Here is a 56,299-nt window from a genome sequence, read left to right as displayed (position 1 = left end):
GAAGGCGCGGTTCAGCTCGTCGACGCATTGCCAGCCCTCGAGCTCCAGCGGGGCGGCGACGGTCGCGGTCTGGAACTGTTTCGAGCGGATGCGCTGGAAGGCGGATTGCGAGCCGTCGCCGGCCGAGACGTTGTAGGGCGGGCCGTCGCCGCGATGGCCGGCGGCGGACAGGCCGGGGGCCATGTAGTCGTAATAGAGGTCGTTGATGGCGAGCGAATAGGTCCAGCTCTTGCCGTATTTGGCGAGCAGGGCGGCGGTGACCTGGGGCATGCGCGTCGCGGTGGAGGAGAGCGGCACGTTCTCGATGCCGAGCAGGTGGCAGCCCTTGCACGCGCGGATGATCGCCGCCATCCGGTTCGACTTGGCGAGCGCGATCGAGAATTCGCTGGTGGTGAAGATGACGACGCCGGCATGCCCGTCCGAGCGGGCGATGGCGTAGAGGGCGGCGGCGCGGGCGACCTCCAGCGGGTCCTGCGCCACGTTGTAGACGATGGCGGGCTTGGCGATCGGCCCCGGGTGCGGGCTGACATTCCAGCCGACCACCTTGATCCCGGCCTTGTCGGCCTGTTCGATGAAGGGGGCGGACTGCGTCGCATCCAGCCCGCCAAGGACGATGCCGGCGGGCTTCAGCGCGATCGCCTCGGACAGGGCGGCGTTCTGCCCGGCCGCCGTGCCCTTGCCGTCGAGCAGGCGGAAGCGCCAGCCGATCGCCTTCGCCGCCGCGCGCACCGCCTCGCCCACGCCGCGCGCCCCGCCATTCGACTGGTTCGACGAGACATAGACGATGAACTTGCCTTCCACCGCCTTCGGCCCGGTGGCCGGCCCGGTATAGGGCAGGGCGGGATTGGTCGCGGCGGCGACATATTGCCGCGCGGTCGCGAGCATCGAGGGCGCGGCCAGCGCCGGTGTCGCGAAGCCGGCGACGGAAAGCGCCGCCAGCAAGGTGGTTTTCCTTTTCATGAGTCCTCCCCGGTTGCGGCGGGCGCCGGCGGCGCCGCCTTGATGAGACCGCCGCGCCGCCGCTGGGCGAGACCGGCCAGGCCGATCGAGACCACGAGGGTGACGCCGTTGAACAGGCTGGAGACGAAGAACGCGCCGCCGAGCTGCTCGATCCCGGAAATGCCGACCGCGAGCAGCAGCTCGGCCACCACCGTGCCCCACACGTTCACCCGGCCGGGGCGGATCGTGGTCGAGCCGAGAAAGGCGCCGACCAGGGCGGGCAGCAGGTAGCTCAGCCCGAGGCTGGTCGCGCCGATCCGCAGCTGTGCCGCCAGCACCACCGAGGCGAAGGCGGTCAGCACGCCGGAGGCGACGAAGACGAGAATGACGTGGCGGCGCACCGCGATGCCGTTCAGCTCGGCGGCGCGGCGGTTGGCGCCGATCGCGTAGAGCACGCGGCCGAGCGGCATTCGCTCGGTCACCAGCCAGAGCAGCAGCGCCACCACCAGCACGTAGAGCGCGGGGAAGGGCACAAGGCCGAACAGGCGGCCGTCGTTGATGGCGGTGAAGGCGGCGGGCAGCGTGCCGACCACCTGCTCGCCGCCGGTATACCATTCGGCGAGGGCGTAGATGATGGTGCCGGTGCCGAGTGTGGCGATGAAACTGTCGATCTGCGCGATCTCGACCAGCATGCCGTTCATCAGCCCGAACAGCCCGCCGAGGACGAGCACCGCCAGGACCGCCAGCGGCCAGGGCCAGTGATACTGCACCTGCAGGCTGATCGCGATGATCGACCACAGCACGATGCCGTAGCCCACGGTCAGGTCGATCCGCCCGGCGATCATCGGCGGCAGGGCGGCGAGTGCGAGCAGGGCGACGACCGATTTCACCACGAAGATCGCCCGCATGTTGCCGGCCGTGGGGAAAGTGTCCGGCAGCAGCAGCGAGAACAGCACGATCAGTGCCACCGTGAGGATCGGCAGGCCATAGACGGTGAGCAGGCGGCGGCGGAGTTCGGCGCGCGGCAGGGCGGCGCGCTCGGCGCCGCTCGGCTCCAGCGCGTCGGACTTAAGCGATTCCATCGCGGATCTCCCCGGCTTCAGGTGGTGCCGCCGCGATGCCGGCGGAGGCGGCGGCGAGCAGGCGTTCCATGGTCAGCGCCGCCCCGGCGATCTCGGCGACCACCGCACCGCGGTCGAAGACCAGCGCGCGGTCGCACAATTCGGCGATCTCCTCGAAATCCGACGAGACGACGACGATCGCCGCCCCGGACGCGGCGGCGGCGGCGAAGAGGCGGTAGATGTCGGCCCTGGCACCGACATCGACGCCGGCGGTCGGGTCCTCGAACACCAGCAGGCGGGCGGACTGGTCGAGCCAGCGGCCGACCACGACCTTCTGCTGGTTGCCGCCGGAGAGCTGCTCGATCGGCAGGGCGGGATCGTTCGGCCGCAGGCCGACGGCGCGGCCGAGGGCCATGGCGCGGCGGGCAAGGCGGCCGGGCGGGACGATGGAAAGCGGCTTCATGCCGTGGGCATAGGCGTTGAGGAAGGCGTTCTCGGCGACCGAAAGGCGCGGCGCGGTGGATTCGCCCACCCGGTCGCCGGCGACGAAGCCGATGCCGAGCGCAATCGCCGCCTGCGGGGAGTCCGGCGCGGCATCGGCGCCGTCGAGCAGGAGGCGGCCGGCGGTGCGCGGGGCGAGGCCGAACAGGGCGCGGCCGAGCCGCTCCTGCCCGGCGCCGACGAGGCCGGCGAGGCCGAGGATTTCCCCGGCGCGGACCGAAAGGTTCACCGGCGGGCCGCCGGCGACCGAGAGGTCGCGACATTCCAGCCGGACCGCGCCGGGTGCGGCATCGGCGCGGCGATGGCGGGCGACGGCGCGGCCGACGATCATGCCGATCAGCGCCCCGGCATCGAGTGTCGCGACCGCGCCGGCCCCCGCCAGCCGCCCGTCGCGCAGCACCACCGCCTGGTCGGCCAGGGCAAACACCTCGTCCAGCCGGTGGGAGACGTAGAGCATCCCCACGCCCTTGGCGCGCAGCCGGCGCAGGGCCGTGAACAGCCGCTCGACCTCGGCGGCGGGCAGGCTCGCGGTGGGTTCGTCGAGCACCAGCATCTCGCCCTCGCCGGCCAGCGCCCTGGCGATGGCGACCAAGGCGCGCTCGGCGCGGGCGAGGTCGCGGATGCGGGTTTCGGGGTGGAGATCGACGCCGAGCTCCGCCAGCGCGGCGGCGGCGCGGCGGGCGGCGGCACGCCGGTCGATCAGGCCGAGGCGGCGGGGAAAGCCGAGGGCGAGGCCGAAATTCTCGGCGATCGTCATCCAGTCCACCAGGCCGAGATCCTGGTGGATGAAGCGGACCGGCAGGGCGCCGGGGGTGGCCGGCGCGCCGCGAAAGCCGATCTCGCCGCGATCCATCGGGTAGACGCCGGCGAGGATCTTGATCAGCGTGGATTTGCCCGCCCCGTTCTCGCCGAGCAGGGCGACGATCTCACCCTCGTTGACGGTGAGATCGACCGCATCCAGCGCCCGCGTGCCGCCGAAACTCTTGCAGATGCCGCGCATGGCGAGCAGCGGCGCGGTCATGGCGGGCTGCCCTCGTTGCGGGGAAAGGCGCGCATCAGCGCGGCGGTATCGGCCGCGCCGAGCCCCTCGGCGACGCGGGCGCGATGGGTGGCGAGAGCGGCCTCGAGCAGCGGCAGCGCGAGACCCGCCTCGGCGGCGAGGCCGGCGGCGCCGGCGAGATCCTTCACCATGTTGTCGAGCCGGCCGGTCGGGGTTTCGTCGCGGGCGGCGAATTTCGCGCCGAACTCGCGCAGGATGGCGGAGTCGGCGCGGCCGCCGGCAAGCGCCTCGGGCAGGCGGGCGGCATCGACCCCGGCGGCCTCGGCCAGCGCGATCGCCTCGGCCAATGCGGCGAAGCCGGCGCCGCAGAGCAGCTGGTTGACCAGCTTGGCCGCCTGGCCGGCGCCGGTGCCGCCCATCAGGGTGAAGCGGGCGGCGAGATGGTCCATCACCGCGCGGGCGGATTCGAAATCGGCGCTGGTGCCGCCGGCCATCACGGTGAGCCGCCCGGCCAGCGCGCCGGGGGCGCCGCCGGAGAGCGGGGCATCGAGCCAGCGCCCGCCGCAGGCGGCTCCGAAGCCGGCGGCGAGGGCGCGGGTCGCCACCGGGTCGATCGAGGACATGTCGATCACCAGCGTCTCCGGCCCGGCGGCGGCGGCGATGCCGCCGACGCCGAAGGTGACGGCGCGGATGCCGGCGGCGTCGTTCAGGCTGAGAATGACGAAGGGGCAGCCGCGCGCGGCCTCGGCCGGGGTGGCGGCGGGCAGGGCGCCCAGCGCGGCGAGGGCGGCGAGCTTGGGCGGGTTGCGGTCGTGCACGCGCAGGCTGAAGCCGGCGGCGAGCAGGCGGCGGGCGATCGCGCCGCCCATCACCCCCGCGCCGATCAGCCCGATCGCGGTCATACGACGCTCGTCAGCCCGCCATCGACGAAGATCATCTGGCCGTTGACGAAATCCGCCGCGGCGCTGGCGAGGAAGATCGCGGCGCCCTTCAGCTCGTCCGGCTCGCCCCAGCGGCCGGCGGGGGTGCGCGCGGCGAGCCAGGCGGAGAACTCGGCATCCTCGGTGAGGGCCGCGGTCAGCTCGGTGCGGAAATAGCCGGGGGCGATGGCGTTGACCTGGATGTTCCGCCCGCCCCATTCGGCGCAGAGGCCGCGGGTGAGCTGGCGGACCGCGCCCTTGCTCATCGTGTAGGGGGTGATCGAGGCGCGGCCGAGCTCGCTCTGCACCGAGGCGATGTTGATGATCTTGCCGCGGTTGCGGGCGAGCATCCGCCGGCCGACCGCCTGCGCAATGACGAAGGCGGCGCGCACGTTGAGCGCCATGATGCGGTCGAAGGCGTCGAGCGGGAAATCCGCCGCCAGGGCGCGGTGCTGCAGGCCGGCATTGTTGACCAGGATGTCGATCGGCCCGTCGGCCTCGATGCGCTCGATGGCGGCGGCGGTGGCGGCGGCGTCGGTGACGTCGAAACAGGCGGCGTGGGCGTCGAGCCCGAGGGCGCGCAATTCGGCGACGGCGGCCTCCAGCCGGCCGGCATCGCGCGCGTTCAGGATGACCGTCGCCCCGGCCTCGGCGAGCCCGGTGGCGATGGCGCGGCCGATGCCGCTGCGCCCGCCGGTGATCAGGGCCCTGCGGCCCGAAAGGTCGAACAGAGTCAGTCCCACGTATCCATCCCTCGACCGGTCCGCGCCGGTCATTTTTTTGATCCGCCGGCGGATGCCGGCATTTTTTGCTCCGCCGGCTGGCGCCGGATGGTTGCCGAAGTGCGGGAACCGGCGCATGTTAGCGGTAACACAGGATGGCGTAACACGAAGTCGGGCCACCGCTCAAGGAGGAAATCACCATGACAGCGATCGTGATCCACGCCGCGGGCGATCTCAGGATCGAGGACCGGCCGGCGCCGCCGCCCGGGCCGGACGAGGTGCGCGTACGGGTGCGGCGGGGCGGGATCTGCGGCTCCGACCTGCATTACATGCGCCATGGCGGGTTCGGCCCGGTGCGGCTGGCCGAGCCGATGGTGCTCGGCCACGAGGTGGCGGGCGAGGTGGAGGATGCTGGGGCGGAGACGGGCTTCGCGCCCGGCGAGGCGGTGGCGATCGACCCGTCGCTGCCCTGCGGCGCCTGCCGGTTCTGCGCCGCCGGGGCGACGCAGCATTGCACCGACATGCGGTTCTTCGGCAGCGCGATGCGCCGGCCGCATGTCCACGGCGCGTTCCGCTCCGCGATCACGGTGCCGGCGCGCCAGCTGGTGCGGCTGCCGGCGGGGCTGGCGGTCGAGCGCGCCGCCTTCGCCGAGCCGCTGGCGGTGGGGCTACACGCCGCGACACGGGCCGGGATCGGGCCGGGGATGCGGGTGATCATCGCCGGGATGGGGCCGATCGGCCTGCTCGCCCTGCTCGCCGCATGGCATCGCGGGGCCGCCGAGATCGTCGCCTGCGACGTGCTCGGCGCGCCGCTCGCCCTCGCGGCAAGGCTGGGGGCGACGGAGACGGTCGATCTCGGCCGGGAGCCGGACGGGTTGGCCCGCTTCGCCGGGGGCAAGGGCTGGTTCGATGCGGGGATCGAGGCGTCGGGGGCCGCTTCCTCGCTCGCCGGGCTGATCGGGGTGGTGCGGCCGCAGGGGCGGATCGCCCAGCTCGGCCTCGGCGGCGACATGAGCCTGCCGCTGATGGCGCTGGTGAGCAAGGAGATCGAGCTGGCCGGCGCCTTCCGCTTCGGCCCCGAATTCGCCGAGGCGGTGGCGCTGCTCGCCTCTGGCGCGATCGACCCCGACCCGTTGCTCAGCGCGGTGCTGCCGGCGGAGCGGGCGGCGGAGGCCTTCGCGCTCGCGGCGGACAAGGCGCGGGCGGTGAAGGTCCAGCTCGCCTTCTAGGCGGTTCCGCGATGGCCTCCCCGCCCGACCGCGCGCCGACGATGGACGATGTGGCCGCCGCCGCCGGCGTGTCGAAGATGACGGTCTCGCGGGCGCTGCGCGGCGCGCGCGTGGCGGCGGCGACGCGGGCGCGGATCATGGAGGCGGTGGCGCGGCTCGGCTATGTGCCGCACGCGGCGGCGGGCGCGCTGGCGAGCCGGCGGTCCGGCTTCGTCGCCGCCATCGTGCCCTCGATGGACAATTCGAATTTCGCCGAGACGATCGCCGGGCTGGAGGCGGCGCTGCGCCAGGCGGGGCTCGACCTGCTGCTGGGGACCACGCTCTACAGCAATGCGCGCGAGGAGGAGCTGCTGCATACGCTGATGCGGCACCGGCCGGAGGGGATCGTGCTCACCGGCGGGGTGCACAGCCGGCGGGTGGCCGCGTTGCTCGGCCGCTCGGCGCTGCCGGTGGTGGAGACCTGGGACCTGCCTTCATCCCCCATCGGCGGGGTGGTCGGGTTTTCCAACCGCGCGGCGGGGGCTCTGATGACGGCGCATCTCGCCGCGATCGGGCGGCGGCGGATCGCCTTTCTCGGCGGCGCCTCAAGGCGGGACCCGCGCGGCGAGGATCGCGGCCGGGGGTATGAGGAGGCGCTGGCGGCCGCCGGGCTCGGGCCGCCGCTGCTGTTCCGCCACGGCCAGCCGCCGCTGTCGATGCGGCACGGGGCGGAGGGCATGGCGCTGCTGCTGGAACGCTGGCCGGAGACCGACGCGGTGGTGTGCGCCAGCGACCTGATCGCCTTCGGCGCGATCGCCGAATGCCAGCGGCGGGGGATCGGCGTGCCGGAGCGGATCGCCATCGGCGGGTTCGGGGATTTCGAGGTGTCGCGCTGCGCGGTGCCGGCGATCAGCACGGTGGCGGTGGATGCGCGGGGCATCGGCGAGCGGGCCGGGGCGATGCTGGTGCGCGCGGTGGCGGCCCGCCGCCGCGGCGAGGCGGCAGCGCCGGAGCGGATCGAGGTCGGACTCCGGCTGGCGGCGCGGGGCAGCACCGTCGCGCCGCGCCGGGATTCATGACGCCGCGAGTTCGAGACGGCGGGCGGCGGCTTGCGGCGATTGCTGCGAGAAGCGGAAATGGGAGACGATGTTGGCCAGCGCCGTCGCCTCGCCGGCGAGGGTGGCGGTGGCGGCGTTCGCCTCCTCGGCCATGGCGGCGTTCTGCTGGATCGCCTTGTCGAGATGGCTGATCGCGGTGTTGATCGCGCCGATATCGTCGGACTGGGCGGTGACGGCGGCGGCGATGTCGGCGATGCGGAGGTTCATTTCGTCGACATTGCCGAAGATTCCCTGCAGCGTCTCGCCGGTGCGGCCGACGAGATCGACGCCGGCGGAGACCTGGCTGCGCGAGGCGAGGATGAGCGCGGTGATCTCCTTCGCCGCCTCGGACGAGCGCTGGGCGAGGGCGCGCACCTCGGAGGCGACCACGGCGAAGCCGCGCCCGGCCTCGCCGGCGCGGGCGGCCTCGACCCCGGCGTTGAGCGCGAGCAGGTTGGTCTGGAAAGCGACCTCCTCGATCATGTCGATGATCTGGGCGATCTGGCCGGAGGAGGTCTCGATCGCGTGCATCGCGGCGACGGCCTCGCTGACCAGGCGGCTCGATTCGCCGGCGACGCCGGCCGCCGCCGCGGCGCTGGCGCGGGCGCGTTTCGCATCGTCGGACGTGGTGCGCAGGTGCCGGTCGAGCTGGGCGAGGGCGGCGGCGGATTCCTCGAGGCTTGCCGCCTCGCTCTCGGTGCGGCGGGCGAGATCGTCGGCGGCGGCGCGGATCTCGCTCATCGAGGTGTCGATCACCGCGGAGGACTGGCGGAGCTGGAGCATCGTCGTCCGCAGGGCGCCGACGGCGCCGTTCAGGTCGCCGGCGATCGCATCGAAGGGCGCGGGCAGGCCGGCGGGCACCGCCACGTCGAGCTCGCCGGCGGCGAGGCCGGCCAGGGCCTGCTTGATCAGGTCGACGGCGCGGACGCGGTCGGTCACGTCGGTGGCGAAGATCATGATGCTGGCGAGCCGGCCTTCGGCATCGCGCATGCCGTTGTAGGATTCGGCGAGCCAGACGGCGCTGCCATCGTGGTGGCGGCGGCGGACCTCGGTGACGAAATGCTCGCCGGTGCGCAGACGGTCCCAGAACCGGCGATAGGCGTCGCCGCTGACGTCTTCCGGGGTGGCGAGGATGCGGTGATGCTGGCCGACCAGCTGCTCGCGCTGGTAGCCGACGGCGCGCAGGAAATTGTTGTTGACGTCGATGATCGTGCCGTCCGGCGCGCATTCGATCATGCCGCGGCCGCTGGCGATGGTGTGCAGGCCGCGCGCCTCGCGCATGGTGCGCAGCTCGTCCTCGGTGAGCGGGAGGATCAGCTCGACCGTGCCGCGCGCGGCACCGGCGGCGAGGGCGTGGGCGGCGACATGGACATAGACCGGCTCGCCGCCGGCAGTGACGAGTTTCTGGATGCCGCGCCAGCCGCCGCCGGCGGCGAGATGGCGCAGATAGCCGGCATCGGCGGCGCCGGCGATCAGCCCGGCGCGGGGCTGGCCGGCGAGCTGCGCCGGCGTGCGGCCGAGCAGGGCGCAGAACGCCTCGTTCGCCTCGGTCACGGTACCGTCGGCCCCGACCTGGACGATGCCGGCCATGGCGTTCAGCGACGCATTCACGCGTCGGCTGGCACCGTTGAACGGAAACTTCATCAAATGGCCTCCAAAGGAGATGGAACGTCACGTTATCGTTACAATCTCGCCTAGTATTGGGGCGGGTGGTTAAATCACGATTAACGGAATCCATAGTCTCACTGACGGATACGAAATCCATGAAATTTGGACGTTGATGTTTCGATTATTGGTCAAACGCGGTGTTTGCCGGGCTGGCGGCGGCGCCGTCTATTGATTTTTGCGCCGCCGGCTTCGAAGCTGGGGCGGAACGAATGCGGGGAGGGACGCGATGGACGGCGCGGCGGCGGGCGAGGGGGGACGGTTGCGAATCGGGATCGCGGCGTCGGCGGCGATGCGGAGCAGCGAGGTCTCGCCGCTGTTCGGCCTGTTGCGGGATTTCGCGCCGTTCCTGTCGTCGCCGGCGGTGGCGCTGCACGCGGTGGGGGCGACCTGCGACGCCATCCTCGCCTCCGGCCTGCTGGCGGGAAACCCGCCGGCGCGGCTGCGGCCGGCGCGCGAGGGCGGGGTGATCACCCTGACCTCGATGGTGGTGCCCGACGCCGAGGGGCGGGCGGCGCTGGATTTCGTGATCTACCTGATCGATCCGGTCGACCCGATCGGCGTGTTTCCCGAGATGCAGGCGCTGAAGCGGCAATGCGTGGTGCATGGGCGGCCGTTCCTGACCAACAGGGGCGCGGCCTCGGAATGGTGCGCGCTGGTCTGGAACGGCATGGCGGGGATCGACCGCACCGGGCTTGCGGCGCAGCTCGCCCGCTGGGTGCGGCCGGAGGCGACGGCGACGGAGACGATCGGGCTGATCGCCCACGATACGCAGAAGCCGGTCATGCTGGATTTCGCCCGGCGGCATCACGCGCTGCTCTCGCGCTTCGGCCGGCGGCTGGCGACGGGGACGACCGGCGGGCTCCTGAACGGCACGGTGCCGGCGCGGCTGCGGGCCGAGACGGCGACGCTGCTGCCGCTGCTGCCGCCGGCGGTGCCGGGATGGACCACCGCCTTCCAGTCCGGCCCGCGGGGCGGGGATGCGCAGATCGCCGAGGAGGTGCTGGAAGGGCGCTGCCGGCGGCTGATCTTTTTCGAGGACCCGCATGTGGCGCGGGAGCATGAGGCGGATATCCAGCTGCTGGAGCGGGCGACGCGCTTCGCGCCGGACGGGTGCCTCTGCATCAACGATACGGCGAGCGCCGAATTCTGGACGAGCGGCTTCGGCGCGCTCGTCCAGGGGTGAGGGAGGCGGTCAGCGCGACAGCGCGGCCTTCGGGTTCATCGTCGGGTCCGCCCGGCGCGGGCCGAGGCGGAGCACGCCGGTGAGGGCGAGGCTGGCGACGGCGAGGACGACATAGACGAGGAAGCCGCGCGCGTAGCCGGCGGCACCCATCGTGCCGACGAAATGGCCGAGCAGCGGCGGGACGGCGAAGCCGCCCAGCGCGCCGAGGCCGCCGACCCAGCCGGCGGCGCCGCCGACCGCGTGCGGCACGTAGTTCGGCACCAGGCGGAAGACGGCGGCGTTGGTCACGCCCATGCCGGCGCCGACCAGGAGTTCGCCGCTCACCGACAGGGCGAAGCTGCCGGACAGCGTCATGATCAGCGCGCCGGCGAGCAGGACGAGCAGGGCGAGGGCGGCCACCGCCTCGCCGCCGAAGCGGTCGGCCCAGGCGCCGCCGGGCACGCGGATCAGCGAGGAGAGCAGCGAGAAGCCCGCGGTCAGGATCACCGCCGTCCAGTGCGTGGTGCGGAAGAAGCTCTGCCAGTAGATCGGGAACCAGGCGGTGAGGGCGAGGAAGCCGCCGAAGGTGGTGAAGTAGAGGAGCACCAGCGCCCAGGTGCGCCATTCGGCGGCGGCCTCGCGCAGGGCGCGCAGGGCGCTGGCCTGCGGGAAGAGCTCCTGCCCGCAGGCGGCGGCCTCGGCGGCGGCCCCCTCGCGCGAGAGGCCTTCGTGGCGGAGCTGGAAGAAGGGGGCGTTGTGGCCGAGCACGAGATAGGCCGCGATGCCGGCGACGACGATGCCGAGGGAGACGAGATAGGCGCCCCAGAGGCCGATGAAGACGATCAGCAGCGGCAGGATCAGCGCGACCAGGCCGGGCGAGGTGTTGCCGAACCCGGCATAGGCGGCGAGCGCCCAGCCCTGGTTGCGCTTCGGGAACCAGTAGGAGACCTGGCCGATGCCGACCGAGAAGGTGGCGATGCCGCAGCCGCCGAGGGCGCCGAAGAGCAGGAGCAGCGGATAATGCTGCTGGCCGAGATGGGTGGGGTAGAGGGTCAGCAGCATGTAGTAGAGCCCGCCGATGCCGATGACCGAGAGCACCAGCAGGATCAGGAAGGGCAGCTTGCCGCCGGTGGTGTCGACCCAGGCGCCGAAGGGGATGCGCAGCAGCGAGCCGGTGAGCATCGGGATCGCGACCAGGAAGCCGACCTGCTCGGGCGAGAGATGCATCACCCGCACGAAGCTGTGCGCCGTCGGGCCGAACAGGGAGACGGCGCCGAAGCCGATGAAGAAGCCGATCGTGGCGCCGAACAGGGCGTGGTTCGGGCTGCCGCGCAGGGCGGGGCGGGGGGTGGCGCGCGGTTGAAGCGGGTCGCTCATGGCGCGGGTTCCTCTTCTGCTGAAACGTCGGTCAGGGTGGCGGCGTAGGCGCGTGCCGCATCGAGCCAGGCGCGCTGGCGCAGGTGGTCGCGGATGCGGTCGCGCACCGCCTCGAAGGGGAGGTCGCGGCCGTCCTCGCGGCGGTCGAGGCGGAGGAGGTGGTAGCCGTGGCGCGTCGGCACCGGGACGGGGCAGATCGTGCCGGGCGTCATCGCCGCCAGCATGCTGGCGATTTCCGGCGTGACGTCGCGCGCGGTGATCTGGCCGAGGCCGCCGCCATCCGCGCCGCTCGGGCAGGCGGAGTGCTCGCGGGCGAGGCGGGCGAAACTGTCCGGGCGCGCGGCGAGGAGGGATGCGAGGCGGGCGGCCTCGGCGCGGGCGGGGGCGCGGGCGTCCTCGGAGGACATGTCGGCGGCGATCAGGATATGCGCGGCCTCGAACAGGGGCGGGGTGCGGAAGCGGGCGCGGTGGCGCGCGAACTCGGCGCGGCAGTCGGCCTCCGACACGTCGGCGACGCGGATCCTGCGCTCGAGCAGGCGGCGGATCCGGCTTTCGTCCGCGGTTTCGCGCACCGGCGCGTCGTCCTCCGGTTCGGGGGCGAGGCCGGCGCGGTCGGCCTCGGCGAGGAGGGCGGCGCGCAGGCGCAGCGCGCGCTCGGCGCGGCGCCAGGCCTCCTCGCGCGTGGCGGCGGGGTGGTGCTGAAGCTCGGCGGCGATCGCCGCTTCGGAGAGGGCGGCGCTCATGGCCGGCGCTCCCGCACGAGGGCCGGCGCGGGGCGGCGGGTGCGCACGATCTGGTAGCCGCGGCGGCCGAGATACCAGACCGGCGCGCTCCAGACATGGACCATCCGGGTGAAGGGCGAGACCAGGAAGATGGTGAAGCCGAGCAGGATGTGCAGGCGGTAGACCAGCGGCGTGCCGACCAGCAGTTGCGCGACGTCGGGCTGGAAGGTGACGACGCCCTTGACGTAGCCGACCAGCTGCTCGAACAGCCCGCCGCTCATGTGCAGGGCGGAGACCGGCACGGTGAGCAGGCCGAGGGCGAGCTGGCACCAGAGCATCAGCACGATCGCGATGTCGCGCTTGCGGCTGGTGGCGCGGATGCGCGTGTCGGTCAGGCGGCGGTGGATGAGGATGGACAGGCCGATGATGGCGATGATTCCGGCCAGCCCGCCGACCGCCATCGCCAGCAATTCGTGCTGCGCCGGGCTGATCAGCCAGGAGACCGCCCAGTCCGGCATCAGGAAGCCGACGAAATGGCCGCCGACCACGGTGAGCACGCCGTAATGGAAGAGGTTGGAGCCGAGGCGCAGGCGCTTGCGGCGCAGCAGCTGCGAGGAGTCGCTCTTCCAGGTGTAGGCGCCGTGATCGAAGCGGATCAGGCTGCCGACCAGCAGCACGGCGAGGCAGACATAGGGGTAGACGCCGAACAGGGCGGTGTTGATCCAGCTGCTCATGGGAGGTCTCCGGCGCAGGCGGCGGGCGAGGGGGCGGCGGTGAAGCGGATCGGGGCGTCGGCCCAGGCGGCGTCGCGCGCGGCGGCGGGCTCGTCGTCCGGCGAGGCGGGGACGAGATCGGCCGTCGCCTCCGGCGCGCGATCGGCGGCCGCCTCGGGGGCGAGGGCGAGCAGGGCCGCGAGGGGGGCGGCGTAGTCGCTGCAGCGCTTTTCGAGGCGCTGCGCCAGCGAGGCGGCGATCGGGCGGATCTCGCCGAGCAGGGCCAGCGCCTCGTCGGTCGGGATGGCGTCGAGATATTCGAGGAAGAGGGGCAGGAAGTCGGGCAGTTCGCCCGGCGCCATCTCCAGCCCGCGCGCCTCGTATTGCGCGCGCAGGTCGACCATCGCCTGGCCGCGGTCGCGCGATTCGCCGTGGACGTGCTCGAAGAGGTAGAGCGAGAGCGAGCGCGTCTGGTCGAACAGGGCGACGTAGCGTTCCTGGGTGTCCAGCAGGTCGTCGGCGGCGATGCGCAGGGCGAGGCGGGCGAGACGCTCGGCGAGGTCGGGCGGCAGGGCATCCGCCGCGCGGCAGAGGTGGGCGATGTCGGGTGCGGCGTCGCGCAGCGCGTCGTCCGGATAGGTCAGCAGCAGGCTGAGCAGCTTGAAAATTCGCATGGCGGCCTCAGGCGTTTTCCGGCGCGATCGGCACCGGGCGATGGCTCGGCGAGCCGAACAGGCTGGGTTTCGCGGCGCCGCCGGAGCAGCCGTTGCCGAAGCTGAAGCCGCAGCCGCCGCGCAGGTCGAACGCGTTCTCGCCGGCTTCGCGATGCGTCGAGGGGATGACGAAGCGGTCTTCGTAGTTCGCGATCGCCATCAGCTGGTACATCGCCTCGATCTCGGCGGCGGTGAGGCCGACGCGGGCGGCGATGCTTTCGTCGATCACGCCGTCGACCGTCTTCGCGCGCATGTAGGCGCGCATGGCGAGCATGCGCTCCAGCGCCTGGGCGACCGGCGCCTCGTCGCCGGCGGTCAGCAGATTGGCAAGGTAGCGCAGCGGAATTCGCAGGCTGCGGATGTCGGGCATGCCGTCGCGCTCGGCGATCGCGCCGGCATTCGCCGCGGCGGTGATGGGCGAGAGCGGCGGGACGTACCAGACCATCGGCAGGGTGCGGTATTCGGGATGCAGGGGGAAGGCGATCTTCCATTCCATCGCCAGTTTCCACACCGGCGAGCGGCGGGCGGCGACGAGCCAGTTTTCCGGCACGCCGTCGGCGCGGGCCTGGCGGATCACCTCCGGGTCGTTCGGGTCGAGGAAGATCGAGAGCTGGCTTTCATAAAGGTCCTTCTCGTCGGGCGCGCTGGCGGCGGCCTCGATCCGGTCGGCGTCGTAGAGCACGACGCCGAGATTGCGGATGCGGCCGACGCAGGTTTCCGAGCAGACCGTGGGCTCGCCGGCCTCGATGCGCGGGTAGCAGAAGATGCACTTCTCGGATTTGCCGGACTTCCAGTTGTAGTAGATTTTCTTGTAGGGGCAGCCGGAGACGCACATGCGCCAGCCGCGGCACTTGTCCTGGTCGATCAGCACGATGCCGTCCTCGTCGCGCTTGTAGATCGCCCCCGAGGGACAGGCGGCGACGCAGGCCGGATTGAGGCAGTGCTCGCACAGGCGCGGCAGGTACATCATGAAGGTGTTCTCGAACTTGCCGTAGATTTCCTTCTGGATGCCTTCGAAGTTGTAGTCGGCGCTGCGCTTCTCGAACTCGCCGCCGAGGATCTCCTCCCAGTTCGGGCCGCGCACGATCTTCTCGATCGGCGCGCCGCTGATCAGCGAGCGGGGCTTCGCCGTGGGCGTCGCCTCCATTTCGGGGGCGGAATAGAGATGCTCGTAATCGAAGGTGAAGGGCTCGTAGTAGTCGTCGATCTCGGGCAGGTCGGGGTTGGCGAAGATGTTGGCCAGCACGCGCCATTTCGCGCCGATGCGCGGCTGGATCGTGCCGTCCGCCAGGCGGCGCCAGCCGCCGTTCCAGCGTTTCTGGTTTTCCCATTCGCGCGGGAAGCCGACGCCGGGCTTGGTTTCGACATTGTTGAACCAGGCGTATTCGACGCCCTCGCGCGAGGTCCAGACATTCTTGCAGGTGACGGAGCAGGTGTGGCAGCCGATGCACTTGTCGAGGTTGAGCACCATCGCCACCTGGGCGCGGATCTTCATTACACGGTCTCCTTCGCGGCGGCATCGAGCGGGCGGTCGAGCCAGTCGACATGGTCGAGGCGGCGGACGATGACGAACTCGTCGCGGTTGGAGCCGACGGTGCCGTAATAGTTGAACCCGTAGGCGAGCTGGCCGTAGCCGCCGATCATGTGCGTCGGCTTCGGCACCGTGCGGGTGACGGAATTGTGGATGCCGCCGCGCTGGCCGGTGAGCGGCGAGCCGGGGGTGTTCACCGTCTTGTCCTGCGCGTGGTACATCAGCGTCATGCCCTGCGGCACGCGCTGGGAGACCACGGCGCGGGCGACGAGCGCGCCGTTCGCGTTATAGGCCTCGATCCAGTCGTTGTCGGCGATGCCTGCGGCTTTCGCGTCGACCTCGCTGATCCAGACCACCGGGCCGCCGCGGTTGAGCGTCAGCATCAGCAGGTTGTCGGTATAGGTGCTGTGGATGCCCCATTTCTGGTGCGGGGTGATGAAGTTCAGCACGAGATCCTTGCCGTCGGCCGCGCGGGCCTTGATCATCGGCGCGATGCTGCGGGTGTCGATCGGCGGGCGCCAGACGCAGAGCGCCTCGCCGAAGGCGCGCATCCAGAGATGGTCCTGGTAGAGTTGCTGACGTCCCGTCAGGGTGCGCCAGGGGATCAGCTCGTGGACGTTGGTATAGCCGGCGTTGTAGCTGACGTGCTCGCTTTCGAGGCCGGACCAGATCGGCGAGGAGATGATCTTGCGCGGCTGGGCCTGGATGTCGCGGTAGCGGATCTTTTCGTCCTCGCGGGCGATGGCGAGATGGGCGTGTTCGCGCCCGGTGGTCGCGGCCAGCGCGTCCCACGCCTTGACGGCGACGGCGCCGTTGGTTTCCGGGGCGAGGGCCATGATGGTTTCGGCGGCGTCGATATCGGTTTCGATGCGCGGGCGGCCGGCGGCGGGGCCGTGCGCGACGGTGCCGTTCAGCTTGCCGAGGAATTCGATTTCCTCCTGCGTGTTCCAGCCGATTCCCTTGCCGCCGTTGCCGAGCCGGTCGAGCAGCGGGCCGAGCGCGCTGAAGGCGGCGCTGACATTCGGGTAGTCGCGCTCGACGACGCTGACCTGCGGGAGGTTGACGCCGGGGACCGGCTTCGTTCCCTCCTGCGTCCAGTCATCGACGCCGAGGGGCTGGGCGAGCTCGCCGGGCGAGTCGTGCATCAGCGGGGTCAGCACGACGTCGCGCTCGCGGCCGAGCACCTCGGGGGCGATGCGCGAGAAGGTCTCGGCGATGCCCTTGTAGATGTCCCAGTCGCTGCGGGCTTCCCAGGCCGGCTCGACCGCCGCGGAGAGCGGGTGGATGAAGGGGTGCATGTCCGAGGTGTTGAGGTCGTTCTTCTCGTACCAGGTGGCGGTGGGCAGCACGATGTCGGAATGCAGCGCGGTGGTGGACATGCGGAAATCCAGCGTCACCAGCAGGTCGAGTTTGCCCTCCGGCGCTTCGTCGTGCCAGGCGACGTCGCGCGGTTTCGCCCCGCCGCGGGCGCCGAGATCGGCGCCCTGCACGCCGTGCGACGTGCCGAGCAGGTGCCTGAGGAAATATTCGTGCCCCTTGCCCGAGGCGCCGAGCAGGTTGGAGCGCCAGACGAAGAGGTTGCGCGGCCAGTTGTCCGGATGGTCGGGGTCCTCGGCGGCGAAGTGCAGCTCGCCCTTCGCCAGACGGTCGGCGACATAGTCGGCGGGCGCGAGCCCGGCCTCGTCGGCGGCGGCGGCGAGGCGGAGCGGATTGGCCGAGAGCTGCGGCGCGCTGGGCAGCCAGCCGAGGCGTTCGGCGCGGAGATTGTAGTCGATCAGCGCGCCGGACCAGTCGCCCTTCGGCGCGGTGGGCGAGAGCAGGTCGGCGATGTCGAGCGTTTCGTAGCGCCACTGGTCGGTATGGGCGTAGAAGAACGAGGTGCCGTTCATCTGCCGCGGCGGGCGCGACCAGTCGAGCGCGAAGGCGAGCGGCAGCCAGCCGGTCTGCGGGCGGAGCTTTTCCTGGCCGACATAATGCGACCAGCCGCCGCCGGACTGGCCGATGCAGCCGCAGAGCACCAGGAGATTGATGATCGCCCGGTAGCTCATGTCCATGTGGTACCAGTGGTTCAGCCCGGCGCCGAGAATGACCATCGACTTGCCGTGGGTCTTCGCGGCGTTCTGCGCGAAGCCGCGCGCGACCTCGATGACATGGCCGCGCGGCACGCCGGTGATGCGCTCCTGCCAGGCGGGGGTGAAGGGGACGTCGTCGTCATAGCCGGCGGCGACGTTGGCGCCGCCGAAGCCGCGGTCGATGCCGTAATTGGCGGCGAGCAGGTCGAAGACGGTGGCGACGAGGATTTCGCCCTCCGCCCCCTCGATCCGGCGGACGGGCAGGCGGCGGAGCAGGATGTCGGGGTGGTCGGTGCCGGCGACATGGGCGTGGCCCTTGCCGCCGAAATAGGGGAAGGCGACATCCTCGAACCCGTCGGCGGCGGCGGCGACGGACAAGGCGAGGCGGACCTCGCTGCCGTCGGCGGCCTTTTCCTCGAGATTCCAGCGCCCCTGCTCGCCCCAGCGGAAGCCGAGCGAGCCGTGCGGGGCGACGAGGCGGCCGGTGGTCTCGTCGAAGGCCAGCGTCTTCCATTCGGGGTTGTTCGATTCGCCCAGCGCGCCGGCGAGATCGGAGGCGCGGAGCAGGCGCTCGGGGACCAGCGCGCCATCCTGCCGGACGAGGCGGACGAGGAAGGGCATGTCGGAATAGCGGCGGCAGTAGTCGGTGAAATAGGGGTCGGGATCGTCGATGTGGAATTCGCGCAGCACGACATGGCCGAGGGCGAGGCCGAGGGCGGCGTCGGTGCCCTGCTTGGGATGCAGCCAGAGATCGGCGAATTTCGAGGCCTCGCTGTAGTCGGGCGAGACGACGACGCTCTTGGTGCCGCGATAGCGGGACTCGGTGTAGAAATGCGCGTCCGGCGTGCGGGTCTGCGGCACGTTGGAGCCCCAGAGGATCAGGTAGCCGGCGTTGAACCAGTCCGCACTCTCCGGCACGTCGGTCTGCTCGCCCCAGGTCTGCGGCGAGGCGGGCGGCAGATCGCAATACCAGTCGTAGAAGCTGAGATTGACGCCGCCGATCAGCGAGAGATAGCGCGAGCCTGCGGCGTAGGAGACCATCGACATCGCCGGGATCGGCGAGAAGCCGAAGATGCGGTCCGGCCCGTGGCGGCGGATGGTGTAGGCGTTGGCGGCGGCGATGATCTCGTTCGCCTCGTCCCAGGGGACGCGGACGAAGCCGCCCTTGCCGCGCACCTTCTGGATGGCGCGCCGCTTTTCGGGGTCGTTCATGATCGCGGCCCAGGCGGCGACGGGCGTCATCATCCGCCGTGCGGCGCGCCAGTAGCGGATGAGGCGGCCGCGCACCATCGGGTGCTTCAGCCGGTTGCCGCTGTAGAGATACCACGAATAGCTGGCGCCGCGCTGGCAGCCGCGCGGCTCGTGGTTCGGCATGTCCGGCCGGGTGCGGGGATAGTCGGTCTGCTGGGTTTCCCAGGTGACGATGCCGCCCTTGACGTAGATTTTCCAGGAGCACGAGCCGGTGCAGTTCACGCCATGGGTGGAGCGGACGATGCGGTCGTGCTGCCAGCGGCCGCGATACGCCTCTTCCCAGCTCCGGTCTTCCCGCGTGGTGATGCCGTGACCGCCGGCGAAGGGCTCGGGCTTGCGGCGGAAGAAGGTCAGCCGGTCGAGGAAATGACTCATGTGCGGGATCCGTCCGTGATGCGATCTGACGGAAACGTTACCCGAAAGGGTCAATGGCGGATTTGATTTCGATCAAATAGATTGTTGATGGCATCCGAAACTCGGCGTAATCCGGCGAAACGATCTACCGGAGGTTGCCTGAAGATGTCCGCCACCATGCACATGACCGATGACGCGGGCACGCCGGAGCTCGTGGCGCTGCTGCGCGATTCGCGGCTGTTCCCGGGCCTCGACGAGGCGGCTTGCCGGCGACTCGCGGCCCCGGCGATGACGATGCTGGTCGCGCGGCGGACGCGGATTTTCGAGCAGGGCGAGATGCCGGGGGCGCAGGTGATCGTGAGCGGGGGCCGCGTGCACCTGACCGCCTCGGCCGGCGGGCGGGCGGAGATGCTGGTGGAGACGGTGCGGGCGCCGGACCTGCTGCTGCCGGCGGCGGTGCTGGAGGATTCGCCCTATCTGCTGCGCGCGGTGGCGGCGACGGAGTGCCGGCTGGTGCTGGTGCCGGCGGTGACGTTCCGCGCCGTGGCGGCGGCGGAGCCGGCGGTGGCGCAGGCGGTGATCGCCTGCCTCGCGCGGCAGTTCCGGCGGATGACGCGGCAGGTGAAGATGCTCAAGCTGCGGACGACGACGCAGCGACTCGCCGCCTGGCTGCTGGCGCTGCGGCCGGCGGACGGGGGCGGGACGATCGAGCTGCCCTACGACAAGGGGATGATCGCCGCCGAACTCGGGATGACGCGGGAGAGCCTGTCGCGGGCCTTCGCGGCGCTGAGCGGCGAGGTGTTGACGGTGGAGGGCGCGCGGGTGCGGGTGCGCGACTGGGCGGGGCTGGAGGCGGTCTGCCCGCGCGATCCGCTGATCGACGATTGAACGCGGCGCGGCGCCGAACGGGATAGGGGGATGGTGCCGCTCTCTCACGGCAGTCACCGAGTTGCCGACGACATTTTTCGGCGGCGGGCGCGGTCCCCGTGCATTTTGCACGGCCTGTAGCGTGCTGGTTACCAGCCAGCAGATGCACGCATCTAGGCGTTTTGATGCATAAGTGGAACATATCGGGCAAAAGTTAAGAAACCCTTTCCATTTTCCGTCTGGACCGAAATAATTCCCGAATCGCATCAATCCGGCGCCGGGCGGCGGCGGGACGGGCGCTCGACGCGGCGGCGCGGGGTTGATAAGCCCCGGGGCGCGAAGGAGGCGGCGAGTCGGACATGACGGTGGCGATCGAGATGGGGATGACGGCCGGCCAGGCGCCGGCGATGCTCGACCTTGAGGAACTTCTGGCGACGCGGCTGCTGGTCCAGGGCAATTCCGGGTCGGGCAAGTCCCATCTGCTGCGCCGGCTGCTGGAGCAGAGCGCCGCCTGGGTGCAGCAGACGATCATCGATCCGGAGGGGGATTTCGTCACCCTCGCGGAGCGGTTCGGGCATCTCGTGATCGATGCCGAGGCGCATGCCGAGGCGGCGCTGCAACTGGCCGGCGAGCGGGCGCGGGTGCATCGCGTCTCCACCGTGCTGAACCTCGAGGGACTCGACGCCGAGAACCAGATGCGCCGCGCCGCCGCCTTTCTCGGCGGGCTGTTCGAGGTGCCGCGCGACCACTGGTATCCGATGCTGGTGGTGGTGGACGAGGCGCAGCTTTTCGCCCCCGCCGTCGCCGGCGAGGTGTCGGACGAGGCGCGCAAGCTCTCGCTGGGGGCGATGACCAACCTGATGTGCCGCGGCCGCAAGCGCGGGCTCGCCGGCATCATCGCCACCCAGCGCCTGGCCAAGCTCGCCAAGAACGTCGCCGCCGAGGCCTCGAACTTCCTGATGGGGCGCACCTTCCTCGATATCGACATGGCGCGCGCCGCCGACCTGCTCGGCATGGAGCGGCGGCAGGCGGAGGCGTTCCGCGACCTGGAGCGGGGGCATTTCATCGCGCTCGGCCCGGCGCTGTCGCGCCGGCCGCTCTCCCTCCGGATCGGCCCGACCGAGACCGAGGCGCGGCACGTGACGCCGCGGCTGACGCCGTTGCCGGAGGCGGCGATCGCCGATGCGCAGACCGTGATCCTCGCCCCGCCGCCGCCCGAGGCATCGCGCCCGCCGCGCCGCGCCCCGGCGCCGCCGCCGCCCGACCTGCTGAGCCAGCTGATGGCGGCGCGGCCGGCGGTGGAGGACAGCCGGGCCGAGGTGCCGCCGCCGCAGAGCCCGGAGGAACAGGCGGCGCGGCAGGCGCGGCTGGAGCGCATCCTCGCCGAGATCCTCGCCGACCCGGAGGCGGGGTTCCGGCCGGTGGGCGTGCTGTATCAGGATTTCCTGGTGCGCTGCCGGATCGAGGCGCTCGGCGCGGCCGCACCCGACCTTGCCGCCTTCCGGCGGATGCTGACCCGGGCGCGGGCCGGGATTAGTGCGGCGATGGCCGAGGATGCGGCGTGGCAGGACGTGCTGGGCCGCGCCGCGATCCTGCCCGAGGACATGCAGGGGATTTTCCTGATGATCGCCCGCGCCGCGCGGGACGGGCTGCCCTGCCCGGGCGACCCGGCGATCGCGCGGGCCTACGGCACGCGCTCGCTCGGCCGGGCGCGGCGGCTGCTCGCCTATATGGAGGAGCAGGGGCTGATCGTCTGCCAGCTCGACGGGGCGGGGCGGCGCATCGTCACGCTTGTGGAACTCGCCTGGGCGACGGCGCCGGGGCTGACCGACGCCGAGGACAGGCTGCCCGTCTGATTTCGACCCGTCTGAGTCCGTCGCGTCCGATGCCGGGCCGGATTACGAGAAGCCGACCACCGCGTGCGGCACGTAGGGGGCTTCGAGCCGGGCGATCTCCTCGGCGCCGAGGGTGACGCCGATCGCCTCGATCGCGTCCTCCAGATGGGCGAGCTTGGTGGCGCCGACGATGGGCGCGGTGACGCCGGGGCGCGAGAGCACCCAGGCGAGGGCGACCTGGGCGCGCTTGAGGCCGCGTTCGGCGGCGATCGCGGCGACGGCCTCGACCACCTTGCGGTCGGCCGCCTCGGTGGCGGCGTAGAGGGTCTTGCCGAATTCGTCGGTCTCGGCGCGGGCGGTGGCGTCGTCCCAGTCGCGGGTGAGGCGGCCGCGGGCGAGCGGGCTCCACGGGATCACGCCGACGCCGGCGGCGCGGCAGAGCGGCAGCATCTCGCGCTCCTCCTCGCGATAGAGCAGGTTGAGGTAGTTCTGCATCGAGACGAAGCGCGTCCAGCCGTGGCGCTCGGCGGTGGCCAGCGCGGTGGCGAACTGCCAGGCGAACATCGAGGAGGCGCCGATATAGCGGGCCTTGCCCGCCTTCACCACGTCGTGCAGCGCCTCCAGCGTTTCCCCGATCGGCGTCGAATAGTCCCAGCGGTGGATCTGGTAGAGATCGACATGGTCGGTGCCGAGGCGGCGGAGGCTGTTGTCGATCTCGGTCATGATCGCCCGGCGGGACAGGCCGGCGCCGTTCGGGCCGGGGCGCATGCGGCCGTTGACCTTGGTCGCGATCACCACCTCGTCGCGCCGCGCGTAGTCGCGCAGGGCGCGGCCGACGATTTCCTCGCTGGTGCCGTCGGAATAGACGTTGGCGGTGTCGAAGAAGTTGATGCCGGCTTCGAGCGCGCGGCGGATGATCGGGCGGCTGCTCGCCTCGTCGAGCGTCCAGGCGTGGTTGCCGCGATCGGGCACGCCGAAGCTCATGCAGCCGAGGCAGATGCGCGAGACCTCGAGGCCGGTGGCGCCGAGTTTCGTGTATTCCATCAGGGACCTCCGAACGGTTCAGCCCGTGGCGGGCGAGGCGCGGAGGTTAGCCGGGGCGCGCGGCCCCGGCCAGAGCGGGGGCGATCACGCGAGGGCGAGCATCGAGAGCCATTGCGCGATCAGGGCCGGTTTCGGCTGGTCCTCGATCTCCACCGTCACGTCATGCGTCAGCAGGAGGCGCCGCTCGCCCTTCTCGGCGAGACCGGCGAGGGCGAAACGGCCGCGGATGCGCGACCCGGCGCGGACCGGGGCGAGGAAACGCAGGCTGTTCATCCCGTAATTCACCGACATCGCCACCCCCGCGAGGCGCGGCAGCGTGTCGTACGCCATGCGGCTGAGCAGCGAGAGGGTGAGGAAGCCGTGCGCGATGGTCCCGCCGAACGGGGTTTCGCGGGCGCGTTCGGGATCGACATGGATGAACTGGTCATCGTCCGTCACCTCGGCGAAGGCGTCGATCCGCGCCTGGCCGACCTCGATCCAGTCCGAACAGCCGACCTCGGTGCCGACCAGGGCGCGATAGTCGGCGAGGGTGAGCGGCGGGGCGCTCACAGAACCTCGAACAGGCCGGCAGCGCCCATGCCGCCGCCGACGCACATCGTCACCACCACATGGCGCGCGCCGCGGCGCTTGCCCTCGATCAGCGCGTGGCCGACCATGCGGGCGCCGGACATGCCATAGGGATGGCCGATCGAGATCGAGCCGCCATCGACGTTGAGCAGTTCGTCCGGCAGGCCGAGACGGTCGCGGCAATAGAGCACCTGCACGGCGAAGGCCTCGTTCAGCTCCCACAGGCCGATATCGCCGACGCCGAGGCCGAAGCGCGAGAGCAGCTTGGGCACCGCGAAGACCGGGCCGATGCCCATCTCGTCCGGCTCGGTGCCGGCGACGGCCATGCCGACATAGCGGCCGAGCGGCTGCAGGCCGCGCTTCTCGGCGAGCTTCGCCTCCATCACCACGCAGGCCGAGGCGCCGTCCGAGAGCTGGCTGGCATTGCCCGCGGTGATGCAGCCGCCCTCGCGCACCGGCTTGAGCCCGGCGAGGCCCTCGGCAGTGGTGTCGGGCCGGTTGCCCTCGTCGGCGGCGAGGGTGACGGTCTGCTGGCTGGTGGCGCCGGTGGCGCGGTCCGTCACCGTCTTGGTCGCGGTGACGGGGATGATCTCGGCATCGAACCGGCCGGCCTGCTGGGCGCTGGCGGTGCGAAGCTGCGATTGCAGGGCGTAGGCGTCCTGCGCCTCGCGCGAGACGTTGTAGCGCTTCGCCACCACCTCGGCGGTGTCGATCATCGGCATGTAGGTGTCGGCGTGCAGGGCGAGGAGTTCGGGATCGCGATCGACCCGCATCGCCTCGGTCTGCACCGTCGAGATCGATTCGACGCCGCCGGCCAGCACCACGTCCATCCGGTCGACGATGACCTGCTTCGCCGCGGTGGCGATGGTCATCAGCCCTGAGGAGCATTGCCGGTCCATCGTCATGCCCGGCACGGTGACGGGCAGGCCGGCGCGGAGGGCGGCGGTGCGGCCGATCGTGTGCTGCCCGCCCTGGGGCAGGGCGCTGCCGATCAGGCAGTCGTCGATCTCGGCGGGGTCGATCCCGGCGCGGCGCACCGCCTCGCGCAGCGCGTGGGCGGCGAGGGTGGGGGCCGGCGTGGCGTTGAAGGCGCCGCGATAGGCGCGGCCGATCGGGGTTCTGGCGGTCGAGACGATCACGGCGTCACGCATGTCTGTTCGCTCCTCTGGCGGAAAAAGGGATGGGGCGGCCTCAGGGTTCGGCCGTCTCCACCGGGTTGGCGGCGACGAGCCCGCCATCGACGGTGAGCACCTGGCCGACGACATAATCGCCGGCGCGGCTGGCAAGATAGATCGCGGCACCCGCCATGTCCTCGGCGCGGCCGATGCGGCGGGCGGGAATCGCGGCGGCGACCCTGTCGCCCCGGTCGCGGGCGGCGCGGTTCATCTCGGAGGGGAACGCGCCGGGGGCGATGGCGCTGGCGACGATGTTGTCGTGGATCAGCCGCGCCGCCATCCGCCGCATCAGGTGATGGATCGCCGCTTTCGAGGCCTGGTAGCTGTAGGTCTCCCAGGCGTTGACGCGCAGCCCGTCGATCGAGCCGACGCAGATCACCTTGGCCGGGCGGTCGGGCCGCGCCGCCGCCTTCAGCGCGCCGTGCAGCGCCTGGGTGAGGAAGAACGGCGCCTTCACGTTGACGTCGAACACCTTGTCCCAGCCATGTTCGGGGAAGCTGTCGAACGGCGCGCCCCAGGCGGCACCGGCGTTGTTCACCAGGATGTCGAGCGCCGGCTCGCGTTCGGCGATGGTCGCGGCCAGCGCGCGCGCGCCCTCGACGGTCGAGATATCGGCGGGCACGGCGATGCAGTCGGGGCCGAGTTCGGCGGCGGCCGCGTGGCACTGCTCCGCCTTGCGCGCCGAGATGTAGACCCGCGCGCCCTGGGCGAGGAAGCCCTCGGCGATCATCCGGCCGATGCCGCGCGAGCCGCCGGTGACGAGGGCGACGCGGCCCTGTAGCGAAAACAGCGATGCCGGATCGATCATGCCGGTCCTCCCTTATGGTTCCGGGCCGCGAAGCGGCGCTTCTCTCTGTTCAGCTAAGCCAGGCGGGCCCGGCTGGCAAGCCGGTTTTGGATGAGCGTACGGTTTTTCCGGGCGGATCGCCCCGGCGATCGCGGCGGCGAAATCCTCCCGCGCCAGCGCGAGCAGCGCCGTGTCCGCCCCGGTGGCGGCGGCGCGGATCAGCTTGCCGACGAAGACGGCCTGCACCGCGAGCGGGCCGGCGGGGTGCGGCGGTGCGGCGGCCATCGCCGCCAGCCGCCGGCGCCAGGCGCCGTGCTGGTCGCGCAGCGTGGCCGCGATGGCGGCGCGCAGCGCCACGCTCTCGCCGGGCGCCTGGGCGGCGCGGAGAAACACGGCGTAATGGCCGAGCGCCTCGCGCGCATGTTCCAGCACCTCGCGAAACCAGATCGCCGTGGTGAGATCGACGAGCCGCATCTCGTCGATCTCGGCGGGGTCGATCGCGCCGAAGCCCGCGCGGTAGCGCGCCTTCGCCCGGTCGAACAGCGCCACCTGCGCGGTGGCGAGCAGGGCGCCGATCGCCGGGAAGTAATAGGCCGGGCCGCTGCGGGCGAGGCCGGCGCGCTCGGCGATGGCGGCCCAGCTCACCGCCCCCGCGCCGGACTCGACGAGAATGTCGATCGTCGCCTGCACGATCCGCGCCCGGGTCTCGCGCTGGCGCGCAGTGGCGGGTCCGGCCGCGTCGTCCGGCGCGGGGGCGGGCGGGCCGAGTTGCGCGGGGTCGAGCCGGCCCTCGATAAGGTCGCGCGCCGCCTCCTGGTCGAGGCCGAGCGGGTGGAGCAGGAAGGTGAGGCCGATGGCGCGGTCGATCGTGGCGCGGGCGGCGCGGCGGTCGAGCCCGAAGCCGAGATTCTCGCCGATGGCGTGCCAGATGTCGTCGAGCCGGGCGTACCAGTCCTGCGCGAGGCGTCGCCCCTCGGCGCCGCGCCCGCCATGCAGGATGAGTTCGCACCAGGCGAGCGAGCGTGTCCGCTCGCGGCCGAGCGCGTTGAGCACGACGCGGGTGACGAGATCGTCGATCCGCGCAAGCCCGGTCGCCTCCCCGGCGCTGACACGGCGTTCGAGCCGGGCGAAGGCATCGAGATAGCCGCTCATCAGATGGCGGGAGGCGCTGGCGATGAGGTCGGTTTTGGAATCGAAATGATATGTCGTCGCCGCGAGACTCACGCCGGCCGCGGCGGCCACCGCCCGATGGGTCAGGCCGGCGACGCCACCTTCGGCAAGAACGCTGACGGCACCCTCGTGAATCCGGTGCCGCGTGCGCAGGCTGCGGTCCTGCACCATGCGCCGCCGCCGCGCGCGCTAGAGGGCGAACAGGGCGGCGGGGGCGTCGAGGCTGGTGGTCTCGAGCGTCGCGCACAGGGCGAGGCGGGCGATCCCAAGCGGCAGTTCATGCGCCATGAAATAACGGCATGTCAGTATCTTGCCCTCGTGAAAGAGCCTGTCCGGCGCTGGGGGATTGCCTTCCAGCGCGGTGGCCGCGACCAGCGCCTGCCACAGCCAGAGCCAGCCGATGACGACATGGCCGAACGCATCGAGAAACACCGTGGCATTGGCGAGGCGGCGCGGCAGGTCGGCGCAGGCGAGCAGGGCATCGGCGGTGACGCCGAGCTGGTCGAGTGCCGCCACGAGGCGGGCGGCCTCGTTCGCGAGGGCCGGCTGCCGGGCGGCGGTGGCGGCGGTCTCGCGCATCTGTGCGGCGAAGCGGCGCAGCGCATCGCCCTTGTCGCCGCCGAGCTTGCGGCCCACGAGGTCGATGCCCTGGATGCCGAACGTGCCTTCGTGAATGTGGTTCAGCCGGTTGTCGCGATAGAGCCGCTCCAGCGGATAGTCCCGCGTGTAGCCATAGCCGCCGAGAATCTGCATCGCCCATTTGTTGGCCTCGAGGCAATGCTCCGAGGGCCATGATTTCACCACCGGCGTGAGCAGCCCGAGCAGGGCGCCGAGCCAGGCTTTCTCATCCGCGTCCGTGGCGATTTCCTGGCGGTCGACGAGCTGCGCGGCATAGAGGCAGAGCGCCTGCGCGCCCTCCACCGCCGCCTTCTGGGCCAGCAGCATGCGGCGGATATCGGCGTGCTCGACGATCGGCACCGGCGGGGCGGACGGGTCCTTCTGCCCGGCCCTGCGGCCTTGCGTGCGGGTGCGGGCGTAGTCCGCCGAATGGCGATAGCCGGCGAGGGCGGACATGGTCGCGGCATGGCCGACGCCGATGCGCGCCTCGTTCATCATCTGGAACATGTATTCGAGGCCGCGATGCGGCGCGCCGATCAGATGGCCGATCGTCTCGCCGCTCTCGCCGAAATTGAGCAGGCAGTTGGTGGTGCCGCGCTGGCCCATCTTGTGGTTCAGCCCGGCGAGGGCGATGTTGTTGCTCTCGCCGACGGCGCCACTTTCATCGACGCGGCGCTTGGGCACGAGAAACAGCGAGATGCCGCGGGTGCCGGCCGGCGCGCCGGCGATGCGCGCCAGCACCATGTGGACGATGTTCTCCGATATTTCCTGATCCCCGCCCGAAATCCACATCTTGCTGCCGCGGAGCGAAAACGTGCCATCGGCGCGCGGGGTGGCGGTGGTGGTGATGTCGGCGAGGGACGATCCGGCCTGGGGTTCGGAAAGGCACATCGTGCCGAACCAGCGCCCCTCCAGCATCGGCGGCAGGAAGCGGCGGCGCAGCGGCTCGGCGCCGAAGGCGGCGAGCAGGTTGGCGGCGCCGACGGTGAGGAAGGCGTAATTGGCGACGGCGGTGTTCGCACAGGTGAAGATGCCGCTCGCCGCCGTGTGCAGCACCCGCGGCGCCTGCAGCCCGCCATGCTCCTGCGCGAAGGGCAGGGCGAAGAATCCCGCCTCGGCGCAGGCGCGCAGGGCGTGGCCGGTGCCTTCCGGCATCTCCACCCGTCCGCCGACGAAGCGCGGCTCGTTGGCGTCCACCTCGGCGGCGATGGGCAGGAAATGGTCCTCGGCGATCTGCTGCGCGGTGTCGAGCATCTGGGTGCAGGCGTCGCGGTCGAAGGCGGCGAAATGCGGATGGCGGAGCAGCTCCTCCATGCCGAGCAGGTCGAAGAGGATGAAGTCGAGGTCGCGGCGGTCGACGATCATGGACATGGCGGTGGCTCCCGGATGCGGGGCGCAGGATACCGGGGCGGGGCGGCGCTGTCGATCTGGAATTGAACGTTTGTACGGTTTTCGGACGGCGCGGCGGGGCGGCGGGCGGCGCTGTCTTGCCGCCGTCACAAATCATGGCGGGTTTGTCCTCCGATGCCCTTGCCGCGGGCGCGAACTCGGTCTAATAGGGCGCTCACGCACGGTGGGGCCATAGCTCAGTTGGGAGAGCGCCTGAATGGCATTCAGGAGGTCGTCGGTTCGATTCCGATTGGCTCCACCAGCGTTTTCCAGGACATGACCGACGTTTCGCGGATGCCGTGGCGGCATGGCCGGTCGCGCGGTTGCGTGCGGCCCTGATCGGCCGGCATCCGTGCAAGTCGCACCGGGGCCCCGGCTGACCCGATCGGGTCAGCTGCTCAATTCGCCTGGCACGGGAGCGAGGAAGGGCGGGCTGCGGCGGCTGAGGCGCACCGCCAGCCGGTCGACATGGCGCTCGAACAGGACCGCGACCGGCAGGGTGGCCGCGAGGCCGGCGATGAGCGCGGCCAGGCAGCCCGGCACGGCGCCGGACCGTGGCGCGATCAGGTTGAACACGCCGCACCCGATGGTCGCCATGACCGGGAAATGCACCAGGTAAAGGCTGAATGAGATGCGGCCGAGGAACTGCGGCAGGCGGCGTTCCAGCAGGTGCTGCGCGCGCGGCAGGTGCAGCACGCCGAGGAAGATCAGGATCGCGCCGACCTGGTTGGAGAAGTGAAACGGATCCGGCGGGTGCTGGTGGCGCAGCAGGCTGCGCAGCAGCAGGATCGGCGCCGGCGGGATCAGGCGGCAGAGCAGGATGCCGGCGGCCAAGGCGAGGATCGCGAGGCCCTGGCGCAGACGCCCGGGTGACGGCCGGCGCAGGCCGGCAAGCGCGTAGCCGAGGGCGAAGAGGAACCACTGGCTCGCCCCGAGCCAGAGGGCGAGGGCGGCGATGACGCAGGGCAGCAGCGCGCGCCGGCGCCGCTCGACATAGCTGAGGCCGAGGCAGAGCACCGATCCGGACAGTTCGACATTGAGTGTCCAGGTCGGCGGATCGAAGGCGTGCAGGAGATCCGGCATGGGGATGAGGTGGCGGAGGAACGGAAAGCCGTTCGCCCCGGCATAGCCGGTGAGGACGCTGTTCAGGATGGCGTCGCGAAGGACGGGACCGGGGGCGGGCGGGGTCGCGAGCAGGATGCCCAGCCAGTGCGTCGAGCCCGAGAGGGCGGCGGTATGGAGATGCGCCTGGTCGTCCAGCGACAGCAACGCGCCGGCGAACAGCACGGCCGCGGAAGCGGGCAGGCCGAGGCGCACAAGGCGGCGCCAGAGGCCGGAGGCGAAACCGTCGATCCGGGCGAAGGCCCGCCGCAGCACGTAACCGCTGAGCAGGAAGAAGATATACACGGCGCTGTAGCCGTTGATCAGGAACACGGCGGGAGAGCGGGCGATGGCGGCCTGCCAGCCATGGGAGGCCAGGAGGTCGGCGGGACCCAGGCCGGCCATCGCAAGGACCGGCAGAAACGCGCTCACGTAGTGCAGAAAGACGACCTGGAGGGCGGCAAGGCCGCGCAGACCGTCAAGGAAAGCCACCCGTTCGGATTTCAGTGTCCGCTCCATCGAATTTATCAATGAATCGGAGATTCCATTATTGAATTTTGTTGTCAATTTGAAAATAAATATATTAGAGAGAGTGCATAAATACTTCAAAACGTATTTATGACTTTAGAATAAAAGTATTTTTTTAAATTATTCTGTAATATTAGAATGGTGCATGGTTCGACCGCGTTGATGCCGGCAGGTTGCGGGAGTCGGATCTGCTCTGGATGTCCGATCCGGTGCGGCAGGATGGAGCGCGATCGCCGGCCGCCGGCATGATCCGTCCCGCACGGCATCCCGTCGCGGCATTGAAACGATAATCAAACGGCATTGGATTCATCGAGGCGCCGCCGGCATTTTTCAGGAGCCGCACGCGGCGCCACGGGTCGGCGGTTGCGGGAGACGGCGGGGACGATCCGCTTCGCGGATCCGACAAGGAGGACACCATGAAGACACTCATTCTGCTCGGCGCCCTTGCTCTGGCCGGGACGGGCACGGCATTCGCGCAACAGGGCAACGCGGGCACGCGCCTGACGCCGCAGCAGGCGACGACGATGAAGGCGGACCTGACCCAGGCGCAGGCGCTGGTCGCCAAGATCAACCGGAGTTACCACACCGACTTCGCCATCGCGCCGAAGATGGAGCACGAGGCGATGATGCACATGGCGCGCGCCGAGATGGAAATGGCGAAGGCGATCATGGACCTGCAGATCAACTTCAACCCGAGCCCGCTCGGCGGTTTTTCGGGCGGCAACTGACCGGCCGGCCCTGGCACAAGAAAGGCCGGAGCGCGATGCGCTCCGGCCGTGTTGCCGGCGTGAAGGGTCTTACTTCTTCGGCAGGGCGAAGATCGCCACCGCGTCGCCGTAGGGGTAGCTGAGCTGGAAGTTGCCGCCGGCGGCCACCGCGACGTATTCGCGGCCCTTGACCGAATAGGCGATCGGCGGCGCGTTCACGCCGGCGCCGAGGTTGAAGCGCCACAGGCGCTTGCCGGTCTTGGCGTCCATCGCGTCGAACCAGCCATTGCCCTCGCCGGTGAAGACTAGGTTGCCGGCCGTGGCCAGCACGCCGCCCATCATCGGCTGCGGCACCGTGTCGTTCCAGGCGATCTTGCCGGTATCGACGTCGATCGCGGTCAGCGTGCCGTCCTGGATGCCGTGATCGACATTCTTGAAGGTGCTGCCGAGGCGGATCTGGCCGGGGATGGCCGGGCTGCTCTTCTCGTTGGTGAAGGTCATGAGCTGGTTCATGCCCATCACGTAGACGTCGCGGGTGATCGGCGAGAAGGCCGGCGGCGACCAGTCATCGCCGCCATTCGCGCCCGGCAGCATCTGCACGCCCTTCGGCGTGGGCTGCGCGAACATGTTCTCCTGCTTGTCGAAGGGCTGCGACTTGCGGATCAGCTTGCCGGTCTCGCGGTTGACGATGTAGTACCAGGCGGTCTTGCCGGCCTCGCCGACGGCGGGGACCATCTTGCCGTGGTCCTTCACGTCGATCAGCATCGCGTTGCTGACGGCGTCGTAGTCCCACACGTCGTGCTTCACTTCCTGGTAGTACCAGACGAGCTTGCCGGTGTGGATGTTCAGCGCCACGATCGAGTCGGTGTAGCGGTTGTCGCCCTTGCGCGCCGCGCCGTTGAGGTCGGGGTTCGGGTTGCCGGTCGAGAAGATCACGAGGCCGCGCTTCGGATCGACGGTCGGCGTGGTCCAGACGGTGCCGCCGCCGGTCTTCCAGGAATCGCCTTCCCAGCCGGCCTTGCTGTCGGTGGTGTGGAAGCGCCAGATCTGCTTGCCGGTCTGCGCGTCATACGCGGCGATGAAGCCGCGGATCGGCCACTCGCCGCCGGCGCTGCCGATGATGACCATGTTCTTGTAGACGGTCGGCGCCATCGTCTCGGAATAGCCGTAGCGCGGATCGGCGACCTGGGTCATCCATTCCTGCTTGCCGGTCCTGGCGTTGACCGCGATCAGGTGGTCGTCCAGCGTCAGCATGTAGACCATGCCGTTCGACGCGGCGGCGCCGCGGTTCACCGGGCCGCAGCAGATCTGGATCTGGCCGTCGGTGTAGGTGTAGGTCCACAGCGTCTGGCCGGTGGTCGCGTTCATCGCGATCAGCGCCTGCTTGGAGTTCACCATCGGCGTGGTGAGATACATGATGCCGTTGACCACGATCGGCGTGGTCTCGAAGCTCGCGCTGTAGCCGGTCTGGGCGATGGCGACCGGGGCGAGGTCCTTCACGTTCGCGGCGTTGATCTGCTTGAGCGGCGAGAAGCGCGAGTTGTCGTAGTCACGGCCGGAGACCAGCCAGTTCGCGTCCGCCTTCGGCGCCGCTTCCAGCATCTTGGTGGTGACGCTGACATCGCCGGTGATGGTCTTGCCGACGACCGCGGTCTTGCCGCCGGTCTCCGAGCCTTCGGCCTGCACGGCGCCGGCCTGCGCCGTCTGCGCCAGCGCGAGGCCGAGCAGCGCCGCCGCCGGCAGGGCGGCGAGACGCAGTCGCCGCGCGAGGCGGGAATCGTCCGTTTTCGTTGTCATTCGTGAGTTTCCCCTGTGGTTTCAGCCAGATCCGGCCGCCCGGGGCGGCCGGCGGTTCCGCCCTGCTTCAGGACTTGCCGGGATAGGGCAGCATCTTGATGCAGGAGGCGGTTTCGGCGTCCAGCTTCGTGCTGCCGGACGGATAGCCGTTCTGCTGGAGGATGTGGGCGAAGATCGCGTCATACTCCGCGGATTTGAGGCTGCCGGGCGCCTGGTAGGGCATCTGCGACTTGATGAAGGCGAGCAGCTGCGCGCCCGTGATCTTGGTGAATTCGAGATAGGACTTGAACTTCGCGCCACCCAGCGCCGGGCCCGACCCGCCGGAGAGGTTGGTCATGTGGCAGGCGGCGCAGTTCGCGTCGTAGAGCGTCTGCCCGGTCGCCGCCTGGGCGGCGGTGAAGTCGCCGCTGGCGCAGCCCGCCTGGGCGAGGCCCGGCAGCGAGAGCATCGCCGCGGCGGCCGCGGCGAGCAGGGCCCTGTGTCCTTTGGTCATGAATGTTCCCCATGTTCGGTTCGCCCGCGACCGGGCGGTGTTCTCATATTCGTTACGCGGCAGGTATATGAACCCTTCCATCCTGTAAAGCTGCGGTAATCCCGGCGAGAGAGACTGTTCCGCTTCGCCACGCCCGCGCCCCGCGGCGTCTGGCCGTGCGGGCGGGAATCGTCGTAGCCTCGGCGCGAAACCGGGAATCGAGGAGAAGCGCCATGGCATCGGAACCGTCCTGTCTCATCATCGGCGCCTCGCGCGGGCTCGGTCTCGCCATGGCGGAGGAGTATCTCGGGCGCGGCTGGCGGGTGACGGCGACGGTGCGCGGCGCGGGGCCGACCGGCCTGCACGCGCTGGCGGCGCGGGCCGGCGGGCGGCTCGCGATCGAGCGCCTCGACATCAACGACGCGGACCAGCTCGCCGCCCTGCGGGCGCGGCTGGAGGGGCAGGTGTTCGACCAGCTGTTCGTGAACGCGGGAATCGCCAGCGATCCGGCGGCGCCGATCGGCGCGGTGAGCACCGAGACCTTCGTCGAGCTGATGGTGACCAACGCGCTCAGCCCGATGCGCGCGGTGGAGGCGCTGGGCGACCTGGTCGCGCCGGAGGGCGGGATCGGGCTGATGTCTTCCGGGCTCGGCAGCGTGGCCAACAACACGACCGGCATGTTCGAGGCCTACCGGGCGAGCAAGGCGGCGCTGAACACGCTGATGCGCAGCTATGCCGCGCGCCACAGGGACTCCGCGCGCAGCCTCGCCCTGGTGGCGCCCGGCTGGGTGCGGACCGACATGGGCGGGCCGCAGGCGACGCTGTCGATCGGCGAGAGCATTCCCCGCGTGGTCGACCAGCTGATCGCCCGGCGCGGCAGGCCGGGGCTGGCGTTCTTCGACTATACCGGCGCGGAGCTGCCGTGGTGAGGCGCTGAGGTGAGACGCTGACGCCGGTGTGGATACCTTTTCTCGGTATCTCGGCGTTCCGCAGACCGAACTATCTGCTGATGAAGCCCTTCAAGCGGCGTAGGGGTGCTGTCAGCCGCCACGACGTCGAGGCGTAGACCGATTCGAGTTCTTGTCGCACAGGATCCATGTTGAACAAAAACGATCTCAATGCGGAAATGTTATTGAGCCGCAGAACCACATCCTCGACGCATCCGTGCTTGACGAGATTGTCGTGCACAAAGACTTCAGATGACGGAAGAGGTGACCCCTGCGGGTCGGAAACCGAGAAAATGGACCATAATTGGGCCGCGAAGTTGAGAGGGTTGCAGCCCTGACACAGGAGCGTCCACGAATTGAACTCCATGAAGATGGGCGCCCGGCTCTGTTCAATGGTCCGCTTCGCTCCGAAAATGACCTGCGGCTCGTAACCTTCGACGTCCACCTTCAGCAGATCCACGGGGCGGCCTTGAGGGGTGGTCTGGAAGTAATCATCGAGCGTCACGAGTGGCACGGAAACGCTGCCGGCGCCGATCAGAGACCAGGGGCCATTGTCGCTGATCAGGACTTCACCAGTGCGGTCGCCGACCGCCGCGTTGACGAGCTTGCAATTCGTAAGGCCGTTGTCGGCGACATTGCGCACCAGAAGCTGAAAGTTCGACGGTACGGGCTCGAACGCGACGATGGTGATGTCGGGCCGCAGGAGAGCCGCCGCGACAACGGTGGCGCCGACATTCGCCCCAATATCCACATAGAGCGCATTCTCGGGAAGCGCCTTGATGAATCCCGACAGCGCATTCCCGGCCGTTTGCTGGCCGTCGAACGCGGACAGATATGCTGGATGAGCGCCCGACAGAGTGGCAGCCTTGTCGCCGACCAGAAAGCCAATCTGTTTGATGCTCATGGTTCATTCCTAAGACTTAATAATAAGAATGTGCCATACGTCTCTATTTTGTCCATACCGTCCAAAAGCAGGAGGATTCGTGCCGACCCCCCTCTTTGCGACGTCAATCGCGTTCATCTGGTGGGTTGCGGTGGAATGGGGCGGCTGGTCCTGCCGGGCCGGTCGTGGGGGGCGCGTCGCCCTCGGTTTTCAGGCATGATCCGGGCGGAAGGTGATGGGCGGCCTCATCGGCGCGGCATCCGGCATGCGTGCGGTGCCAGTGCGGCACGGTTGCGCCGGGGTGGCCCGCGATCAGTGCCGGAACCATGATGAGCCAGACGGTCAACCGCATTTCTCCGGCACGGACTCAAGGCTCGCGGCGGCATCGCGGAGGGATGCCGGCCGCCTGGGGGTGGGTGGTGTTCATCGTGGCTTCCTAACGGATTCGCGCGGCGGCGTGATGAAATTCCCGTGACCGATGGCCACGGTGCCGCGAGCCGTCCGTGGAGCCGTTGTTACTTCGGCGGTGCGGTGACGCGGCGGCGCGCCATATCGAGCCTGGCGTGGCCGGGCAGCGGATCAGATCGGGGTGATGCCGGGGATCGGGGAGAATGGCGCGCCGGCGCCCGGAAGCCGATCCCTGACATCCGGTCGCGAAGAGTCGAGGGGCAGGGCGCTCGTTCAGGTCAGAACGGGGACCGCCATGGTCACGATCGATACCGTGATCAGGATGCATAACGCGATCGAGATCCGTGATCGCTTGATGAAAATTCGCCGTCTCGCCGGTAATGCCGCCTGCACAGCCACCTCCCGTCTCATATCGTTAAAATATCAACCGATATTTGAATAAAAATTCAGTTAATAAGACAAAATTTTCTTGATTTCTGTACGGCGTCAATACGAGCATGAGGTGAGGAACCGAATGCGAGGCTGGAGCGCGTTCCGACCCTTCAGGATCGGATGCAGCGCTCCATCATATTGATCATCATGGCATCCTTGTCCGATCGGACGACGCCCGAGGTGGTTTCATACCCCATGAAAAACGCCAGAATGCGAATGCTGATCTTGTGTCTGGCTGGCACCGGGCTCATTGCGCTCGTGCTGTTTCTCGCGGCGGGTACCGTGAGGTATTGGCAAGCGTGGGTGTATCTCGCGGTGAACGGCATCGCCGCCGTTCCCTACGTGCGATACCTGCTCGACAACCCGAGGCTGCTGGAGGCCAGGATGAAAGCGGGTCCGACGGCGGAGCAGCGGTCCGTGCAAAAGGGCATTACGCTGCTCGGCTTCATCTCAATCGTCGTCGCATTCATCGTTCCGGGACTGGATGACCGCTTCGGATGGTCGAACGTGCCGCCTTGGCTCGTGGTGACGGGCGATCTTCTGATCGTCGCGGGCATGCTCATGGTGTACCGGGTCGTCAAGGAGAACCCGTTCGGCGCCGCGACTGTCGGGGTCGTCGAGGATCAGAGGGTTGTCTCGACCGGGCCCTACGGGGTCGTGCGGAATCCGATGTATGCGAGCGCGCTGGTCTACCTGATCGGCATGCCCCTGGCGCTCGGTTCCTATTGGACGCTCATTCCCTCGGCCATCACGGTTCTCGGCCTCGTCTGGCGCCTCCTCGATGAGGAGAATTTCCTTGCGCAAAACCTGCCGGGATACACGGAATACTGCACAAGGGTGCGCTGGCATCTGGTCCCCCTGATTTTCTGACGGGCCGTTGCGCCGTCTGCACGTTCGCCACGCGGGGCGGGGTGTTCGCCCGTCATGCGCACGGAAGCTTGATCGCGCCGGGGGGCAGCGCCGCCGCCGGACGATTGACAGGCCATGCCGCCGGGACGTTAGCTGTATTCCGGAATTGACATATATCTCTGGGAGGCTTCGTGATGACCCGGTTACCCCGCCCCCGTCTCGTCGGGGCTGCCCTTCTCGCCTTCGGCCTTGGCCTCGGCACGGCCGCCGCCGCGGGGCTTGCCCCGGCCACTTCGCCGGACCAGGCCGCGGCGGAGGGCTTGCACATCTTCAATCATGATCAGTTCGGCGGCGTGCGCACCTGCTCGTCGTGCCATGTCAATGGCGGCACCACGGCCGGCCACCTGCCGGGCGGCGCGAAGATCCCGAGCCTCGAGGGGGTTGCGGCGCAGTTCCCGAAATATAACGGCCATGCGCATCGTGTGGTGACGCTCGAGCAGCAGCTCGTCCACTGCATTCGCGGCGGCCTGCAAGGCAAGCCGCCCGGCGCTTCCAGCCCGCAGATGACCGACCTGATCGCCTATCTCACCAAACTCTCCAAGGGGGCGAAGATGGGGCAGCAGTTCAAATAGGCCGGATACCCGGCCCGCCCGCGCCGCCGCTTCGCAATCACGCCGGGGACCGGCGGTTCGTTCGCGGGACTGCCGGTCCCGGCCCGTCATTCCCATGGCAATCCATCGGCGCTATGAAGACTGCGCCAAGCGGGATTTCCATGCGGAGGGCCACCATGGCCAATGCCGAATACGCGCTGACGATGGCCAGATACAATGCCTGGCAAAACCGGAACCTTCTCCGCGCGACGGCCCAGCTGCCACCCGAAGGGCGGGCGCTCGACCGGGGCGCCTTCTTCGGATCGATCGAGGCGACGTTCTACCACCTGCTCTGGGCGGACCGCATGTGGATGAGCCGGTTCAAGGGCACGCGGCCGCCCGAGGGAGGGATTCCGGGCTCGACGAGGTTTGACGGGAGCTGGGACGAATTCTGCGGGCAACGCGCCGCGATGGACCGCGAGGTGCTGGACTGGGCAGGGCAGCTGGATGCCGCCTGGTTCGCCGAAGATCTCGTCTGGTTTTCGGGCGCGCTGGGACGCGAGATTTCGAGGCCGAAGACCGTGATCGTCATGCATCTCTTCAATCACCAGACACACCATCGCGGCCAGATCCATGCCATGCTCACGGCCGCAGGCGTCAGGCCAGACGATACCGACCTTGCGTTCATGCCGGAGCACCCCGAAATCCTGTAAGCATCGGCGGCGCTGATCCGGCACGCCGGGCCGGCGCTTGTCCCGATCCTCGCGAACCTGAAGTTTCATGAGGACGCATTCGGCTGCGGGCCTGCCGGCTTGGCGGGGCCGGGGTTTGCGGGCCCGCGATGGCGGGGTATTCTGTTAACGTGCTGTTATTTCTCGACGGCCGTGGCGCTTCAAGGACGCTGGCCGGACGCGCGGGAGGGAGGAAAACATGGACGGATCGGGCATCTCGGGCCGGCCCACGCAATCGGCGCGCGACCGGACGCGCTGGGTGAGCGGGGCGGGGCGGTATGTGGCGGATGTGCGGGCGGAGGGCGCGCTGGCGGCGGCCTTCCTGCGATCGCCGCACGCCCATGCGGCGATCGTCTCCCTCGATGCGGCGGCGGCGCGGGCGATGCCGGGCGTCGTCGCGGTGCTGACCGGCGAGGATTGCGCCGCCGCCGGCTTCGGCAATTTCCGCGCGCTGATGCGCTACGGTGCCGAGGGCGAGCGCCCGCTCGTCGCCCCGTTCCGCCCGGTGCTGGCGCAGGGGCGGGTGCGCTATGCCGGCGAGCCGGTCGCCTGCGTGGTCGGCGAAACCCTCGCCGCGGCGATGGACGCGGCGGAGGCGATCGCAGTGGAGTACGAGATGCTGCCGCCGGTGGTCGGGCTCGACGCCGCGCCGGACGCGCCGCCGATCCATCCCGAGGCGCTGGGCAATCTCACCTTCCTGCATGCGGCGGGCGACGCCGCATCGGTCGCCGCCGCCTTCGCCGCTTCGGCGCATGTGGCCGCGGTGCGGTTCGATCTGCCGCGCCTCGCCCCCTCCACGATGGAGCCCGGCGGCATCGTCGCGCGGTATGACGCGGCTTCGGGCGTCTATCACCTCGTCACCCCGCACCAGGGCATCAACGAGATCCGGCTCGATCTAGAGGCCGTGCTCGGCGTGCCGGCGGCGCGGATCATGATCGAGCTGCCCGATGTCGGCGGCGGGTTCGGCCTGCGCAGCCCGGCCTATCCCGAGCACGCCGCCCTCCTGCTCGCCGCCCGCGCCACCGGCCGGACGGTGCGCTACGTGCCGACGCGCGGCGAGGCCTTCCTCAACGACAATCACGGCCGCGGCACCAGGCTCGCCGGCCGCCTCGCGCTCGATGCCGATCTTCGCTTCACCGCGATCGAGATCGAGTATCACACCGATCTCGGCGCCTATGTCACCACCGTCGGCGCCTTCGTGAACGTCCATAACGCGCTGCAATCGGGCACCGGCGCCTACGCGATCCCGGCGGCCCATGCCCGCTTCGCGCAATATTTCACCAATGCGGGCCCGCTCGGCCCGTATCGTGGCGCCGGGCGGCCGGATATCGCGCTGCTGGTCGAGCGCCTGGTGGATGAGGCCGCCGCCGCGGCCGGCGCCGACCCGCTGGATCTGCGGGCGCGCAACGCGATCCCCGCCGCCGCCTTTCCCTGGCGCACCGCGCTGGGTGCCACCTATGACAGTGCCGACTATGCCGCGCTGATCGCCGCGGCGCGGGCGGAATCGGGGTGGGATGACATCGCGGCGCGACGGGAAGCGGCGGCCTCGCGCGGGGCGCTTTACGGGCGCGGCGCCGCGCTGTTCACCGAGGTTGCGGGTGGCGGGGCGGCGGCGCAGGACGAGGCGAAGGTGACGCTGTCCCTCGCCGGCGGCCGCGCCGTCGCCCGGATCGAGACGGTCACCGGCGGCAGCGGGCAGAGCCAGGCGGAGACCTATGCCTTCATCCTCGCTCGCGAAACCGGGCTGGACCCGGCGGATATCGAGCTGGTGGCAAGCCCGCCCGGCAGCACGCTGGCCGGCGCCGGCTCGATCGGCTCGCGCTCGACGGTGAGCGCCGGCAGCGCGGTGGCCGATGCCGGAGCCGCCCTGCGCGCGCGGCTGCTCGCCCTCGCCGGGCTGCGCGCCAATGAAGCACCGGAGGACCTCGCCATCGCCAGTGGCGCCATCCTCCGGCGCGACGGCTCCCCGGTGATGACCCTCGCCGAGGCGGTGGCGGCTTCTGGCGGCGAGATCGCCGTCACCGGGGTCAAACCCGTCGCCGCGACCTTTCCCTCCGGCTGCCATATCGCCGAGGTGGAGATCGACCGCGAGACCGGGCTGGTCCGGCTCACGCGCTACGTCGCCGCCGATGATTCCGGTGTGCTGGTCAATCCCGTCGTCGCCGAGGGGCAGATCCATGGCGGCATCGTCCAGGGCGTGGGCGGCGTGCTGGGCGAGGGGATGCGCTACGATGCCGCCGGCCAGCCGCTGACCGGCAGTTTCATGGACTACACGATGCCGCGGGCGGCCGACGTGCCCGGTTTCATCACCCTCGACCTGCCGACGCCCTCCCCCAACAATCCGCTCGGCGCCAAGGGGCTGGGCGAGGCGGGGACGACCGGCGCGCTGCCGGCGGTCGCCAATGCGGTGGCGGACGCGCTGCGCCAGATCGGCGCCGCCCTGCCGCCGCTGCCCTGCACCCCGCTGCGGGTCTGGGAGGCGATCCGCGCGGCGGAATTTTGACCCCGCTCAGATCGCCGCGGCGTGCCGCCCCGCCTGGCCGAGCCAGGCGTCGAAGGCGGCGGCGGCATGGCGCAGGAAGGGCCGCCCGGCCTCGGTGATGCTGATGCGGCTGCCCTCGCGGTGCAGGAATCCGTCGGCCTCCAGCGGGGCGAGAGACTCGCATTCGCGGGCGAAGCGGGCGGGATCGGCGCCGAACGCGGCGAGATCGACTTCGAGGTCGCACATCAGCCGCTCGATGATCGCCCCGCGCAGCCGGTCCTCGTCATCCAGCGCCAGCCCCTTGGCGGTGGCGAGCGCGCCGGCTTCGATGGCGGCGAGGTAGGGCTGGGTGCCGACGGCGTTCTGCGCGTAGCCCTGCGGCAGGAACGAGATCGCCGAGGCGCCGAGGCCGATCAGCAGGTCGGAGGGGTCGACGGTATAGCCCTGGAAGTTGCGCCGCAGCGCCCCGGTGCCGGCGGCGCGCGCCATCGCGTCCTCCGGCCTTGCGAAATGGTCGAGCCCGATCCGCCGGTAGCCGGCGGCGACCAGCAGTTCGGCGGCGCGCTGCTGCTGGGCGAAGCGCGCCGCGACATCCGGCAGGGCGCGCTCGGCGATCACCTGCTGGCGCTTGCGCGTCCACGGCACATGGGCATAGCCGTAGAGCGCGATGCGGTCCGGCCCGAGGGCGAGCACCTCGCCGATCGTCGCCTCCAGCGAGTCGATGGTCTGGAACGGCAGGCCGTAGACGAGGTCGAAATTCACCGAGGCGATGCCCGCCGCCCGCGCCGCATCGGCGGCGGCTTTGGTCTGGGCCACGCTCTGGTGCCGCCCGATCGCCGCCTGCACCGCGGGCGCGAAATCCTGCACCCCGAGGCTGACGCGGGTGACGGCGAGATCGCGCAGCAGCGCCGTGGCGTCGTCCGGCAGGGTGCGCGGGTCGATCTCGATGGCGATTTCGGTCGTGTCATCCAGCGCGAAATGGCGGGCGAGCGCCGCATGCACCCGGCGCAGGAGCGGTGCGGGCAGGGCGGTCGGCGTGCCGCCGCCCCAATGGATCTGCCCAGCCGGCAGGCGATGGCCGATCGCGGCGGCGACGCGGCCGATCTCGGTCTCCAGCGCCGCCGCGTAGCGTTCCAGCGCGCCGACGCTGTGCACCGCGCTGGTGGTGCAGCCGCAGAACCAGCACATGGTGCGGCAGAACGGCACATGCAGGTAGAGCGAGGCGCGGGCGCCGGGCGGAATGGCGGCAAGCCAGAGGGCATGGTCCTTCGCCCCGGTCGCGGCGGAGAAATGCGGCGCGGTCGGATAGCTGGTGTAGCGGGGCAGCGGGCGGTCGTAGCGCGCGAGAAGGGCCTGTTCCATGCCTTCTCTCTGGGCCGCCGGCGCCGCCGCGTCGTTGATCGAGATCAAGCGGCGCGGCGGCGCTTCCTCAGGCGGCGCCGGCCTCGGCGCGGGGGGCGGCGAAGCGGCGCTCCATCTCCCGGCGCGCGGCGATCGCGGTTTGCAGCGCCGATCCGGCGGCGGCGAAATCGACATCGTCCCACCCCACCACCTCGCCCTCGGCGATGCCGCGCCGCAGCCGCGCGTGATGGGCGAGCCCGATCGGCAGGGCGCCGGCGGCGAGGCTCGCCTGCGCCGGCAGCAGCTTGCCCCACACCGTGTAGCCGCCCTCGCCATCGAGCACCTCGCCGGCCGCGAGATCGCGCTTGGCGATGGCGACGACATCGCCGGCAAACCCGCGCGGCCGCCCGGTCGGCTCGCCGCGCAACGCGACCGAGAGCACCGAGACGTTCAGTTCGAGGCCGATCAGGTGATAGGGCTTGTACATCGCGGCGTAGCGGCCGGAGGCGTCGGTCTTCAGCCCATATTGCGCGAAGCAGGCGGCGGCGTAGTCGTTCGGCGCCTCGAACACGGCATAGACGCCCCAGCGCAGGTCGCGGAACACCGGCCGCCCGTCGCGCTCCAGCGAGGAGACCACCTCGACCATGCCGGCGCGCTCCAGCACCCCGCCCGCCGCCCGCGGGCGGAGCAGATGCGGCAGGTCGTCCACCCCGCAGGCCGGGAAATGCAGGCCGGACGAGGGCACGGCGAGGCCGGTCGCATTGGCGATCGCCGCCATCTCGATCGCGGATTTGGTGCCGTCGAGAAAGGAGTTGAACATTTGCGGGTTCATCCCGCCCTCGCGGGCCTGCTCCGCCGTCAGCCCGTAATGCTGCCACACCGTATCCGGGGTTACGCCATGATAGAGCGGCAGGTATTTCGTCCCCTTGCCGGCGGCGACCACGGAAAATCCGCAGGCCCGCGCCCAGTCCACCATCTCGGCGACGAGGGCGGGCTGGTCGCCATAGGCGAGCGAATAGGTCACCCCCGCCGCGTCCGCCTCGGCGGCGAGCAGCGGCCCGGCCAGCGCATCGGCCTCGACATTGACCATCACCACCGGCTTGCCGGCGGCGAAGGCGGCGCGGGCATGGGCGATGCCGGCGGGCGGGTTGCCGGTCGCCTCGATCACCACGTCGATGTCGTCGCGCCGCAATTCGGCGCCGGCATCGTCGGTGAAGCGCGTGGCGGCGATCAGCGCCTCGTCCCAGCCGACGGCGCGGCAGGCGGCGCGGGCGCCGTCCGGCCGCAGATCGGCGATGGCGGCGACCTCGATGCCCCTGGTGTGCGGCACCTGCGAGAGGAACATCGAGCCGAATTTCCCGGCGCCGATCAGCAGCACACGGACCGGCCGCCCGGCATCGGCCCGGGCGGCGAGGAGGTGGGAGAGGTTCATCGCCCTATTCCGCCGCCGCGCGGGGCTGGGATGCCGCCGCCAGCCGCGCCAGCGCGTCGTCCGCCACCGGCACGATCGGCGCGAAATCCCGGTGCGCGATGAACTCCGGCCGCGTCGGCGTGCGGATGTAATTGGAGACCGCGTTGAGCGTGAGATAGACGATGCGGCGCGGATAGGGCGTGATGTTCCCGGCCGAGCCATGCACGAGATTGCCGTGGAACATCAGCACGCCGCCCGGCTTGCCGGTGGGGGCGACGATCCCGCCCTCGGCGACCAGCCGGCTCACCGTCGCCTCGTCCAGCGTCCAGAGCGGGTAGGAGGTGGTCTCGACATCGTGGCTCGCCTCCAGGTCGCCGGCATTGTGGCTGCGCGGCACCAGCAGCAGCGGGCCGTTGATCGGCATCACCTCGTCGAGGAACACCGAGATGTTCATCGCCCGCGGCTCGGGCATCCCGTCATCGCGCTTCCAGGTGCCGTAATCCTGGTGCCACTGCCATACCTCGCCGGTGAAGGCGGCCTTCGCGTTGATCTTGTACTGGTGCATGTAGACCTGCTCGCCGAAGAGCTGCTCGACCGGCCCGATCAGGCGGGGATGCGCGCCGAGCGTGCCGAAGGCCTCGTTATAGGTATGCGCGGCGAAGGCGGTGCGCGGCGCGCCGGTCTTCTCGCGCCACACTTCCGGGCGATGCTCGCGGTAGATCGCCTCGGATTCCCGCTTGAGCAGCGCCACCTCCTCGGGGCTGAACAGCTCGGGCAGGAACAGCCAGCCCTCACGGTGGAAATCCTCGATCTGCTGCGGGGTGAGTTTCATGTCGTGTCCTCCTGTCTGGTCGAATGGCGTCAGGCCGCCCGCGCGAGTTCGGCGAGGCGGCGGGCGGTGGTCTCGCCGGCATTGCGCGCATGGTCGCGCGCCGCCGCCTCGGCCCCCGCCTCGTCGCCCGCGCGCACGCGGGCGAGGATTTCGGCGTGCTCGCGCCAGGCGCGGGCGCGGTAGTCTTCGGTCTCCAGCACCGCCGCCATGGCGCGGGCGAGGGCGGGGAAATGCGGGCCGGTCATCGTCTCGAACACCGGGTTGCCGGAGGCGCGGTAGAGCGCGCGGTGGAAGGCGAGATCCAGCCGCAGCAGCGCCGAGGCGCCGGCGGCGGCGCCGCCGGCGGCGGCAACGATGGCGTCGAGTTCGGCGAGCGCGGCCGCATCCCGGCGGGCGGCGGCGCGGCGGGCGGCGAGGCCGTCGAGAGCGGCGCGGACATCGTAGATCTGGGCGACGCGTTCGGGGTCGACCGGCGCGATCTCGAAGCCCTTGCGGCCGCTTTCGCGCAGCAGGCCCTGGCGGTGCAGCAGGTGGAGCGCGTGGCTGACCGGCTGGCGGGAGACGCCGAGACGGGCGGCCAGTTCGCCCTGGCGGATGCGCATGCCGGGCAGCAGGGCGCCATCGGCGATGGCCTCCACCACGCGTTCGTAGACCTTGTCGATCAGCGTTTCGCCGGTTTCGATCGGCTCCATGCGCGCTCCCACCGCATTCGGAATTCCGAAATTCTGCGGCAGGCGGGCGCCGGCGTCAAACCCGGCGCGGCGGGCTCAGCGCGGGCTGATCAGGGCGCGGCCGATGATCATCTGCTGGATCTGCGTCGTGCCCTCGTAGAGGCGGAGCAGGCGGACATCGCGATAGAAGCGCTCGACCTTGTATTCGGCCATGTAGCCGGCGCCGCCATGCACCTGCACGGCGCGGTCGGCGACACGGCCGACCATCTCGGTGCAGAACATCTTGGCGCAGGAGGCGCGCATCGGCAGGTCGGCGACCGGCGCGCCGGCGGCGCGGTCGTCATAGGCGCGGGCGATGTCGCGCACCAGCGCCCAGCCGGCGGACAGCTCGGCCTCGGAATCGGCGAGCATGGCCTGGACGAGCTGGAACTCGCCGATCGGCCGGCCGAACTGGCGGCGCTCGCGGGCATAGGCGATCGCCTCGTCCTGCAGGCGGCGGGCCATGCCGCAGGCGACGGCGGAGATGTGCAGGCGCCCGCGGTCGAGCACCTTCATCGCGGTGCGGAAGCCCTGGCCGGGCACGCCGCCGATGATGTTCGCCGCCGGCACGCGGGCGTTTTCCAGGATGACGTCGCAGGTCTTGGTGCCGCGCTGGCCCATCTTGCGGTCGGGGCGGCCGAGCTTCAGGCCGGGCGTGTCGGCCGGGACGATGAAGGCGGAGATGCCCGAAGCCCCCGGCCCGCCGGTGCGCGCCATCAGCGTGAAGCCGCCGGCGCGGGGGGCGTTGGTGATGTAGCGCTTGGCGCCGTTGAGGATGTAGTCCTCGCCGTCGCGCTCGGCGCGGGTGGTCAGCGAGGCGGCGTCCGACCCGGCATCGGGCTCGGTCAGGGCGAAGGACATGATCAGCTCGCCGCTGGCCACGCGCGGCAGGTATTCGGCCTTCTGCGCCGCGGTGCCGTCCATCAGGATGCCCTGCGAGCCGATGCCGACATTCGAGCCGATCACCGAGCGGAAGGCGAGGGAGGTCTGGCCGAGACGGTGGACCACCTCGCATTCCTGCGCCATCGACAGGCCGATGCCGCCATGCTCCTCGGGGATCGACAGGCCGAACAGGCCGAGCTCCTTCATCTCGGCGACGATCGGCGCCGGCACGTCGTCCTGCTCCTCGACCTCGTTCTCGGCGGGCACCAGGCGTTCGCGCACGAAGCGGTCGATGGTTGCGAGCAGGATGTCGAAGCTTTCCGAATCGAGCGCCATGGGGGTTCCTTCCGTTTACGGCAAGGATAGCCACCGGCGGGGCGGCGGGAAACCCCGCGGCGGCGGGTTCATGACAGGAATTTAAAGACCGCGCCGGCGGGCAGGTCACAGAAATGCCATTGCCGCGGATTTAGTTCGGGTCAGCGATCGAAAGGAGATCGAGGATGGAACGCAAGACGATCGGACTGCTTGGCGCGATGGCCGGCCTCGCCGCCGCATCGCCCCTCCATGCCGCGAGCGCGGAGGCGGCGCCATTGCCGGAGGCCGCATCCTACGCCGAACTGCTGGCGCCGGTGGCGGCGCCGGGCGTGATCCTGCGCGCGCATGACGCCCTGCTGGCGCGCGAGGGGACGCAGGCGCCGGCGGCGCGGCTGGAGCAGGTGGACCATCACCACCACCACCATCATCACAACGCGTATCGCCGGTTCTATTATCACCACCATCACCACCACCATCATCATCACCATCATCACGGGTATTACGGCTATTACGGGTGGTATTACCGGCCCGGCTGGTACTGAGGCCGCGACGGGCAACGACGGAGGATCGGGTGACGACGGTCAGGCTGCGCTTTTTCGAACCGGGACTGGCGCCGCGGCGCACCAAGCTCGAGGTGCCGGGCTGGGGTGGCGAACCCCAGCCGCGGCGCGACGGCGCGCACGAACAGCCCTGGCACTGCATGCCCTTCATCGAGGGCGCGCAATACGGGATCGAACTCTTCTATCCCTATGACAACGAACTCCGCGTCGGCCGCCGCGACGGGGTGGTCACGCTGGAGAGCGATTGGGGTCCGGACCCCTGCACCGGCATCAACTGGCCGCCCTTCCGCCCGTTCGGCGAGGGGTATTACACGCACCAGCTGCTGCTCGACATGGCGGTGGACGAGCCGATGGCGGTGCGGGTCGAGCCGCATCCGCGCTATTACACCTCCGGCGCGGACGACGTGCCGCTCGCCGTGCCGGCGCTGTTGCGGACCCAGTGGTGGCCGATGATCTCCTTCGTCGTCTTCAAGGCGCCGCCGGAGGGGGTGACGCATGTGTTCCGCCGCGGCGAACCGTTCATCCAGCTGACCGTGGTGCCGGCGGAGCCGGACCTCGACCTGCAGCCGATGGCGCCGGAGGAGGCGGAGGCGCGGGAACTGCGGTCGCGGCGCATTCACGCCAGCCGGGAGACGCTCGGCCAGGAGACGCGCTGGACGTCCTCGACCGACACGGTGTTCGACGGCACCTATCGCAACCTGCTGCGCGCCGCGCGCGGCAAGCCGGTCTGATCGCACCCGGCGGCGACTCGCCGCGCCGGCGCGCGGCGGGAGCGCCATGCGAACATCAAATGGGCCGTTAATTAATCGAGTAGTAATTATTTCGGGCAATCTTCCGGTTTTCCGAGACGGTCGTCTGGTCCGAGATATTCTTGTTCGCTCAATCCACCATCGTCCCCACGGTCGAAGTCCTGCAGGCGTTGCTGGATTCGATTCCGAACCCGGTCATCGTGATCGACCGGGAGCATCGGCTCGTGCTGGTCAATCAGGCGATGGCGGATTTCATGGGCCGGCCGCGGGAGGCGTTGCTGGGGCAGACCGGGGCGGGACTCCTGCCGCAGGCGCAGCTCGAGGTGTTCTGGCGGATCGACGATCAGGTCTTCGCCACCGGCCTGCCGAACGAGAACGAGGAGATCGTGACCGGGGCCGGCGGACGGCAGCGCATCGTCATCACCCGCAAGCGGCTGATCCATCTCGACACCGCCGAGGGCAGGGCGCCGTTCATCGTCGCCGTCATTTCCGATGTGACGCGCTTCCGCGAGGCGGAGGCGCGGGCCCACCACCTTGCCGCGCATGACCTGCTGACCGGACTGCCCAATCGCGGGCAGCTGACCCTGCGCCTCGCGCAGGCGCTGGCCGCCGCGCGCGGCAGCGGCGAGGTCGTTGGCCTGCTGCTGGTCGATCTCGACGGGTTCAAGCCGATCAACGACCAGTTCGGCCACCTCGTGGGCGACAACGTGCTGCGCATCGTCGCCCGGCGGCTGAGCGGCGTGATCCGCGCCGGGGATACGGTCGCGCGGCTGGGTGGCGACGAGTTCTGCGTGATCCAGCTCGGCATTCGCGACGCGGCGCAGGCGCTGCACCTGGCCGACCGCATCGTCGCCGCCATCGGCCACCCGTTCGCGACCGATCCGGAACCGATCGTCGTTTCCGCCTCGGTCGGGGTGGCGCTGTGCCCGTTCGACGGCGACGATCCGGAGACGTTACTCGACCGCGCCGACCGAGCGCTCTACGCTGTCAAGCATGCCGGGCGGGGGAGTTACCGCCGCTACGAGGCATCGATGCAGCGCCTTTCGGCCTCGCCGGTGATGCGCCCGGCCGGGCCGGACGGCGCCGCCGCCGCCGGAGGGGAGCCATGAGCCGCACCGTGCCCGACGATGTGACGACGCTCGGCGCGCTGGTCCTGGGGGGGCGCGGCGTGGTGCTCTGGGATCTCGATCCGGTGGCGGGCCTGATCCGGCATTACCACGGGCAGGCGCGGGAAGGGGTGGATTGCCCGCCGGCGGAGACGGTCGAGCAGGTCTGCGCGCGGGTCCATCCCGACGACCGGGCGCGGGTCGGCGCGGCGCTGCGCTGCGACGACGGGCAGGCGGCACCGGAGTTCGAGATCGGCTATCGCGCGCGGGATGCGGCCGGCGGCTGGATCCGGCAGGTCGCGCGCGGCCGGGTGGTGGTGCGCGACGCCGCGGGCCGGCCGCTGCGGGTGGTGGGCATCACCATCGATCTCGACCTGGTCCCCGACCTGCCCGCCACGCCTTGCGGGGGCGGCGATTCCGAGCGTCTCGCCGCGCTGGCGCTCGAACTTGCGCAGCGCACCGAGGAACTCGCCAGCGCGCATCGCCTCGCCCGCGTCGGCGCCTGGCGGTGGGACCTGGCACGGCGCCGGATCTGGCTCTCGGTGGAAACGACGTGGCTGCTCGGCCTTGAAGGCGGCGCCGCCGAGATCGATTACGACCAGATGCGCCGCGCCATCCACCCGGACGATTACGACGCCGCGATGGCGACCTTCCGGGAGGCCGCGCGGAGCGGGACGGCGGCGACGCTGGAATACCGGGTGATCCTGCCGGACGGGGCGGTGCATGACGTGCTGACCCATGCCGAGCCGGTGGTGGGGGCGGATGGAACCGTGTCGCAGCTGCGCGGCACCACCCAGGACATCACGCCCTATCGCCGGATCGAGGCGGCGCTGCGCGAGAGCGAGGACCATTACCGGCACATGGTCGAGCTGCACCCGCAGATTCCATGGACGGCCGGCCCCGACGGCGCGATTCTCGAGGTCGGCCCGCAATGGTTCGCGCTGACCGGCATGAGCCGGGACGAGACCATGCCGTTCGGCTGGGTTTCGGCGCTGCATCCGGACGACCGGGACCCGACGCTCGCCGCCTGGCGGCGGAACATCGAGTCCGGCGCGCCGATCGACGTCGAATACCGGCTCCGGCTGTCCGACGGCGCCTATGGCTGGATGCGCGCCCGCGCCGCCGCCCGGCGTGGCGAGGACGGGCGGATCCTGCGCTGGTACGGCACGCTGGAGGACATCACCGATCGCCATGCGGCGGAGGAGGCGCGGAAGGCGTCCGAGGCGCTGGCCCTGCGCGTGCTGGAGGCGAGCGGCGATGCCGTGATCGTTTTCGATGCCGCCGGGCGCGCGAGGTTCGCCAATGCGCGGGCCATGACCATGCTCGGCCTGCCGGACGATGCGGTGGGATGCAACGTCGCCAGCCTGTTCGCCGAAGCCCATTGCCGCGAGCTGCGCATGGCCGTTTCGCGGGCGATGCGGGACGGCGCCGGCGGGCATTTCGAGCTGTTCTGGCCGCCGACCGATCTCTGGCTGGAGGCGAGCCTGTTCGCCGATGGCGGCGACATTTCGCTGTTCCTGCGCGACATTTCGGAAAAGCGCCTCGCGCAGCAGCAGCTTCGCTACGCGGCGAGCTTCGACTTCATGACCGGCGCGGCGAATCGCGGCACCCTGTTTTCGCGGCTGTCCGCGCAGCTGGAGCGGCAGGACGCCGGCGACCTGACGGCGCTGCTGTGCCTCGATCTCGACTATTTCAAGGAGATCAACGACCAGCACGGGCATCCCGCGGGCGATGCTGTGCTGCGCCAGTTCGTCAGCCGGCTGCGGCTCTGCCTGCGTTCGCAGGACCTGCTCGCGCGCTGCGGCGGCGACGAGTTCGTGGTCATGCAGACCGGGGTGGGCGGGCCGGCCGACGCCATCGCGCTCGCCGAGCGCATTCTTGCGATCATGCGGGCGCCGTTCGATGTGGATGGCATCTCGCTGCCGAGCAGCGTGTCGGTCGGCATCGCCGTGTCGAGCCTGGGGATGACCGATGCCGATGCGCTCTACAACCAGGCGGATCGGGCGCTCTACGTCGCGAAGTCGAAGGCGCGCGGCTCCTATCGCCTGTTCCATCCGGACATGCAGCGGGCGGACGAGGCCGGGCGGCGGCTGCGCGCGGAGCTGTCCGGCGCGCTCACGCGGGGCGAGTTCGCGCTCGCCTTCCAGCCCATCGTGCAGCTGGCGAGCCAGCGCATCGTCGGCGTCGAGGCGCTGCTGCGCTGGCACCATCCCGAGCGCGGCCTGATTCTGCCGGCGGAGTTCATTCCGGTCGCGGAGGAAAGCGGCCAGATCGCCTCCCTCGGCGCGTGGGTTCTCGGCACCGCCTGCAAGGCCGCCCGCCACTGGCCGGAGGACGTGAAGATTTCCGTCAATGTTTCGCCGCGCCAGTTCGAGCTGGGCGATATCCGGCTGGTCGTCGGCGACGCGCTGGCCGCGGCCGGACTGCCCGCCTCGCGGCTCAAGCTCGAAGTGACCGAATCGGTCCTGCTGTCGCAGAACGCATCGAGCATTCACGTCCTGCAGGATCTCCGCGAGCAGGGCGTGATTCTCGTGCTCGACGATTTCGGAACGGGCTATTCGTCGCTGTCGTATCTCGACACGTTCAAGGTCGATATCGTCAAGGTCGACAAGTCCTTCATCTCGCGCATCCGCGCGCCGGGCGACCGGCAGCCGATCTTCGAGGCGATCATGGGCATGACGGCGGCGCTCAACCTGCCGGTGACGGCGGAAGGGGTCGAAACCAGGGTCCAGCTCGATTACGTGACGCGGCTCGGCTGCGAGTGGGCGCAGGGCTATTACTTCGCCCGCCCGGTGTCGGAATACGAATTGCGCCGGCGCCTGCAGGGATTCTCCCGCGCCTGAGCGGGATGCGTCGCCGCGCCGTGCCGCGCAAGCCATCGTCGATGTCCGGAAAGGCCCTGGTAGCGGCGGGCGGATTTGAACCACCGACCAAGGGATTATGATTCCCCTGCTCTACCGCTGAGCTACGCCGCCCCATGGGTGGCGCTCAGGTAGCGTCAGAGACGAGGCAAGTCAATCATGCCGGATTCATGGCCGCCCCGCCCGGTGATAGGGGTGCCCGGCGAGGATGCATTGCGCCCGGTAGAGCTGTTCGGCGAGCACCGCGCGGGCGAGGAGATGGGGCAGGGTCAGGTTGCCGAGCGACAGCACGGCGTCGGCGCGCTCGATGATCCGCCGCTCCAGCCCCTCGGCGCCGCCGATGACGAAGGCCAGCGGCCGGGAGGTTTCGCGCCATGACGCGAGCATGGCGGCGAAGGCCGCGCTGTCCGGCGCCTTGCCGCCGAGGTCGAGGGCGATGACCAGATCCTCGGCGGCGAGGCGGCGGAGAATGGCGTCCGCCTCGCGCCGCTTGATCTCGGCCGGGCTGCCGGTGCCGTCGGGCAGGGCGACGACCTCCGGCCGGGGCTGGAGCCGCGCGGCGTAGCGGGCGACGAGATCGGCCTCCGGCCCCTTGGAGTCGCGCCCGATCGCGATGATGCGCAACCGGGCGCCCGGAGCCGTCACACCGGCTCGTCCAGATCGGCACTCCACATCTTTTCGAGCGCGTAGAGCTCGCGCGCTTCCGGCTTGAAGAGATGGACGACGATGTCGCCGGCATCGACCAGCACCCAGTCCGACCCGCCGGCGCCCTCGACCTGCACGCGCTTGACGCCGATCGCGGCGAGCTTTTCGAGCAGGTGGGTCGCCATCGCGGCGATCTGCCGGTCGGCAAGGCCGGTGGCGACCACCATGCGGTCGGCGAAGCTGGCGCGGCTGGCGAGGTCGATCGTCACGATGTTCTCGGCCTTGTCGTCGGCGAGGCTCTCGGTGATGACCCGTTCCATCTCCGCGAGCCGTTCGGCCGCCTTGTCCGCGCTGCGGCGCTGGCGGGCGGCTTGCGGCGCGGGTCCGGCGATGGCGGCCTTCTTGCGCGGGGTTCCGGGGGCCTTGGGCGCGACTTCGGCGGGAAGCGGCGGCTTGCGCTTCGCGGCCGGCTTGCGCGGTGTGGCGGCGGGCGGGGTCGAGCGGGTCGGCGGGCGGGCTATGGCCGGTCTCCTTGAATGCCGCGCGGCGCGCGGGCCTTGCGGGCGCGCAGCGCGGTGGCTGATAACGGATTCTCGCGCGCGGGCAACCAGATCCACGCCGGCGGCGGGCTGCCGGCGAGGCTTGCCGCCCGGCGCGCGGCAATCCGCGCATGCCGTAGCACATGGGCGGCCCGCCCGGCCAGCGCGGCGCGCGTTTCGCCCGGGCGCGGCAGCACGGCGATCGGCACGGCGGCGGCGATGTCCCGCCAGCGGTGCCAGCGGGGGAGCTGGGCAAGGTTGTCCGCTCCCATGATCCAGACGAATCGCGCGCGGGGAAAGCGGCGGCGGAGCTGGGCCAGGGTGTCCGCCGTCCGGCGGGTGCCGAGCGCGGATTCGATCCCCGTCGCGACCAGGCGGCGTCCGTCGGCAAGGCGCGCCGCGGAGGCGAGGCGTTCGGCGAAGGGCGCCATGTCGGCGCGGCGCTTCAGCGGATTGCCGGGCGAGACCATGAGCCAGACCTGATCGAGCCGCAGGGCGCGGCGCGCCGCCTTCGCGACGTGGAGATGGCCTTCATGCGCGGGGTTGAAGCTGCCGCCGAGCAGGCCGATGCGGAGCGGCCTGCGGTCGCCGAAGCGGGGCAGCCGGTCTGTGCTCAGGGACGCACCTGGCCGGTGCCGACGACGTGATAGCGGAAGGTCGTCAGCTGCGCCGGGCCGATCGGGCCGCGGGCGTGGATTCGCCCGGTGGCGATGCCGATCTCGGCGCCGAAGCCGAATTCGCCGCCGTCGCAGAACTGGGTCGAGGCGTTCCACATCGCCACCGCGCTGTCGGTGCCGGCGAGGAAGCGGGCGGCGGCATCGGCGTTCTCGGTGACGATCGCCTCGGTATGCGACGAGCCGTGCCGGGCGATGTGGTCGAGCGCTGCATCGAGATCGTCGACGACGCTGACCGAGAGCATCGCGTCGAGCCATTCGGTGTCGAAATCCGCCGGGCCGGCGGCCGGCAGGCTCGGCACGATCGCCCGCGCGCGGTCGTCGGCACGGAAGCCGCAGCCAAGGGCGGCGAGGTCCTCGATGAGGCGCGGCAGCAGGGCGGGGGCGATCGCCGCGTCGATCAGCAGGGTTTCGGTGGCGCCGCAGATGCCGGTCCGGCGCATTTTCGCGTTGGCGAGCACGGTTCGGGCCATCTCGGCATCGGCCTCGGCGTGGATGTAGGTGTGGTTGAGCCCCTCGGCATGGGCGAGCACGGGCACCCTTGCCTCGCGCTGCACGCGCTCGACCAGCGACTTGCCGCCGCGCGGGATGATGAGGTCGATCTGTCCGGAGGCGCCCAGCATCGCGGCGACGAAGGCGCGGTCGATATTCGGGGCGATCTGCACGGTGCCGTCGGGAAATCCGGCCTGGCGCAGGCCCTTGGTCATCGCGAGATAGATCGCGGTGTTCGAATGATAGCTTTCGGAGCCGCCGCGCAGGATCACCGCGTTGCCCGACTTGATGCAGATCGCCGCGGCATCGGCGCCGACATTGGGGCGGCTTTCGTAGATCATGCCGATCACGCCGAGCGGCTGCGGCACGCGGCGGATGACGAGGCCGTTGGGGCGCGTCCATTCGGCGAGGCTGCCGGCGAGCGGATCGGGCAGGTCGGCGATGGCGTCGATTCCGGCGGCGATCGCCTCGATGCGCGCCTCGTTCAGCAGCAGCCGGTCGCGCATCGCCGGCGGGCCCTCGAAACTGTCGAGGTCGCGCGCATTGGCGGCGAGGATGTTCACGGCGTGAATGCGCAGCTCGGCGGCGGCGGCGCGCAGCGCGCCATCGCGCCGGGCCGCCGGCATCGCCGCGAGGCTGCGCATGGCGGCGCGCGCCCGGCCGGCGGCGGTGCGGAGGATGGCTTCGGCTGAGGGGGTCGCGGTATCCATGATGGGAGAATTGCGCGCCCGCGGCCGGCAAATCAACCGTCAAACCGTGGATCGCCCTTTCGGCCGCGCGCCGGACAAGCTATCCCGGTGCGGCCAGGAGACAGTGCGGGGGTTTTGCGTGCCGGATAGCGCCACCAGGGAAACCGTCGGAGCGGCCGTGCTGCGGCCGCTTCAGCAGGAGGATGCCGCCCGCTTCCACCAGCTCATCAACGACTGGGACATTTGCCGCCGGCTGCCGGAAGCGCCGTTTCCCTACCCGCTGGAGACCGCCGAGGCCTGGGTGGCCGCGGCGGTGGCCGACCGTGCCGCCGGGCGCGCCCACGAATTCGCGATTCTCGATGCGGATGGCAGCATGATCGGCAGCGCCGGGCTGCGCCTCGATGCCGCGCGGGGCAGCGCTGCGCTGGGATACTGGATCGGCCGCCGGTTCTGGCGCCGCGGCCATGCGGGGGCGGCCGTCGCCGAGCTGCTGCACTGGGGGTTCGCCGAGCTGCCGATCGCGACGATCGAGGCGACGGTGGCCGCCGACAACGCGGCGTCGATCGCGCTGCTCGAACGCGCCGGGTTCAGCGCGACGGGGCGCGGCCATGCGAAGTTCATCGGCCAGCCCGGCGCGAGCCTGCCGGTGATGCGTTACGCGATCACCCGGGAGGCGCTGGCGCTGCGCCACCTCGCCGCGCCCGAGCCGGTGGCCGCGCCCGCCGCCGCGAAGCCGCTGGTGCTCGTGGCCGCCTGCGCGCTGGTCGATATCGAGGGGCGGATCCTGCTCGCCCGCCGCCCGCCCGGCAAGAAGATGGCCGGGCTGTGGGAGTTTCCGGGCGGCAAGCTCGCACCCGGCGAAACCCCCGAACGGGCGCTGGTGCGGGAGATGGAGGAGGAACTCGGCATTTTGCTCCGCGAGGAGGATGTCGCCCCGTTCGCCTTCGCCTCGCACGCCTATGACCAGTTTCATCTGCTGATGCCGCTCTACCTCGCCCGCCGCTGGAGCGGCACGCCCGAGCCGCGCGAGGGCCAGGCGCTGGCTTGGGTGCCGCCGGACCGGCTCGACGAATATCCGATGCCGCCGGCCGACCGACCGCTGCTGCCGCTGCTGCGCGATTTTCTGTGATCCGGGAGACCGACATGCCCAGCAATCCCACCGCCGCCATCCTGATCATCGGCAACGAGATCCTCTCCGGCCGGACGCAGGACGTGAACACGAAATTCATCGCCGGCCGCCTGGCCGCGCTCGGCCACCGGCTGGAAGAGGTGCGGGTGGTGCCGGATGTCGCCGAGCGGATCATCCGCGCGGTCAATGAGCTGCGCGCCGCCTATGACAACGTGTTCACCACCGGCGGCATCGGGCCGACGCATGACGACATCACCAGCGAGTGCATCGCCGCCGCCTTCGGCGTGCCCTGGGAAAAGCACCAGGAAAGCTGGGACGCGCTGGAGCGGCATCTCGGCCGCGAGCAGTTCAACGAGGCGCGGCAGCGCATGGCGATGCTGCCGCGCGGCGCCGTGCCGATTCCCAACTCGGTCTCGATCGCGCCGGGGTTCTCCATCGGCAACGTGCATGTGATGGCCGGCGTGCCGCGGATCATGCAGGCGATGTTCGCGGGGCTGGAGACGGTGCTGGCGCGCGGCACGCCGATCGCGATGCGGGCGGTGCACGGGCTGCGGGTGAAGGAAGGCAGCATCGCCGCCGGGCTGTCGGCGATCCAGGCGCGGTATCCGCAGGTCGATGTCGGCAGCTATCCGTTCTACCGCGAGTCCGGCAGCGGGGTGGCCGTCGTCGTCAAGGGCACGGATGTCGAGGCGCTGGAGGCCGCGATCGGCGAGGCGGAGTCGCTGATCGCGGCGGAGGGCATCACGCCGGTCCGGGGCGAACCGCCGGTGTGATGCCCGGTGTGATCAGCGATCGTCGTCGCCGCCGAGCGGCAGGCTGAAGCCGAAGGACAGGCCTGCCGGGAAGGATGGCGCGTAGTAGGCCGGCGGCGGCGGCGCGTAATAGCGGGGCGGCGGCGGCGGCGCGTAATAGCGGGGCGGCGGCGGCGGCGCGTAATAGACCGGCGGGGGCGGCGCGTAATAGGCCGGCGGACC

General features: G+C 70.6%; 49 protein-coding genes and 2 tRNA genes (2 of these 51 running past the window's edge). 18 read left to right on the top strand and 33 right to left on the bottom strand.

The window, feature by feature from the left end; all coding sequences use genetic code 11:
• The 5 genes in view from ACRY_RS10405 to ACRY_RS10385 are tightly spaced (each overlapping or abutting the next) and all read right to left on the bottom strand, a layout consistent with a single transcriptional unit that may run on beyond the window.
• Positions 1-960, bottom strand: partial view of a substrate-binding domain-containing protein gene (locus ACRY_RS10405; protein ID WP_011942360.1) — the 5' portion only. Its footprint begins 147 nt before the window's first position; the window shows 960 of its 1,107 coding nt (coding positions 1-960); it begins with the start codon at positions 958-960; its stop codon lies off the left edge, out of view.
• Entirely contained in the window at positions 957-2,021 is a 1,065-nt protein-coding gene (locus ACRY_RS10400; protein WP_011942359.1) for an ABC transporter permease, read from the bottom strand. Before ACRY_RS10400 ends, ACRY_RS10405 begins: the two co-directional genes overlap by 4 nt.
• A complete protein-coding gene (locus ACRY_RS10395) occupies positions 2,008-3,522 on the bottom strand; it encodes a sugar ABC transporter ATP-binding protein (protein WP_011942358.1) in 1,515 nt (504 codons plus the stop codon). Before ACRY_RS10395 ends, ACRY_RS10400 begins: the two co-directional genes overlap by 14 nt.
• On the bottom strand, positions 3,519-4,403 hold the full coding sequence (locus ACRY_RS10390; protein WP_011942357.1) for an NAD(P)-dependent oxidoreductase: 885 nt from the start codon (positions 4,401-4,403) through the stop codon (positions 3,519-3,521). Before ACRY_RS10390 ends, ACRY_RS10395 begins: the two co-directional genes overlap by 4 nt.
• A complete protein-coding gene (locus ACRY_RS10385) occupies positions 4,400-5,197 on the bottom strand; it encodes a glucose 1-dehydrogenase (protein ID WP_011942356.1) in 798 nt (265 codons plus the stop codon). Before ACRY_RS10385 ends, ACRY_RS10390 begins: the two co-directional genes overlap by 4 nt.
• Before the next feature lie 146 nt (positions 5,198-5,343).
• Between ACRY_RS10385 and ACRY_RS10380 the strand changes: the two genes are divergently transcribed.
• Together ACRY_RS10380 and ACRY_RS10375 are read left to right on the top strand one after the other, a co-directional pair.
• Complete coding sequence (locus ACRY_RS10380) at positions 5,344-6,372, top strand: L-idonate 5-dehydrogenase (protein WP_011942355.1); 1,029 nt, start codon at positions 5,344-5,346, stop codon at positions 6,370-6,372.
• 11 nt (positions 6,373-6,383) lie between these two features.
• On the top strand, positions 6,384-7,430 hold the full coding sequence (locus ACRY_RS10375; protein ID WP_011942354.1) for a LacI family DNA-binding transcriptional regulator: 1,047 nt from the start codon (positions 6,384-6,386) through the stop codon (positions 7,428-7,430).
• Here ACRY_RS10375 and ACRY_RS10370 read toward each other — a convergent pair.
• Positions 7,425-9,092, bottom strand: a complete 1,668-nt coding sequence (locus ACRY_RS10370) for a methyl-accepting chemotaxis protein (protein WP_011942353.1) — start codon at positions 9,090-9,092, stop codon at positions 7,425-7,427. The genes ACRY_RS10375 and ACRY_RS10370 overlap by 6 nt on opposite strands.
• Before the next feature lie 250 nt (positions 9,093-9,342).
• Here ACRY_RS10370 and ACRY_RS10365 point away from each other — a divergent pair, with 250 nt between their 5' ends.
• Positions 9,343-10,299, top strand: a complete 957-nt coding sequence (locus tag ACRY_RS10365; protein ID WP_011942352.1) for a hypothetical protein — start codon at positions 9,343-9,345, stop codon at positions 10,297-10,299.
• Between the two features lie 9 nt (positions 10,300-10,308).
• Here ACRY_RS10365 and ACRY_RS10360 read toward each other — a convergent pair whose 3' ends face one another.
• From ACRY_RS10360 to ACRY_RS10335, 6 genes are read right to left on the bottom strand one after another with little or no spacing between them, the layout of a single operon-like run.
• Positions 10,309-11,655 (bottom strand): MFS transporter, encoded by a 1,347-nt coding sequence (locus ACRY_RS10360; RefSeq protein ID WP_007423599.1) that lies wholly within the window; start codon positions 11,653-11,655, stop codon positions 10,309-10,311.
• On the bottom strand, positions 11,652-12,398 hold the full coding sequence (locus ACRY_RS10355) for a peptidylprolyl isomerase (RefSeq protein ID WP_011942351.1): 747 nt from the start codon (positions 12,396-12,398) through the stop codon (positions 11,652-11,654). Before ACRY_RS10355 ends, ACRY_RS10360 begins: the two co-directional genes overlap by 4 nt.
• Positions 12,395-13,111: a respiratory nitrate reductase subunit gamma gene (narI, locus tag ACRY_RS10350; RefSeq protein WP_011942350.1), complete on the bottom strand. Its 717-nt coding sequence runs from the start codon at positions 13,109-13,111 to the stop codon at positions 12,395-12,397. The genes ACRY_RS10355 and narI overlap by 4 nt, the downstream gene beginning before the upstream one ends.
• Complete coding sequence (gene narJ / locus ACRY_RS10345; protein WP_011942349.1) at positions 13,108-13,764, bottom strand: nitrate reductase molybdenum cofactor assembly chaperone; 657 nt, start codon at positions 13,762-13,764, stop codon at positions 13,108-13,110. Before narJ ends, narI begins: the two co-directional genes overlap by 4 nt.
• A 7-nt stretch (positions 13,765-13,771) precedes the next feature.
• Positions 13,772-15,298: a nitrate reductase subunit beta gene (gene narH, locus ACRY_RS10340; protein WP_011942348.1), complete on the bottom strand. Its 1,527-nt coding sequence runs from the start codon at positions 15,296-15,298 to the stop codon at positions 13,772-13,774.
• Positions 15,298-19,032 carry a nitrate reductase subunit alpha gene (locus ACRY_RS10335; protein ID WP_011942347.1) on the bottom strand — a complete coding sequence of 1,245 codons (3,735 nt, stop codon included), beginning with the start codon at positions 19,030-19,032 and terminating at the stop codon, positions 15,298-15,300. The genes narH and ACRY_RS10335 overlap by 1 nt, the downstream gene beginning before the upstream one ends.
• A gap of 144 nt (positions 19,033-19,176) precedes the next feature.
• Between ACRY_RS10335 and ACRY_RS10330 the strand changes: the two genes are divergently transcribed.
• On the top strand, positions 19,177-19,899 hold the full coding sequence (locus tag ACRY_RS10330) for a helix-turn-helix domain-containing protein (protein WP_007423946.1): 723 nt from the start codon (positions 19,177-19,179) through the stop codon (positions 19,897-19,899).
• Between the two features lie 338 nt (positions 19,900-20,237).
• Positions 20,238-21,734: an ATP-binding protein gene (locus tag ACRY_RS10325; RefSeq protein WP_011942346.1), complete on the top strand. Its 1,497-nt coding sequence runs from the start codon at positions 20,238-20,240 to the stop codon at positions 21,732-21,734.
• Positions 21,735-21,776: 42 nt separating this feature from the next.
• Here ACRY_RS10325 and ACRY_RS10320 read toward each other — a convergent pair whose 3' ends face one another.
• The 6 genes from ACRY_RS10320 to ACRY_RS10295 form a co-directional block, all read right to left on the bottom strand.
• Positions 21,777-22,757, bottom strand: a complete 981-nt coding sequence (locus tag ACRY_RS10320) for an aldo/keto reductase (protein ID WP_007423903.1) — start codon at positions 22,755-22,757, stop codon at positions 21,777-21,779.
• Positions 22,758-22,841: 84 nt separating this feature from the next.
• Positions 22,842-23,306, bottom strand: coding sequence for a MaoC family dehydratase (locus ACRY_RS10315; RefSeq protein ID WP_011942345.1), 465 nt, complete (start codon positions 23,304-23,306; stop codon positions 22,842-22,844).
• Positions 23,303-24,475: an acetyl-CoA C-acyltransferase gene (locus ACRY_RS10310; RefSeq protein ID WP_007423901.1), complete on the bottom strand. Its 1,173-nt coding sequence runs from the start codon at positions 24,473-24,475 to the stop codon at positions 23,303-23,305. Before ACRY_RS10310 ends, ACRY_RS10315 begins: the two co-directional genes overlap by 4 nt.
• Before the next feature lie 40 nt (positions 24,476-24,515).
• Complete coding sequence (locus tag ACRY_RS10305) at positions 24,516-25,307, bottom strand: SDR family oxidoreductase (RefSeq protein WP_011942344.1); 792 nt, start codon at positions 25,305-25,307, stop codon at positions 24,516-24,518.
• A 12-nt stretch (positions 25,308-25,319) separates the two neighbouring features.
• A complete protein-coding gene (locus tag ACRY_RS10300) occupies positions 25,320-26,627 on the bottom strand; it encodes a TetR family transcriptional regulator (RefSeq protein ID WP_011942343.1) in 1,308 nt (435 codons plus the stop codon).
• Positions 26,628-26,645: 18 nt separating this feature from the next.
• Positions 26,646-28,445 (bottom strand): acyl-CoA dehydrogenase, encoded by a 1,800-nt coding sequence (locus ACRY_RS10295; RefSeq protein ID WP_011942342.1) that lies wholly within the window; start codon positions 28,443-28,445, stop codon positions 26,646-26,648.
• 204 nt (positions 28,446-28,649) lie between these two features.
• Here ACRY_RS10295 and ACRY_RS10290 point away from each other — a divergent pair.
• A tRNA-Ala gene (locus ACRY_RS10290) sits at positions 28,650-28,725 on the top strand.
• A 128-nt stretch (positions 28,726-28,853) separates the two neighbouring features.
• Here the strand turns inward: ACRY_RS10290 and ACRY_RS10285 are convergent.
• Positions 28,854-30,083 carry an acyltransferase family protein gene (locus ACRY_RS10285; RefSeq protein WP_011942341.1) on the bottom strand — a complete coding sequence of 410 codons (1,230 nt, stop codon included), beginning with the start codon at positions 30,081-30,083 and terminating at the stop codon, positions 28,854-28,856.
• Positions 30,084-30,508: 425 nt separating this feature from the next.
• On the opposite strand from ACRY_RS10285, the gene ACRY_RS10280 reads away from it, so the two are divergent.
• Positions 30,509-30,820 (top strand): hypothetical protein, encoded by a 312-nt coding sequence (locus ACRY_RS10280; RefSeq protein WP_007422215.1) that lies wholly within the window; start codon positions 30,509-30,511, stop codon positions 30,818-30,820.
• 69 nt (positions 30,821-30,889) lie between these two features.
• On the opposite strand, the gene ACRY_RS10275 is transcribed toward ACRY_RS10280, so the two are convergent.
• The gene (locus tag ACRY_RS10275) at positions 30,890-32,596 is read right to left on the bottom strand and encodes a pyrroloquinoline quinone-dependent dehydrogenase (protein ID WP_007422214.1); all 1,707 of its coding nucleotides are present in this window, start codon (positions 32,594-32,596) and stop codon (positions 30,890-30,892) included.
• 67 nt (positions 32,597-32,663) lie between these two features.
• A complete protein-coding gene (locus ACRY_RS10270) occupies positions 32,664-33,089 on the bottom strand; it encodes a c-type cytochrome (protein WP_007422213.1) in 426 nt (141 codons plus the stop codon).
• Positions 33,090-33,301: 212 nt separating this feature from the next.
• On the opposite strand from ACRY_RS10270, the gene ACRY_RS10265 reads away from it, so the two are divergent.
• Positions 33,302-33,997: an SDR family NAD(P)-dependent oxidoreductase gene (locus tag ACRY_RS10265; RefSeq protein ID WP_011942340.1), complete on the top strand. Its 696-nt coding sequence runs from the start codon at positions 33,302-33,304 to the stop codon at positions 33,995-33,997.
• A gap of 70 nt (positions 33,998-34,067) precedes the next feature.
• On the opposite strand, the gene ACRY_RS10260 is transcribed toward ACRY_RS10265, so the two are convergent.
• Positions 34,068-34,919 carry an FkbM family methyltransferase gene (locus tag ACRY_RS10260; RefSeq protein ID WP_007423240.1) on the bottom strand — a complete coding sequence of 284 codons (852 nt, stop codon included), beginning with the start codon at positions 34,917-34,919 and terminating at the stop codon, positions 34,068-34,070.
• Between the two features lie 939 nt (positions 34,920-35,858).
• On the opposite strand from ACRY_RS10260, the gene ACRY_RS10245 reads away from it, so the two are divergent.
• The 4 genes from ACRY_RS10245 to ACRY_RS10230 all read left to right on the top strand — a co-directional run bounded on the left by ACRY_RS10245 (position 35,859) and on the right by ACRY_RS10230 (position 40,411).
• A complete protein-coding gene (locus tag ACRY_RS10245; protein ID WP_155856363.1) occupies positions 35,859-36,608 on the top strand; it encodes a methyltransferase family protein in 750 nt (249 codons plus the stop codon).
• A gap of 173 nt (positions 36,609-36,781) precedes the next feature.
• Positions 36,782-37,219: a hypothetical protein gene (locus tag ACRY_RS10240; RefSeq protein WP_007423242.1), complete on the top strand. Its 438-nt coding sequence runs from the start codon at positions 36,782-36,784 to the stop codon at positions 37,217-37,219.
• 155 nt (positions 37,220-37,374) lie between these two features.
• Positions 37,375-37,890, top strand: coding sequence for a DinB family protein (locus tag ACRY_RS10235; RefSeq protein ID WP_007423243.1), 516 nt, complete (start codon positions 37,375-37,377; stop codon positions 37,888-37,890).
• Positions 37,891-38,107: 217 nt separating this feature from the next.
• Positions 38,108-40,411 (top strand): xanthine dehydrogenase family protein molybdopterin-binding subunit, encoded by a 2,304-nt coding sequence (locus ACRY_RS10230; RefSeq protein WP_011942335.1) that lies wholly within the window; start codon positions 38,108-38,110, stop codon positions 40,409-40,411.
• Positions 40,412-40,417: 6 nt separating this feature from the next.
• On the opposite strand, the gene hemN is transcribed toward ACRY_RS10230, so the two are convergent.
• The 5 genes from hemN to ACRY_RS10205 all read right to left on the bottom strand — a co-directional run bounded on the left by hemN (position 40,418) and on the right by ACRY_RS10205 (position 45,902).
• Positions 40,418-41,752 carry an oxygen-independent coproporphyrinogen III oxidase gene (gene hemN, locus ACRY_RS10225; protein ID WP_011942334.1) on the bottom strand — a complete coding sequence of 445 codons (1,335 nt, stop codon included), beginning with the start codon at positions 41,750-41,752 and terminating at the stop codon, positions 40,418-40,420.
• 67 nt (positions 41,753-41,819) lie between these two features.
• The gene (locus ACRY_RS10220) at positions 41,820-43,163 is read right to left on the bottom strand and encodes an NAD(P)H-dependent oxidoreductase (protein ID WP_011942333.1); all 1,344 of its coding nucleotides are present in this window, start codon (positions 43,161-43,163) and stop codon (positions 41,820-41,822) included.
• 4 nt (positions 43,164-43,167) lie between these two features.
• On the bottom strand, positions 43,168-43,974 hold the full coding sequence (locus ACRY_RS10215; protein WP_007422436.1) for a phytanoyl-CoA dioxygenase family protein: 807 nt from the start codon (positions 43,972-43,974) through the stop codon (positions 43,168-43,170).
• A gap of 29 nt (positions 43,975-44,003) precedes the next feature.
• A complete protein-coding gene (locus tag ACRY_RS10210) occupies positions 44,004-44,666 on the bottom strand; it encodes a GntR family transcriptional regulator (protein ID WP_011942332.1) in 663 nt (220 codons plus the stop codon).
• A 75-nt stretch (positions 44,667-44,741) separates the two neighbouring features.
• A complete protein-coding gene (locus ACRY_RS10205; RefSeq protein ID WP_011942331.1) occupies positions 44,742-45,902 on the bottom strand; it encodes an acyl-CoA dehydrogenase family protein in 1,161 nt (386 codons plus the stop codon).
• Positions 45,903-46,066: 164 nt separating this feature from the next.
• Here ACRY_RS10205 and ACRY_RS10200 point away from each other — a divergent pair, with 164 nt between their 5' ends.
• The 4 genes from ACRY_RS10200 (at position 46,067) to ACRY_RS10185 (ending at position 51,139) form a co-directional block, all read left to right on the top strand.
• A complete protein-coding gene (locus ACRY_RS10200) occupies positions 46,067-46,423 on the top strand; it encodes a hypothetical protein (RefSeq protein ID WP_011942330.1) in 357 nt (118 codons plus the stop codon).
• A gap of 29 nt (positions 46,424-46,452) precedes the next feature.
• Positions 46,453-47,172 carry a hypothetical protein gene (locus ACRY_RS10195; protein ID WP_007423071.1) on the top strand — a complete coding sequence of 240 codons (720 nt, stop codon included), beginning with the start codon at positions 46,453-46,455 and terminating at the stop codon, positions 47,170-47,172.
• A 140-nt stretch (positions 47,173-47,312) separates the two neighbouring features.
• Positions 47,313-48,299 carry a GGDEF domain-containing protein gene (locus ACRY_RS10190; protein ID WP_011942329.1) on the top strand — a complete coding sequence of 329 codons (987 nt, stop codon included), beginning with the start codon at positions 47,313-47,315 and terminating at the stop codon, positions 48,297-48,299.
• A complete protein-coding gene (locus ACRY_RS10185) occupies positions 48,296-51,139 on the top strand; it encodes an EAL domain-containing protein (RefSeq protein WP_011942328.1) in 2,844 nt (947 codons plus the stop codon). The genes ACRY_RS10190 and ACRY_RS10185 overlap by 4 nt, the downstream gene beginning before the upstream one ends.
• Positions 51,140-51,196: 57 nt before the next feature.
• Here the strand turns inward: ACRY_RS10185 and ACRY_RS10180 are convergent.
• The 5 genes from ACRY_RS10180 to ACRY_RS10160 form a co-directional block, all read right to left on the bottom strand.
• Positions 51,197-51,271: transfer RNA gene (locus tag ACRY_RS10180), tRNA-Met, on the bottom strand.
• A 54-nt stretch (positions 51,272-51,325) separates the two neighbouring features.
• Positions 51,326-51,802 (bottom strand): 23S rRNA (pseudouridine(1915)-N(3))-methyltransferase RlmH, encoded by a 477-nt coding sequence (locus ACRY_RS10175; RefSeq protein ID WP_011942327.1) that lies wholly within the window; start codon positions 51,800-51,802, stop codon positions 51,326-51,328.
• Positions 51,799-52,194 carry a ribosome silencing factor gene (gene rsfS, locus ACRY_RS10170; RefSeq protein ID WP_035188450.1) on the bottom strand — a complete coding sequence of 132 codons (396 nt, stop codon included), beginning with the start codon at positions 52,192-52,194 and terminating at the stop codon, positions 51,799-51,801. The genes ACRY_RS10175 and rsfS overlap by 4 nt, the downstream gene beginning before the upstream one ends.
• A 125-nt stretch (positions 52,195-52,319) precedes the next feature.
• Complete coding sequence (locus ACRY_RS10165; RefSeq protein WP_331271423.1) at positions 52,320-52,904, bottom strand: nicotinate-nucleotide adenylyltransferase; 585 nt, start codon at positions 52,902-52,904, stop codon at positions 52,320-52,322.
• Between the two features lie 50 nt (positions 52,905-52,954).
• Complete coding sequence (locus ACRY_RS10160; RefSeq protein ID WP_011942326.1) at positions 52,955-54,217, bottom strand: glutamate-5-semialdehyde dehydrogenase; 1,263 nt, start codon at positions 54,215-54,217, stop codon at positions 52,955-52,957.
• 103 nt (positions 54,218-54,320) lie between these two features.
• Here ACRY_RS10160 and ACRY_RS10155 point away from each other — a divergent pair, with 103 nt between their 5' ends.
• Both ACRY_RS10155 and ACRY_RS10150 read left to right on the top strand, forming a co-directional pair.
• A complete protein-coding gene (locus ACRY_RS10155) occupies positions 54,321-55,325 on the top strand; it encodes a bifunctional GNAT family N-acetyltransferase/(deoxy)nucleoside triphosphate pyrophosphohydrolase (protein WP_011942325.1) in 1,005 nt (334 codons plus the stop codon).
• A gap of 14 nt (positions 55,326-55,339) precedes the next feature.
• Positions 55,340-56,098, top strand: a complete 759-nt coding sequence (locus ACRY_RS10150; protein WP_011942324.1) for a competence/damage-inducible protein A — start codon at positions 55,340-55,342, stop codon at positions 56,096-56,098.
• A gap of 12 nt (positions 56,099-56,110) precedes the next feature.
• Here the strand turns inward: ACRY_RS10150 and ACRY_RS10145 are convergent, their stop codons facing one another.
• Positions 56,111-56,299, bottom strand: partial view of a hypothetical protein gene (locus ACRY_RS10145; RefSeq protein ID WP_011942323.1) — the 3' portion only. Its footprint extends 117 nt past the window's final position; only the last 189 of its 306 coding nucleotides appear in the window; the start codon falls outside the window, past its right edge; its stop codon occupies positions 56,111-56,113.

The organism is Acidiphilium cryptum JF-5, from assembly GCF_000016725.1.
Classification (GTDB): Bacteria; Pseudomonadota; Alphaproteobacteria; order Acetobacterales; family Acetobacteraceae; genus Acidiphilium; species Acidiphilium multivorum.
Note: the sequence above shows the minus strand (reverse complement) of the source record. Positions and strands in the feature narration are given on the sequence as shown.

Excerpts from the sequence above, each read along its gene's own strand:
- ACRY_RS10400 (WP_011942359.1), bottom strand. The coding sequence starts at position 2,021 with ATGGAATCGCTTAAGTCCGACGCGCTGGAGCCGAGCGGCGCCGAGCGC.
- ACRY_RS10395 (WP_011942358.1), bottom strand. The coding sequence starts at position 3,522 with ATGACCGCGCCGCTGCTCGCCATGCGCGGCATCTGCAAGAGTTTCGGC.
- ACRY_RS10390 (WP_011942357.1), bottom strand. The coding sequence starts at position 4,403 with ATGACCGCGATCGGGCTGATCGGCGCGGGGGTGATGGGCGGCGCGATC.
- ACRY_RS10385 (WP_011942356.1), bottom strand. The coding sequence starts at position 5,197 with ATGACCGGCGCGGACCGGTCGAGGGATGGATACGTGGGACTGACTCTG.
- ACRY_RS10380 (WP_011942355.1), top strand. The coding sequence starts at position 5,344 with ATGACAGCGATCGTGATCCACGCCGCGGGCGATCTCAGGATCGAGGAC.
- ACRY_RS10375 (WP_011942354.1), top strand. The coding sequence starts at position 6,384 with ATGGCCTCCCCGCCCGACCGCGCGCCGACGATGGACGATGTGGCCGCC.
- ACRY_RS10370 (WP_011942353.1), bottom strand. The coding sequence starts at position 9,092 with ATGAAGTTTCCGTTCAACGGTGCCAGCCGACGCGTGAATGCGTCGCTG.
- ACRY_RS10365 (WP_011942352.1), top strand. The coding sequence starts at position 9,343 with ATGGACGGCGCGGCGGCGGGCGAGGGGGGACGGTTGCGAATCGGGATC.
- ACRY_RS10360 (WP_007423599.1), bottom strand. The coding sequence starts at position 11,655 with ATGAGCGACCCGCTTCAACCGCGCGCCACCCCCCGCCCCGCCCTGCGC.
- ACRY_RS10355 (WP_011942351.1), bottom strand. The coding sequence starts at position 12,398 with ATGAGCGCCGCCCTCTCCGAAGCGGCGATCGCCGCCGAGCTTCAGCAC.
- narI (WP_011942350.1), bottom strand. The coding sequence starts at position 13,111 with ATGAGCAGCTGGATCAACACCGCCCTGTTCGGCGTCTACCCCTATGTC.
- narJ (WP_011942349.1), bottom strand. The coding sequence starts at position 13,764 with ATGCGAATTTTCAAGCTGCTCAGCCTGCTGCTGACCTATCCGGACGAC.
- narH (WP_011942348.1), bottom strand. The coding sequence starts at position 15,298 with ATGAAGATCCGCGCCCAGGTGGCGATGGTGCTCAACCTCGACAAGTGC.
- ACRY_RS10335 (WP_011942347.1), bottom strand. The coding sequence starts at position 19,032 with ATGAGTCATTTCCTCGACCGGCTGACCTTCTTCCGCCGCAAGCCCGAG.
- ACRY_RS10330 (WP_007423946.1), top strand. The coding sequence starts at position 19,177 with ATGTCCGCCACCATGCACATGACCGATGACGCGGGCACGCCGGAGCTC.
- ACRY_RS10325 (WP_011942346.1), top strand. The coding sequence starts at position 20,238 with ATGACGGTGGCGATCGAGATGGGGATGACGGCCGGCCAGGCGCCGGCG.
- ACRY_RS10320 (WP_007423903.1), bottom strand. The coding sequence starts at position 22,757 with ATGGAATACACGAAACTCGGCGCCACCGGCCTCGAGGTCTCGCGCATC.
- ACRY_RS10310 (WP_007423901.1), bottom strand. The coding sequence starts at position 24,475 with ATGCGTGACGCCGTGATCGTCTCGACCGCCAGAACCCCGATCGGCCGC.
- ACRY_RS10305 (WP_011942344.1), bottom strand. The coding sequence starts at position 25,307 with ATGATCGATCCGGCATCGCTGTTTTCGCTACAGGGCCGCGTCGCCCTC.
- ACRY_RS10300 (WP_011942343.1), bottom strand. The coding sequence starts at position 26,627 with ATGGTGCAGGACCGCAGCCTGCGCACGCGGCACCGGATTCACGAGGGT.
- ACRY_RS10295 (WP_011942342.1), bottom strand. The coding sequence starts at position 28,445 with ATGTCCATGATCGTCGACCGCCGCGACCTCGACTTCATCCTCTTCGAC.
- ACRY_RS10285 (WP_011942341.1), bottom strand. The coding sequence starts at position 30,083 with ATGGAGCGGACACTGAAATCCGAACGGGTGGCTTTCCTTGACGGTCTG.
- ACRY_RS10280 (WP_007422215.1), top strand. The coding sequence starts at position 30,509 with ATGAAGACACTCATTCTGCTCGGCGCCCTTGCTCTGGCCGGGACGGGC.
- ACRY_RS10275 (WP_007422214.1), bottom strand. The coding sequence starts at position 32,596 with ATGACAACGAAAACGGACGATTCCCGCCTCGCGCGGCGACTGCGTCTC.
- ACRY_RS10270 (WP_007422213.1), bottom strand. The coding sequence starts at position 33,089 with ATGACCAAAGGACACAGGGCCCTGCTCGCCGCGGCCGCCGCGGCGATG.
- ACRY_RS10265 (WP_011942340.1), top strand. The coding sequence starts at position 33,302 with ATGGCATCGGAACCGTCCTGTCTCATCATCGGCGCCTCGCGCGGGCTC.
- ACRY_RS10260 (WP_007423240.1), bottom strand. The coding sequence starts at position 34,919 with ATGAGCATCAAACAGATTGGCTTTCTGGTCGGCGACAAGGCTGCCACT.
- ACRY_RS10245 (WP_155856363.1), top strand. The coding sequence starts at position 35,859 with ATGCAGCGCTCCATCATATTGATCATCATGGCATCCTTGTCCGATCGG.
- ACRY_RS10240 (WP_007423242.1), top strand. The coding sequence starts at position 36,782 with ATGACCCGGTTACCCCGCCCCCGTCTCGTCGGGGCTGCCCTTCTCGCC.
- ACRY_RS10235 (WP_007423243.1), top strand. The coding sequence starts at position 37,375 with ATGGCCAATGCCGAATACGCGCTGACGATGGCCAGATACAATGCCTGG.
- ACRY_RS10230 (WP_011942335.1), top strand. The coding sequence starts at position 38,108 with ATGGACGGATCGGGCATCTCGGGCCGGCCCACGCAATCGGCGCGCGAC.
- hemN (WP_011942334.1), bottom strand. The coding sequence starts at position 41,752 with ATGGAACAGGCCCTTCTCGCGCGCTACGACCGCCCGCTGCCCCGCTAC.
- ACRY_RS10220 (WP_011942333.1), bottom strand. The coding sequence starts at position 43,163 with ATGAACCTCTCCCACCTCCTCGCCGCCCGGGCCGATGCCGGGCGGCCG.
- ACRY_RS10215 (WP_007422436.1), bottom strand. The coding sequence starts at position 43,974 with ATGAAACTCACCCCGCAGCAGATCGAGGATTTCCACCGTGAGGGCTGG.
- ACRY_RS10210 (WP_011942332.1), bottom strand. The coding sequence starts at position 44,666 with ATGGAGCCGATCGAAACCGGCGAAACGCTGATCGACAAGGTCTACGAA.
- ACRY_RS10205 (WP_011942331.1), bottom strand. The coding sequence starts at position 45,902 with ATGGCGCTCGATTCGGAAAGCTTCGACATCCTGCTCGCAACCATCGAC.
- ACRY_RS10200 (WP_011942330.1), top strand. The coding sequence starts at position 46,067 with ATGGAACGCAAGACGATCGGACTGCTTGGCGCGATGGCCGGCCTCGCC.
- ACRY_RS10185 (WP_011942328.1), top strand. The coding sequence starts at position 48,296 with ATGAGCCGCACCGTGCCCGACGATGTGACGACGCTCGGCGCGCTGGTC.
- ACRY_RS10160 (WP_011942326.1), bottom strand. The coding sequence starts at position 54,217 with ATGGATACCGCGACCCCCTCAGCCGAAGCCATCCTCCGCACCGCCGCC.
- ACRY_RS10150 (WP_011942324.1), top strand. The coding sequence starts at position 55,340 with ATGCCCAGCAATCCCACCGCCGCCATCCTGATCATCGGCAACGAGATC.